Here is a 43,384-nt window from a genome sequence, read left to right on the forward strand (position 1 = left end):
GGTTTCCGGGTGACGGACGACGCGACGGGCGCGACGACGCGTTACGGCGCCGACGGACGCCCGGTGGAGACGGGCGTGGTCCTCGTCGACCCGGCGACAGGCGCGCGCGGCGACCGGATCGCGGTGCCGGACCTCCAGGGCGGCCACCGGCTCACCGACACCGGTGGCGCCGCGCTGAACGACGCGGTCACCACCCTCCCCGGCAACCAGGGCCTCCGGATCGCGAACCCCACGGGCTACGACAGGTTCGGGCCCGACGGCGCCGTCACCGGCGACGGTCTGCGGCTCACCGGGCGGGACGGCCGCCCCGCCGGTCACGTCGACCGCCCCGCGGGCGGCGCGGCCCACTGGCTGGACGACACGTTCACCGCCGATCCCGCCCGCGTGCTCACGCCTCGCGGGAACGGCGACTTCGAGATCACCCTGCCCGGCGGCGGCCGCGAGGTCTTCGACGGGACGACCGGGCGGTTCCTGGGGGACAGGACCCCGCTGCCCGGCGGCGGCCACCAGGTCACCGCCGCCGACGGCGCGTTCCGGCGCTACGACGGGGCCGCCGTCCACACCGCCGACGGCGCCCCGCTGCCGGGCGAGCCCGGCGGACGCGTCATCGTCACCCAGCAGCCCACCGCGGCCGCCCCGCAGGGCGCCCGCTGGCTGGAGGACAGCGCGGGCAACCGCCTCGCGCACTGGGACGTCACGATGGGGCAGAACAACGTCGTGCGCGCCGGGTTCAACCTGCCCGGCACGCCCCGGCACGGGGAGTTCGTCGAGGTCAGCGCCAACGGCACCCTGGCCCGGCAGTCCTTCAACGTCCTGGACAACGGCCGGGCGACCGGCTTCCGGTACGAGGTCGACCACGTCGCCCACACCTGGCAGCGCACCGACGCCACCGGCAACGCCGTCGGCACCGGTTCCTTCCACCGCGGCGCCGTAGACCGGGCGGGCGAGGCCAATGGCCGGCTGCGCCTGCTCGGCTCGACCAAGGCGTCGGTCGCGGTCTTCGAGCGGCGGCCGCTGCCCGGCGGCGACGTGCTCGACGCGTTCCGCCGCACCGACACCATCCAGTTCGGCCGCACCAACCCCCGTACCACGTGGGCACGGTGGGACCACGGCGGCGAGCCGCTGGGCTCCGGCACCCGGCACTACGACACGGCGGGCACCGGCTGGCGGGACAAGGACGGCCTGCACACCGTGCGCGAGTACCGCGACGGCCTGCAGAAGTACGACGGCCGCGCCGGACACACCCTCGCCGAACGGAACGCCGACGGCACCTGGACCTGGCACCGCTACGACGGCGCCGCCGGGGAACTGGACCACGGCCCGCGCACCCGGGACCCGCACGACTCCGGCTGGACCGACCGCACCCGGGGCGGCGCCGTCGTCCAGCGGCAGTGGGGCATGGGCCGGATGCCCGAGCACGCCGGGCAGTACCAGGAGTGGACGCTCACCCGGGACGGCACGCTGCCCGGCACGTGGGAACGCCAGTCGCCGCACGGCAAGGAGAGCGGCAAGCACGAGGTGTTCGGCGACGGCCACCTCACCACCGAGCGCTGGCGCGAGCAGCGGCCGCCGTCCTGGGTCCGCAACAACTGGATGCGGGGCGCGGGCCGCGCGGACGCGCCCTACGCGCACGTCCTCGGCGACGGCACCTACCAGATGTTCACCTGGGTCAGGGAGTCCCCGACCAGGGCAGGGTCGGGCGTGCGGTACGTCGGCATGGACGGCGGCATCGTGGATCTGGCGGCGGACGGCTCCTTCGCCCGGTCCAGCACCAAGCTGCACAACGGCACGACCCTGAAGGTCGGCGACAACGTCGCGCGTCCGGATCTCCCGGGAGCCGACCCGGCGCACCAGCCGTGGAGCGACGGCACCCGGAGCGGCTACCGCGTCCCGGTGGCGGACGGCCGGCTCTGGGAGGACCGCGTCGTCGCCGGCGGCGTCGTGAACGGGGTCGCCCGCGAGGGACTGCCCGGCGGCCAGGTGCGCGAGTACGCGGCACCGCGCGGCCTCGCGGATCCCGTGGGAGGGGGAGCCTGGGTCACCCGGGACGCGCACGGCAACCTGACCGGGCTGCGCCACGAGGACCCGGCGCACCCGGGCACCTTCGTGGAGGGCACGGGCGCGGTCGACTCGTCCCGCTGGGCCTGGCGCCGAACGGGGCTGGACGGCACGGTCACCACCGGACGACGCGAGTTCTTCCGCGGTTCGAGCGACACCCGGCTGCCCTGGGACGACTCCTACCGGGACTTCGACGCGGCCGGGAACCTGGTCCGCGAGCGCCGCATGCTCGACTCCGGCCGCTACGTGGACGCGTGGCGCGACCCGGCCCCGGGCGGCAACGGCTGGCTGACCGCCAAGTTCGAGCGGGACGGCACACCGGTCGACCCCGGAGCGGGACGCCAGGTCCGCACCTGGTGGGACGGGCACGCCTGGCAGGACCAATGGACCGCCGGGGCACGCCACTTCCGCGACGAACTCGTCCCGCCGCCCGGCCAGGGCGGTGTCCAGCCCGCCGCCGTCAGGCTCCGCGAGACCCCGGTGCACTCCGGAGGTCCGCTGCGGGTGCGCGAGTTCGACACGGGCGCGGCCACCGCGCACTCGGTCTGGAAGGAGTTCGACCACGGCGCCGTCGTCCGGCAGCGCGCGGTCGAGGGACAGGGCTTCCTGGAGACCGACGCCTGGCGCGGCCAGTGGAACCGCTACGACGCGGGCGGCCGGCTCGTCGCCCAGCGCACCGACAACGGCCTGGTCTTCGAGACCGACGCCCTCGGCCGGATGCGGCTGGTCGGCAACGAGTACGACTTCCGCGGCACGCTGACCGAGATCCGCGGCTGGGGCCGCCGGGTCCGCGAGGCCCAGCGCATGCCGTGGTCCGGCACCGCCCTGCCCGAGGGGCCGGGTGCGGGCGCGGCGGCGCTGCGCGAGGCCCGCTACGAGCCGTACTGGCAGACCGTGGCGTACAAGGCGGCCCTGGAGTTCGGTCAGGAGTTCATCCTGGAGTTCGGCGCGAACCTGGCGGTCAACGGCATCGTCGCGGCCGTCCAGAACAAGCCGTTCACCGGCAAGGACGCCCTGAAGGCGTTCGCGAACGCCGCGGTCGGCGCGACGGTCAAGACCGGCCTGACCACCGCGATCCACGAGAACCGGGGCGCGATCTTCCAGGACCTCGGCTCCTTCAAGGCCGGCTGGGCCAACGTCGACAGCGGCAAGCACTGGAACCGCCGGCCCGGCAACCACGACAAGAACTGGGCCAACGAGTGGGGAGGCAACGAGACCCCGACCCGCTGGCGCGGAGGCGTCTACGACTTCTCCTTCAGCGCGGGCAGCAGCGTCATCTCCGGCTGGATCAACGGCAGCATGAACGCCGCGGTGTGGGGCGTGACCAATGCCGACGGCCAGACGGTCAAGCTCAGCGGCGCGGACGCCTTCCTGGACGGTGGCATCAACGCCCTGGCCGCGCTGACCACGGCGGCCTCCACCGCACTGGTGAAGAACGTCTTCGTGATGGGCGGCGGCAGCAGGCTGTTCCACCGGCAGGGCTTCGCGGACTTCTGGATCCAGCTGCCGTTCAAGATCTTCGAGAAGACCATCCAGTCGCTGTACCTGACCAGTGCCTACCGTGCGAGCATCAATCCGTCCTGGTTCCAGGTCCCGCCGCCGGCCGCCGGCCAGAACCAGTAGAAGGACAAGGACACAGCGGAGACGACCGTGGGAACAGCGGCACCGGCAGGACCAGCAGCAGAGCCAGTGAAGGATCCGGACATGACGCGTCACACCGTGGCCCCCAAAGGACAGGGCGGCAAGGGTGCCTTCCACCGGATCGCCGACGCGGTGCGGGCCGCCGCCCCCGGCGATCTGGTGGTGATCGCGCCCGGCACCTGGACCGAGGCCGTGGTGCTCGACCGCGCGGTCGTGCTGGCGGCGGAGCACGGCCGGGGCAGCGTCGTGCTGGCCGCGCCCTCCGGTGACCGGCCGGCGGTCACCGTCGACGGCCCCGACTGCGCCCTGCACGGCGTGACCGTGTGGGGTTCCGACGAGGGCGCCCCGGCCGTCGCGGTGCAGCCCGGTGCCGGGCTGGTGATGGAGGACTGCGCCGTCGAGGGCGGCCGGATCCAGGTCCGCGGCCCGGACGACGAGGAGGCCGGCACGACCGCCGTGATGCTGCGGCGGTGCCGTCTGGAAGGCGCCCGGCTGGCCGGCCTCTACCTCGCCGGAGGGGTCCGCGCGCAGGTGGAGGACACCACCGTCACGGGCGTGGACGGCACCGGCGTCGTCCTGTCCGGATCGGCCCGGCTCGACGCCGTACGGCTGCGGCTGGGCCGCACCACCGGCTCCGGCATCCGGCTGCGCGGCACCGCGCGGCTGCGGCTCGCCGACTCCACGCTGACCGGGACCGGCCGGGCCGGGCTGCTGCTGGAGGACGGTTCCGAGGCGACGGCGGGCGAACTGCGCATCGAGTCACCCGGTGCGGCCGGGGTGCACCTCACCGGATCGGCGCGCGCCGAACTGACCGACTGCCGCATCCGCGGCGCCGCCTCCGTCGGCCTCGCCGTGCAGGACAAGGCCCAGCTCAAGGCCACCGGCTGCGCGGTGGCCGACGCGGGCGCCAACGGGGTGCTCCTCACCGGCGTCGCCACGGCCCGCCTCGCGGACTGCCGGATCGACGGCAGCGCCTTCAGCGCCGTGCACGCGTCCGGCACCGCCACCGGCCACCTCGCCGACTGCCTCGTGCGCGGCGGCGCCGAGCACGGCGTCCACGCCGCCGGGGAGTCGCGCGTGGAACTCGCCGACTGCGGCATCCGCGACGTCGCCATGACCGGCGTCGCCGTGGTCGAGCAGGCCACCGCCACCGTCACCGGCTGCCGGATCGACGGCGCGGCGACCGGCATCGGCGTCGGCTCGGCCACCGGCACCCGGGTGGAGCGCACCACCGTGACCGGCACCAAGGAGATCGGCGTCCAGATCGCCTCCGGCGGCACCGCCGTCCTCACCGGGATACGGATCACCGGGGCGGGCGCGGCGGGCGTCGTCGTCGACAAGGGCGCCGACGCCACCGTCGACGGCGGATCGGTGGAGGACTGCGGCGGGTCCGGAGTCGTGGTGTGGACCGGCGCCCGGCCCACCGTCACCGACCTGCGGATCAGCGGCCCCGCCAAGAACGGCGTCTTCCTCGCTGACGGCGCGGGCGGCACCTTCACCAGCATCGACGTGACCGGCTCCGGATTCCCCGCCCTGCACGTCGGCGCGTCCGCCGACCCCCTGTTCCGGCAGTGCAGGACCCGGGACTGCGCGGAGGCCCTCGGCACCGACGAGGGTGCCGCCCCCCGACTGGAGGACTGCACGGCCGACGGCGTCCCGCTGACCTTCGGCGCGCCCGCCCCCTCCGCCCGGCCCGGCTCCCCCGCCACGCCGGCCGCGGCACCCGGCGAGCCGCGCACCGCGGGGGCCGCCGACGACCAGGACGTGCCGGAGGAGCACCTGGAGGACCTGCTCGGCGAACTCCACGCCCTCGTCGGCCTCGACCGCGTCAAGCACGACGTCGGCTCGCTGGTGAAGCTCATGCAGACGGTCCGCCGCCGCGAGGAGGCCGGCCTGCCCGCGCCGCCGCTCAGCCGCCACCTGGTCTTCGCGGGCAACCCCGGCACCGGCAAGACCACCGTCGCCCGGCTCTACGGCAGGCTCCTCAAGGCGCTCGGCCTGCTGCGCCGCGGCCACCTCGTCGAGGTCGACCGCACCGCCCTGGTCGGCGAGTACGTCGGCCACACCGGCCCGAAGACCACCGCCGCCTTCAACCGGGCGCTCGGCGGCGTCCTGTTCATCGACGAGGCGTACTCCCTCGCCCCGCTCGGCGCCGGCAACGACTTCGGCACCGAGGCCGTGGCCACCCTGGTCAAGCTGATGGAGGACCACCGCGACGACGTGGTCGTCATCGCCGCCGGCTACCCCGGCGACATGGACCGCTTCATCAGCTCCAACCCGGGCCTGTCCTCCCGCTTCGGCCGCACCCTGCTCTTCGAGGACTACGACGCCGCCGAACTGGTCTCGATCGTGGAGCACCAGGCCGAGGAGCACCAGTACGAGCTGACCCCCGCCGCCCGCGCCGAACTCGCCCTGCTCTTCGAGCGCCTGCCGCGCGGCGAGGGCTTCGGCAACGGCCGCTCCGCCCGCCAGATGTTCCAGGAGATGACCGAGCGCCAGGCCCAGCGCGTCGCCGAACTCCCCGCCCCCACCCCCGACCAGCTCATCAGCCTGGAGACCCAGGACCTCCCGATCCCGGCCACCCCGTCCTGACCCGCCTCAGCCGTCGCTCCCCTCGGCCCGCGTGTGCGCCACCAGCGCGTTGGCGTGCCCGAGCCCGTACTCGGCCTCGAGCCACCCGACCAGTTCCATGTGCCGCGTCAACGGCGAGGACCTGATCAGTTCCTTCCACTCCGCGACCGGCCGCCCGTACTTCGTCCCGATCGAGGGGAAGTAACTGGCCGGACCCTTCACCGGTTCCGTCATGGTTCCACTCCTGTCGTGTGCGTCCCTGCCCTGCACGCCGGAGGGGCGGCGGTGAACTGAGCGGTGACGGCGGAGTGATGCGAGTCACGCCGGGTGCACGCTCAATTCGGGGGAAACGGCCTGCGGGTGTCGTCGAAACCGGCCGCGAGCAGGTCGGCAGAGGTGAACACCGCCTCCGAGCGGGCGCCGAGGACGTGGGCGGCGATCGCGTCCAGGATCTCCAGGTGGGCGTCCCGCGAGAGCGCCACGGACTCCTCGATGCGGCGGCTCGCCTCGAGGATCCGCTCACCGCCCGGGCCGATCTGCTCCACACGACGGACGAGCAGTCCTGCCTCCAGGTACCCGGACCAGGGGGTCCGGATACTGAGGTAGGACCGGGCGGTGCTGCCGAACAGCATCAACAGCGTCCGCGTGCCGGAGTCCGCGGCCCTGCGTGCGTCCAGTACCGCTTCGAAGCGTTGCTCCAGCGCCGCCTCAAGGCCCTGGTAATAGGCGGAGAGCGCCGAGTTGACGTCGTCGTCCTCAGGTTCGTAGTCACCGAATCCGCTCGCCGGACCGGCGAGAACGTGGAGCCGGCATCGGATGAACGCGTCCCGGTCGTACACGAATGAGGCTCCGAACGTGTTGGTCCAGGCGGCAGCGCACGCGCTGAGGGCGAGACGGCCGGTCTTGTCCCGCCCAGCGTAGAAGCGACCGGACCGGCCGCGCGAAGCACTTTCCTGGGGCCCCGTTTGCCGAGGCGTGGTCGCCCGGCCCATGAGAGGGTCGCTCCCGTGACGGAGTCCTGGGCGCTCGACGACGACCCCCGCGTGCCGCTGACGCCGACGGCGGTCCTGGGGACGCTCCGGGCGCGGATGGAGGCGGGCCGGGCTGAGACATGGCTGACCGGCTCGTCCGGCCGCCTGCTGACCGTCGTCACCAACACCGAGCGGGCGATGGTGGCGTTGCTCGACGGCGAAGGTGACCCCGGCGGCCACGCCGTGGACCCGGGAGCCGCGGGAACGAGCCGGGGCTTCGTCCTGTCCAACGGGCAGCACGACGCGTACGCCGACGAGGACACGGTGCCGCTCGCGGAGGCGTTCCGCATCGTTTGGCACCTCGTCCGCGAGGGATCCCCACCCGCCGACGCGTCCTGGACGGTCGATCGCTGACGACGCGGCGTGCTGTCGGGCTGCCGGGCCTGTTTCCCGGCGTCGCTTGCCGAGGCAGGGCCGGCCGCCAGGAGTCCCGCCCGCAGGCGCGTCTCAGGCCGGGCGCCGGGGATTGACGGCCTTGTTGACGACCTCGAGCCGGTTGCCGTCGAGGTCGGTGAAGTTCGCCGCGTAGTAGCCGGGGCCGAAGTGCGGACGCGGGCCCGCTCCGCCGTCGTCCTGACCGCCGGCGGCCAGGGCGGCGGCATGGGCGGCGTCCACTTCGGCCGGACTGTCGGCGGCGAGGCCGAGGTAGAGACCGGTCTCACCCGGCTTCCGCTCGCGGAGCCAGATGCTGGCGCCGACCGCCGTACCCGTTCCATAGACCCGGTCACAGAGTCCGAAGAGGCTGGGGACACCGGGAGTGTCGGATTCGTAGGCGCCGATCTCTTTCCACCCGAGCGGCTGGAGCGCCGCGAGGTAGAAGGCGCCCGAGCGGTTGAGGTCACTCACCGGGATGTAGACGTGGTCGATCATGGGGGAGTCTCCTTCGGCACGGTCAACGGTCAACGATCTTTGTACTGTGTCTCCCCCTGCCTTGCTTGAGGGGAGGGGGAGGGGCCATCAGGCCGGACGGAGTGCCCGCCGACCGCGGCGGTTCGGGCGGGGAAGCATAAGGGACCGGCGGTCGGATATCAAAAGACTGGGGGTCCGTAACATGAGGGCATGACTTTCCAGCGCGCACGCAGCGAGGAACAGCGGGAGATCCGGCGCCAGGCGATCTTGAACACCACGGCCGCGATGCTCGACACCATGCGCGTGGGCGAGGTCGGTCTCAACGCACTCAGCGCCCAGGTGGGCCTGGCCAAATCGAATGTGCTGCGCTACTTCGAGTCCCGCGAGGCGATCCTGCTGGAACTGCTCGACCGTGACACCAAGCAGTGGCTGGGCGGGCTGTCCCGGCAGCTGGCCGACGCGATCGACGCGGGTGCCCCGGCCCGGGAGCGCGGCAAGCAGCTCGCCGCCGCCCTCGCCGACTCCCTCGCCCCGCACCGAGTGCTGTGCGACCTGCTCGGCGCCCAGGGCGGTGTCCTGGAGCACAACGTGTCCGCCGAGACCGTCGCCCGCTACAAGTACGCCATGGTCGACAACAACGGCACCTTGAGCGAGCTGGTCCGCGGGCACCTGCCCGAACTCGACACCGACGCCGCATGGAAGGTGTCCGGCATGGTCTTCGTGCTGGCCGGCGCCCTCTGGGGCCAGACCCAGCCGTCCCACAGCGTGCGCGCCGCCTACGCGGCCGACCCCGAACTTGCGGCGCTGTGCTGGGACTTCACCGAAACGCTGGCCGACACACTCGCCACCCTCATCGCGGGAACCCTCGCCCCGTAACGGCGCGCCGGCAGGTCGCCGACGCGCTCCCGGGGTTGAGGTGCCCGCCGGTTGTCCCGGCGCCAATGTCCCCCGCCCCACGCCGACTTGCCCCGTACGCGTGGCCATGGCCCGACTCGTCCCCCGCGCCGATCCGCCCTTCGGGCCGGTTCACCTCGATGTTTCCCGCACGCCACCGAAGCGTCATCACGCACCAGCACAACTACGCCGCACTCCCGTGTGTCTCACCCCACGTGAATGCATCCTCCCGCAGCGGGCGCGCCCTGCCGGCGGCATCCACGGCGTCTGCCGCGGCGATGCCGAGCACGGTGCCGCTGCCCACCGCCGGGAGGGGTGCGGAGCTCGGCCACCCGGCCGACCATCGTCTGCACCATCAGCACGCACGACGCGAACGACTCACTCGATCTTGAGGTGGCCGGAGCCGCGTCCACCACCGCCCTGCCGGACGGCACAGCCGCAGGGACCCCGGTGGGCACGGACGCGTCGGCCGTCCACCTCGATCACTGAACACTGATCACACTGATCACTGAGGAGTTATCCATGCGAGCGAGAGCCCTCGCCGCCGCCACCACCGGCATAGCAGTCGCCGCGGGTTTGGTTCTGGCCGCCTCTCCCGGCACGGCCTTCGCCGACGGCACCCGGCCCCCGGACCACTGCGCCGCGCCCACGGGCAACGGGCCTTCGGTCCCCACGAGCCTTTACAACGGCCCCTTCGCGGAAGACTCCCCGTGGGGGGACGACGGCACCCCGATCCAGGTCTTCGTCGGCCAGACCGCGACGCTCGCCGGTTATCTCTACTGCGCGCCCGAGGGCGCCAAGGTGCAGATCACCCGTAAGAACACGGACGGCACCAGTGCCGTGGTGGGGACGGTGACCTCCACCCCGATCGACGCCATCGGCGCCACGTGGTCGTTCGACGACTCGCTGCCGGCGGGCTACTACACCTACACCGCCACCTACCTGGGCGACGACACCCACCTCCCCTCCGACGGCACCCGGGTGATGCGCTTCGTGCGCCACCCGGTCTCGATCAAGCTCACCGCCAACACGCCGAAGTTCGAGCTCGGCAAGGCGAACCGCGTCACGGTCACGGGACAGCTCACTTCCGCCGAGGGCCTCGCGATCCCGAAGGGCCAGAAGGTGGGCGTCCGGCTGGCCCTCAACCCCGTCAACGACGCGCCCGGCACGCCGTTGGCGCCCGCGGTGACGACCGACACGTCGGGGCACTTCGCCTTCCCGCTGGACATCCGCGCGGAGGGCAAGTACCAGCTGCAGCTGAGCTACGCGGGCACCGCCGACCTGTCGGGCGCCTCGGCCTCCGCGAATCTGAACATGACGCGGCTGACGCCCCAGCTCACGGTCAAGACCGACCGCTCGCTCTACGGCTACAAGGCCAAGGCCACGGTCACGGCCCACCTGGGCACGACCTACACAGGCCGGACCGTCGGGCTGTTCGCCACGCCCGTCAACGGCAAGCGGGTCACCATCAGGACCGCCAAGGTCGACAAGAACGGCAACATCTCCGGCACCTACGCGGTCAGCCGGAGCACCAGGTTCTCGGCGTCCTTCTCCGGCGACGCCCGCTACGCGCCCGTCTCGGTCTCCGTCGGTACGAAGACGAACGCGCTCATCCACGGTACGGCCGGCGGCTACGTCAGGACGACCGCCTCCGGGGGTCAGACGTACAAGGTCTACCACCACACGTCCTCCGCGAAGTTCGCCATCGACGTGGCCCCGGCCGCACCCGGCCAGTGCGTCCGCGTCCAGCGGCAGACCTTCACCGCCGGGGCGTGGATCGGCGGAGACATCAACTGGAACAGCTGCGTGAAGCTCAACTCCAAGAGCGCCGCCACCTACAGCCTGCCGCTCGGTGCCATGAACCAGAGCCGGGTGCGGGTGCGCTTCCTGTACGACACCGTGTACAACGCTCCGACCTACAGCGCCTGGCAGTACATCGCCGTCGTCAGCTGACGGCCGCGCTCCGATCAGGACCCGCCGCAGGCACCGGGACGACAACGGCCCCCGACCGGAACCACCGGTCGGGGGCCGTTCGCCCGCGGCTGATCACCAGGAGAACCAACCGGGAGTGGCCGAGTGGACCTGCGGCGTGCAGTCGCAGACGGTCCCGCCGAGGCGCTCCGCCGTCATCCCTGTCGCCCGCCGCCCGTCGCCCGCCGCCCGCCGTTCGCCGGCGACGGCCGTCAGGAAGACCCCGGCGAGCAGCGCGAGAGCCACCAGCGTGAGGTGGTCCAGAGCGGGTGACGGGTGGCACAGCAGGTACCGGCGGCCCGACCGGAAACCCCGCACCCGCTCGAAGAGCGCGACCGACCCCAGCGCGGAGCCGAACGCGAAGACGTGCCACGGTCGTCCACCGAAGTGCCGACCAGCCTTCGCACCGCTTGCGGCGCCCCCGCCAGCCACCTTGCTCCGAGGTGCTGCAAGAGATCCAGTCGTCGTTGTTCCGATGGCGGTCCAGCCCCACAGCCTCGAACACACCGAACTGCCGGAGGGCGAGCGAGATCGGGCTGACCGTTCGTGAAAGCCACTTCTTCGCCGGCGTATCCAGTGGCCCCACCGCCGGCGCCTCGTTGCTCGCCGACGCCGCCGAAGCACTCGGCCTCGACATAGGCGACGGGCCCCGCAACGGACCACTGGGCGGGCGGCTGCCGCACGGACGTGCGGGCTTTCGTGGGCGCCGGCTCCGGATGTGCGGCGGGGTCTTGTACAACTCTTGGCGGGTGCAGCGAGTCTGAGAGGGCATGAGAACTGAAGAAGGGCTCCGTCCTCCCAGGCGGCGCATGGCCGCAATGGCGACTGTGACGGCCATTGCGGCGGGGATGCTCGGGGGGCTGCCCGTCGCCGCGCACGCGAGCGGGAACTCCGTGCCGTACATCCACCAGGTGGACAAGGCGCACGACGCGAACAACGCCGTCGCCCTTGAGGTGGATGTGGTGTCCAGTGATCCCGTGGCGTCGGTCTCCGCGACCATCAGCCAGAACGGGAGTGTCGTCGCCACCGTGCCGGCGGAGGCGTTCCACCAGACGGACGGTGGCAGGAACTGGCTTGGTGTGGATGACCCGTACACCACCTGGATCGCGTCCGTCCCCGCCGGTGTGGCGCCGGGGAATTACCAGGTGAGCTACGAGGCCGTCGACGCCGGGGGTGACACCGGCTCGGGCAGCGGGTTCCTGCCGTACGTCGACAACTCCTACATCAGCGTTCAGACCGCTCCCAGCGACTGGGCGCATCCGTTGGTCATCAAGGGCAAGTACCTCCGCCTCCACCCGGACGGGACCCTGATCGCGCCCATCCCCGGCAAGGTGACAGCGAAGCAGCAGTCACTCGACCCCACCGACCCTGAAGCGGCCGTGGGGCAGGGCACCGCCGGGGCGGACGGCAGCTTCAGCATCACCCCGGCGGACTACGCCGCCTACAGCAACTACTACCTGTATGTGCACGGGGTCCCCGACGACACCTCGGAGCAAGCCGCCGACAGCGGTTACAGCCAACCGGCCCTGGTGAAGAGCGAGACCCGGATCAGGCTGGACAAGAGCTCCTTCACCACCCAGTACGGGAAACCACTCCCGGTCAGCGGTGTCGCCGAGTACTTCGACCAGACTCTGCAGGCATGGAAGCCGCTGGTCGGGGTGTACGTCCACAACAGCGGCCTTTCGCTTCCGGCCGTCACCAACTCCTCGGGCCGCTTCACCATCACCTACTCAAAGGTGCTGGGCGATATCAGCGACGGGATCGAGATCGGAAACGCCCCCGGCCGCTCCGATCCCTGGACTGTCCCGCAGTACCTGAAGACCAGCCGCGCTTTCCTGACTGTCAACGAGATCGACGCGACCACCCTGCGCCTGACCAGCGCGTCCATCGGGGCGGACTCCGTTCTGAAGCTGGCCGGCCGGATCACGGCCGTCTCCAATGTGCGGATACCCAGCGTGGCGATCCAGCAGTCGCCCGACGGCAAGACCGGCTGGAAGAACATCGGCGCCGCCACGACCACGGCCAACGGCTCCTTCTCCTGGAAGAGGCTGCTGACCACCCCGCGTGGCTACTGGCGGGTCCGCTACAACGGTTTCGTCGATTCGAACCACGTATACCCGGGCCCTCCCGACCACACGGCGGCGACCAGCCCGGTGAAGCACCTGGTCCGGACCGTGACCCGGTTCACCGGGTACAAGGTGTCCCCCGCCCGTGTGGCGGCGGGACGGCCGATCACGGTGAGCGGCACCCTGCAGAGGCAACCGGGGACCACCACGTTCAAGGCGTTCGCCGGCCAGAAGGTCAGGATCTACTTCCGGCTGCTGAACTCCAAGGCGTTCACGTACAAGGGAACGGTCACGACCGATTCCCACGGGCACTTCAGCAAGGCGTACAAGGGCCAGTGGACCGGCTACTGGCGAGCGGTGTGGCGCACCCCCGACAGCCACTCCCTCGACGCCGTCTCCAGCCAGAACCGGGTCAACGTCACCCACTGACCGATGACCGCTGACCGCTGATCACCCCGCCACGCACCAGCCTGTTGACGCAGGTGGGCGCCGTACGCACAGGCGTCCACCTGCGTTCAGGCACGTCCGTGTGCCCGGAACAGCACTACCCGGCGTGAAGCAGCCCCGGAACACCATTCACCGCCCTGGCCACGGGAGTCCCGAGCCTGGTTGGTCGCGGTGCTCCATGTCGAGAAAGAGCGGCGGCCGCTGTGGGGAACCGATCACGACCGCACGACTGCGGTCGTACCGATCGGGGCGGGAAAGGATGCGGGGCCGATCGTCGGCCGGTCGACGGCGCAACGGAGACCAGAACTGAGACCACAAACCTCGAAGGGCCCCACCGCGACCGGTGGGGCCCTTCGACAACGTGCCCGGTGAGGCACTGGCGGAGGATACGAGATTCGAACTCGTGAGGGGTTGCCCCCAACACGCTTTCCAAGTCTGTTGGCCCTGGCTGGCGACCTGTCCACGACTGTCCGCCCGCGTCCGAGCTCGTTCAGCAACTCAGCTCGGGCCTGCCGCCGTGCCGGAGTGGACGGCCCCGGACGGCTGTGAATGAGACGGAAACTGAGACGGGCTGACCATCGGTGCTGGCTGGCTGTCTCTGTGCGGCGGACCTTATGGGCGACGCCCAGACGGTCTCTCTGATCTACGATCCCGCGCATGACCAGGTTCTTCGTCACGGTGTGCCTTCCGCCGACCAAGCCGCGGAAGCTTTCGGGAGCGATAGCGGCCGCCATGGCGCCGTACAACGCCAACCTCACCGACGACTGGAACCCGGTCGGCCAATGGGACTGGTGGATCATCCATTGCGATGCGGAGAGCCCTTACCTCGTCCTACCCGCGCACGACGGCGACCGCAGGCTCGTCAAAGCGTCGACCGTCCCCCACCGGAAGGCCGAGCTCGATGCCCTCGGGCCACTGGAGTGCTACGGCGGGCCTCGGGGCCTGCTTGATTTCGACGCCATGCGGCGCCGGGCGGAGAAAAGGCATGACGCCCTGTTCGCCGCCTGGCAGGAACTGACCGCACTACATCCCCCGGCCCGCCCGCTGGCCGACTTCGTCGCTCGCCACGAGTCCGATCCCGGTGGCTACTCCCTGGCGGACGCCAAGGAAGAGCATCTGCTCCAACCTCTGGTGCAGGACGTGGCGCAGCGCGCCGCCACGGGCGACCCGCACTTCGACATGTCATTTCTGCTCAACGACCCGGTCGCGTACTTCACACAGGAGCATGAAGAGGCCCGGCAGTCGTCGGTCCGAAGCGCCGTGCCCGGCTTCGCCCTCGTCACCCTCGACGGCAGGTGGACGGACGCGGAAACCGACGGCTACTGGGAGCAAGCCAACAGCTACCTCGACAACCTCCACGGCGAAGCCGTCGTCGTCGACCTACTCTGCCACTACTGAGCGAGTTCCCGCATCGCTGAGTTCATGGCGACAACGTAGGTGCTACGGGCGCCAGTTTGGAAGACGCCGTATGCGGATGGCCGCTGACCTGGCAACTCCCTTACCTGGGCCAGAGCGAGGTTGGCGCCCCTGTTCCCCGTGAGTCCCCGCAATGTCCCGCCCGAACGGGCACGCAGCGGGCACGGCCATGAGGACCGTCTACACCGCTCGGCGTAGTCGCAGCTCGTGAAGCCATGCGAGTACCTGCGCGTCGTCGTGCAGGAAGCCGCCCGTAGCGCCCGCAGGAAGATCAACGCCGTGCAAGAGGTCGACCGCCCACCATGCAAGGTCATCCCAGACAAGGTCGCTCTTAGTCACCCAGTGCGCTGCCCATCGATCGGCGTCGTCCCGGCTCAGCCGCCCCTCGACAAGAGCAACAAATCGGTCTTCGATCTCATCAAGCGTCGGCTGGACATCCATACTCCGAGCCTACGGGCAGGGCCGACTAGTTCTTCTGGAAGTGGTGAGCCGCATCTCCCACCTGCGAACTTCTACCTCCGTGCATTACTGACCTGCGCCGACGTGCGCGTTGGCTGTCATTGTCGGTCAACGCTGGTTTCCTTCGGACGGCCCCAAGACGGCCCGGGCAGGCCCGTCCGATCAGCTTGAGGTGGCTCGGCGGCGTCGCCGCTCCCGCCACCGGCGCCCCCTATCGGATATCGGCCCACCAGCCATCAGCAGACCCATGAAGAATGCACAGTCTGCGAGACTCTCGGCCGCGCCCAGCAGTCGCGCTATGCCCCACGACACGAGTGTCAGCAATGGCCAGGCGACCAGCACTGGGCCCGCCATTCTCCGCCACAGCGGGCGCCTCTCTTCCATGTGTCGGAGGCTACCTGGCCGGTGCCGCGCGGTTCTCACGCGGGCGGCGTGGAGCGGCTTTGGGCTGGAGCTGCCATGGGGCGAGAGATCGGGGCCCGTAAGCTTGCCGCGACTCGGGCAGTTCGTTGACCTGCCCGCAATAGCCCGATGTGGGCCCCGATCTTCGAGGCTCGCCCCATGGTGGCTGCCTAAAGCATCGGAGCGCCGGCCGCCCCAGCCACCGCGGTTCTCACCTCATGCCCTCGGGCCTACCTGGTGGGCGCGCGGCGGCGGACGGCGCGCCGAGCGGGGCGAAGACTGGAGCGTGGGCGCGGCCGGACGTCGGCCGCGCGCCCGGCGGAGCGTGAGCGACGCCGGGTGCCTTGATGAGGTAGAGAAATCTGTAACAGGCCTGGTCAGGGGGCAGCTGTGGTGGTCAGACCCGGCGGTGTGGTGCTGCGGGAGCCGTTGTTCATGCCTCACGGTGGAGGCGCTTGGTTACGGCCGCAGTGTGGCGTCGAAACTGCTCTTGCCCGAGTTGTCTCATCCCGAGGTTGCGGAACAAGCGCTCCACGAGATCGTGGACCAGCAGGTCCGGATGGGTCCGCGTCAGCTCGTCCAGCGATGATTGGGCGAACTTGAGGATCGCGGCCAGCAGATCAATGAACGAGCAGGACGCCGTGCGCTGATCGTGGGGAGTTGACAGGGTGACAGTGGAAGTGTCTCGGGACAGATTGACGGTCCCGCGTTGTTCCGCCAGTTCGACGCGTGCCTGAGCTCTGAGAGCCAGTTCGTCCAGGCCGTAGCGCCAGGACTCGATGAAGTCGATGACGGTGGCGCGGGCGAACGGAAACTCGGTGTCGCCAACGCTGATGGAGGCCTTCCCGAAGAAGCTCTGCTCGCGGATCAGCCATTCGGGCTGGGCCTGTAGGGCCTTCCAGCCATCGCGAGACAGAACCTTGCCCGCGATCCCGGCGTCGCCCGCCTGCCAGGTCACCGTGACGTGGGGATTCAAGGTTGTGCGCCTCCTGGTCCTACTCGGACGGGGTCCGACTGCTGGTTCGCTCAAGCCGTCAAGGATCAACTGAACCTATAGACGCGGTCAGGGGATGCGGCTCTACGCGTCGAAGTCGTATTCGAGGATGTACGCGGCAGAGTCCAAGGTCATCTCGTTGACCTCGACCGGGCGTCCCTCGTCGGCGAACGCTGTGCGGCAGATCAGGATGACGGGCATGCCCATGGACAGGCCGAGTCGGGTTGCCTCGTCTTGGGACGGCATCCGGCTGCGGATCTCTTCGCGGAAGTGCACGGGCTTGTAGCCGAGTTCGGTAAGGCGCGCGTAGGTGCCGCCGGGCCCGGTGTCTTCCTGCGTGATGGCTGATCCCGTCACGAGATCCGCCGGCAGGTACGACGTCGACAACAGGACGGGCTTCCCGTCGAGTACGAAGCGCCGGCTGCGGACGCAGACCGCTTCACCTGCCGGTACGTCGAGCACGCCGGCAATGCGTTCCGGGGCGGGCTCCTCGGTCACGGCGACCTGGTCTACCACCAAGGTGCGGTCTTCGATGTCGGCCGACCAGATCGAGCGGCCCGATCCCCACTGCTCTTGCGCGAGGCGTTGGATGCCGCGGCGTCGCAGTGGCCGAAAGTCGCGTACGAAGACGCCGGCTCCCTTTCGGGACTCGGCGATGCCTTCGTTTTGCAGGACACCTAGAGCCTGCCGCGCCGTCATGCGGGCGACACCGTGGACGGCCATCAGCTCGTTTTCGCCCGGCAGTCGGTCACCAGGGCCGTACTCACCTGCCGTGATTGCGTCCTTCAGCGTGTCGGCGATTCGCTGGTACTTCGGGCGGCGGTCGGTGCCCTCGGTGGTCATAAGCGATCCCTCCTCCCTCTCTAGACAGCCTAGCGGGTAGTCCCCTCGACGCCTCCTCGCGATATGGTTCCGGCCAACGTCTCTAGACAGGTTGACGTGTATAGAGATGTCAGCTTCACTGAAGACATCTCTAGACAGGCTGCTCGTCCGGAGTGGCCTCACGGACAGGGAGACGCTTCATGTCGTCATTCAAGATCGACCTTTCGACTGCCGTGGTGTTCGTCGCGACTGCGCCTACCCCGAAGCTGGTGAGCAAGCAGACCGGTGAGGTCGCTGTCGACCGGGAGACCGGTGCGCAGCTGATGACCGTGGGTCTGCTGATCTCCGACGAGGGTGAGGGGAACCTGTACCAGGTGACCGTGCCCTCGACCGGGGTGGAGGCGACGCTGACGCCCGGTACCGCGGTGTCGGTGATCGGCCTGCGGGCCCGGGACTGGGAGAACATGTTCAACGGTCAGACCCGGCACGGGATCTCGTTCCGCGCGGTGGCGATCACGGCGGGAGTCTGAGCCGTGGATCTGGCGACGCTGATCGAGATCGGCACCCCGCTGGTGGGGGCTGCCGGCGGCCTGGGATACGCGAAGGTGAAGGCGCCGGGCGTGTACTGGTCGCTGGTGGGTCTGCCGGTCGCGTTGGGCCGGTTCCACTTCACCTACGCCTCCACGATGGACGTGTGCGGGCTGACGGTGGCCCCGTCCCGGCTACGGGCTTTCATGGTCCGCACCGTGGCCCGCCGCGAGGTGCAGCCGGTCCCGCCGAAGATCCGCCGCGTCGCCGGCTCCGCCACCGGCCTCCGCGTCCGCCTCCGCCTTCCCGCCGGCCTGGAACCCGACGACGTCGCCGCTGCCTCCAACCGGCTCCGGCACGCCTGGGGCGTCCACGCGGTCCACGTGGCCGAGATCAAGCCCGGCGTGGTCGAGCTGCGGATGACCGGCTACGACGTCCTCCGACAGGTCCGCATGCCGCGGCGTCTGCCGTCCGGCCCGATGGTGGTGCCGGTCGCGTTGCGGGAGGACGGGACCGCGTTCGCCCGGAACTACCGGGAGATCCCGCACGCCCTCACGCTCGGGGCGAATCAGTCGGGCAAGTCGATGTATCAGCGCAACCTGATCAAGCAACTCGCCAAACTCCCCGTCGCCCTGGTCGGGATCGACTGCAAACGCGGCGTGGAACAGACCCCGTATGCGCCGCGCCTGTCGGCCCTGGCCACCGACCCCGAACAAGCTGCCGGCCTGTTGGATGCGCTGGTGGGGGAGATGGAGGCACGGTTCGATCTCCTCAAGGACTACCAGGGCACGGCCCTGTCGACGCCGAACGGGGAGATCACGTCCGACATCTGGGGACTTCCCAAGGATGTCCGGCCAGTGCCGGTCGTCGTCCTGGTGGACGAGGTGGCGGAGCTGTTCTTGACGGCGACGAAGAAGGATGAGGAACGCCGGGACCGCATGGTGACTCAGTTGATCCGGCTGGCGCAGATGTCCCGCGCGGTCGGTATCTACCTGGAGATCTGCGGCCAGCGCTTCGGCGCCGAGCTCGGCAAGGGCGCCACCATGCTCCGCGCGCAGCTCACCGGCCGCGTGGTCCACCGGGTCAACGACAAGCAGACCGCCGAAATGGGTCTGGGCGACATCTCACCCGAGGCCATGCACGCCGCAACCGCCATCGCCGCCGACCGCCCCGGGGTCGCGGTCGCCGGTGACGCCTCCGGCGGCTGGACCCACATCCGCACCCCTTTGACCTCGATCACCGACACCGCAGCGGTCTGCCGCGCACACGCGGATCTGGTTCCGGACCTGCCGGCCCTGGCGCCGTTCCGACCGGACGTCCCGGAAATCGCCCCTCCGGCCGATGTGGCGCCGCTGGCTCGGCCCCGCCCGGTCACCGAGTAACACCCCTGCCCCAACCGGTTGGCGTGACCGCTTCGCGCCAGGTCCCTACCCCACCCGTGCCAAAGCCCGGAAGGAGTGATCCGTAATGGCCGCTCGCAAGACCACCCGCCGCCCGGTCGACCCCGAGCCGAAGTGCCCGGACTGTCAGGGCGACGGTGAGACCACCGAGACCGTCCGCGTCGGCTCCCGCAAGGGCCGTGAGACCGGCGACCGGCAGGCCGCACTGTGCCTGACCTGCTTCGGCACCGGCACTGCCCCGTCCTGACCCTCAACCCCCCGGTGCCGGGCGGCCGGAGAGCTCGCTCCCCGCCCGGCCCTGGGACCACCAATCCGAAAGGAGGTGACCCGGTGTCCCGCCCCAACCGTTTCGACCCCGTGCTGATTCAGGCCGTGATCGCCGGTGCGCTGTCCTTCGCCCACCTGCACGACATCGCCGAAGCTGCCGGACAGCACGGCTGGAAAGCCTGGGCCTACCCCGTCTCCGTCGACCTGCTCCTCGTCGCCGCCTGGCGCCGCATGCGCATCCTGCGCGCCGCTGACCGTCCCGCCCGCGCGGCGTGGACCTGGTTCGTCATCGCCCTGGTCGCGTCGCTGGGCGCGAACGTCTCCACCGCGGGGCTGCTCGACATGAACGCCGTCCCGGCCTGGCTGCGCATCCTCGTCGCCGGCTGGCCCGCCCTGGCCTTCCTCGGCGGCACCCTCCTCGCCCACACACCGGCACCCGACCCGGCAGAGGAACCCGCAACGGACACCACTCCGGCCCGCGAACCAGTCCCGGTTGCGGAATCGGCCCCGCAGGTCACGGTCGAACGCGCCCCCGACCCCACGCCGGAACTCCCCGCCGCCATGCCGCCGGAGGCCGCTCCCGTACCGGCGCCGGTGTCCTCGCCGTCTGTGCCGCCTGCCCTGCTGGCGCATGCCCGGAAGGTCGCCGACAGCCACCACGCCGCCACCGGGGCACCGATCGACACCGCGACCCTGCGCACTCGCCTCGGCGTCCCGCCGGCCCTGGCCGACGTCATCGCCGCCCAACTCGCCTGAAAGGAGACCCGATCCCCGTGTCCCGCCCGAACCGCTTCTACGACGTGATCCGCATCGGCCCCGTGAGGGTCGGCAGCTACCACGACGGCCGCGGACGCACCCGCCACTCCGCCGCCTGCACCGCGCCCGGCTGCGGCTTCTCCACCGACTACCGCGACCGCTCCGGCGCCGAACTCGCCGCCCGCACCCACCGCTGCCAGCCCTGATCCCCAGAGAGGAGATGCCCCGTCATGCGCTACCCCGACGCGCAACTGCGAGCGAACCACCGCCCGTCCGAACTGATCCCGCCCGGCGTCCACCCCGGACAGGTCGTCGTCATCCAGGCCGCGCCGCCCTCCTACGCCGGGAAGATCCTGCTCACCCTCACGGTCAGCGCCGGCACCGCCCTGGTGATCGTCGTCCTGGCCTTCGCGTTCCAGACGATCGCCGCCGCCGCTGCTGCGGCCATCCCCACTGTGGGTGGCGCATCCGTCTCGCTCCACCTCGCACGCAAACGCTGAACGGCCCCCGGAGCGGCACTCAGCCGCCAAGCATCCGCCGCTCCGGAAGCCTGCGCCCCTTCTCGATCCAACGGACCCGAAAGGACTTCCTCATCATGCCCCAGCACGCCCCGAACCGGCCGGTCTGCCGCGACTGCGACGGCTTCCCCGTCGTCGCCATCACCACCGGCACCCGCCACCCGGACGGCACCCGCGCCACGCTCCGCGTCACCTGCCCCGGATGCCACGGCACCGGCCACACCATCCCCGCCCCCGTCCTCGCCCGGACCGGGAGGTGAGCGCCTTGACCAACACCGTCACCGCGGCGGGCCTGGACCCGGCCACCCTGCACGATCTGCTGCGGGTGGCCGGGTCGGACGGCTTCGACCGCTGGCAAGACCAGATCCGCCGTACCGGCGGCTGCTCCGACCCGATCCACCTGACCGGCTACACCAAGACCCTCGACCGAGCCACCGGCCACGTCCTCCACGCCTACTCCACCGACACCGAGCCCGGCGGACGGCTCCGGGTCGCCTGCGGCAACCGCCGCGCCTCCCGCTGCCCCTCGTGCGCCTGGACCTACGCCGGCGACACCTACCACCTCATCCGTGCCGGCCTCGTCGGCGACCCGAACAAGGGCACCCCCGACACCGTGCGGGTCCATCCGAAGGTGTTCGCCACCCTCACCGCCCCGTCCTTCGGCCCTGTCCACAACCGCCCGTCCTCGGGCCGCTGCCGCTGCGGGACCGCCCACCGCGAGGACGATGCCGCGTTAGGCACGTCCCTGGACCCCGAGTCGTACGACTATGCGGGTGCGGTGCTGTGGAACAACCACGCCTCCGACCTGTGGCGGTACTTCACCATCTACCTGCGCCGTGAGATCGCCGCCCGCGCCGGCCTCACCCAGCAAGCCGCCCGCGAACAGTGCCGGGTCTCCTTCGGCAAGGTCGCCGAATACCAGCGCCGCGGCGCCGTCCACTTCCACGCCGTCGTCCGCTTCGACGGCCCGGACGGACCCGACACCGAGCCCCCGCCATGGGCAACTCTCGACCTGCTCACCGACGCCATCCACGCCGCCGCCCGTCGTGTCGCCGTGGCTGTCCCTGCGGCCGGCGACCAGCTCGCCCGCACGCTGGGTTGGGGCACGCAGCTCGACGTGCAGCCCATCCGGTCCGCCGACGCCGGCACGGACGGGGAACTGACCGAACAGGCTGTCGCCTCCTACGTGGCCAAGTACGCCACCAAAGCCGCCGAAACGACCGGCACTGTGGACCGCCGGGTCGGCAACCGGGAAGCCCTCGAACTCCTCGGCGTCCCCCCGCACCCGCGCCGCCTAATCGAAGCCTGCTTCGACCTGCACCGTCTCTACCCGGACCGCAAGCTCCTCGACTGGGCCCACATGCTCGGCTTCCGCGGCCACTTCTCCACCAAATCCCGCCGCTACTCCACCACCCTCGGTGCCCTGAGGCAGGTCCGGGCCGACTACCGCGCCGCCCAGCAACGCGAAGCCCTGGGCCTGCCCGACCCCGACGACTCCCCAGAGGCCACCACGCTCGTACTCGCCCACTGGGCCTACGCCGGCCACGGCCACACCCCCGGCGAATCCTGGCTCGCCGCCACCATCCACCGCGACATCCAAACCAACCGCGAAACCGCACGCGAAGCCGTGATGGAAGCCCTCAGGAGGGGGCATGGCTGTGAATGAACTGCACAACCTTTCGGGGACGGACGATCCCACGTTGCTGCTCCTCACTGTGGAGGAGACCGCTCGAAGGCTCGGGATCGGCCGGACTACCTGCTACAGCCTCATCGCTGCGGGAGAGATCGAGTCAGTCACTCTCGGCCGGCTGCGCAAGGTCCCCGCTGACGCGCTGCCTGCCTACGTGGCGAAGCTGCGTCGGACTGCCCACACGATCGCGGCTGCCTGAGGGGGAGAGAGCGCATGACGGAGCGAAAGCGGACCCGGCAGCCCAATGGCGCCTCTTCGATCTACCTCGGCAAGGACGACAAGTGGCACGGCCGCGTCACTGTGGGCGTCCGCGACGATGGCAAACCCGACCGTCGCCATGTGGAGCGGAAAACCCGAGCAGAGGTCACCAAGGCTGTCCGAGAGCTGGAGCGGCTGCGCGATGAGAGGAAGCTGCGAAAGCCTGGCAAGGCGTGGACGGTGAAGACGTGGCTTGAGCACTGGGTGGAGAACATCGCCAAGCCCTACGTCTCGGAGAACACCTACGACGGCTACGAGGTAGATGTCCGTGTCCACTTGGTCCCTGGTCTGGGAGCGCACCGCCTGGACCGGTTGGAGCCGGAGCACCTGGAGCGCTTCTACCGAAAGATGCAGGACACGGGCAGTGCTGCGGGCACAGCTCACCACGCGCACCGCACTATGCGCACGGCGCTTGGGGAGGCCCTGCGCCGCGGGCACGTCCCTACGAATCCTGCTGAGATCGCCAAGGCACCTCGTCTTGAAGAAGAGGAGATCGAGCCGTACGCGATCGAAGAGGTGCAGAGTCTGCTCCTGGAGGCGTCGAAGCGACGCAACAGCGCTCGGTGGGTGATCGCGCTCGCACTGGGCCTCCGACAGGGAGAAGCCCTGGGCTTGCACTGGGAGGACGTCGACCTAGAAGCCGGATACCTCCGCACCCGCAAGAACCGCCTTCGCCCGAAGTACACGCACGGCTGCGGCGGCAACTGCGGGAGGAAGGCCGGGTATTGCCCGCAGCGCGAGCAGGTACGCCGCGAGTACAAGTCGACCAAGTCCCGGGCCGGCCGCCGCACCATCGGCCTGCCAGATCCGCTCATCAAGCTGCTCCGTCGCCACCGGGAAGAACAGGAGCGCGAAAGGATCGCCGCCGGCGACGCCTGGCAAGGCACCGGTTACGTCTTCGCCCAGCCGAACGGCTCCCCACTGGTGCCGAACACGGACTACCACCACTGGAAGGAGCTGCTTCAGCTCGCGCGAGTACGGGACGGCCGGCTGCACGACGCTCGCCACACCGCGGCGACGGTCCTACTTCTGCTCGGCGTCCCGGATGTCGTCGTGGACGCGATCATGGGCTGGGAACCCGGTGGCTCGGCCCGGATGCGCTCGCGGTACATGCACGTGACCGGACCCGTGCTGAAGAACGTGGCTCGCCAGGTCGGCGACGCTCTGTGGGGCTCGCCCGGGGCCAACTGAGACGGAAACTGAGACGGAGAACCACGAAGGGCCCCACCGCGACCGGTGGGGCCCTTCGACAACGTGCCCGGTGAGGCACTGGCGGAGGATACGAGATTCGAACTCGTGAGGGGTTGCCCCCAACACGCTTTCCAAGCGTGCGCCCTAGGCCACTAGGCGAATCCTCCGCGGCAAACATTACTAGATCGGAGGGAGTGCTCGCGAACTCGTTCCCGCGGAGCGTCGGCGTGCATCCGGGGGTGATCGGATCGGGTAGGCTGGGTGCAGCCCCTCACGTGGCGCTATCTCGCTGAACCCCCCCAGGGCCGGAAGGCAGCAAGGGTAGGTGGGCTCTGGCGGGTGCGTGAGGGGTCTTTCTTTTGCCCCGGAGGGCGGCCGGTGTGGGCTCCGTCACATGGGCGGGGTCCGGGTGTCGGTGGGGGCCGATATCGTCGTAGGCGTGTCCCTCGCTCTGTACCGCCGCTATCGCCCCGAGACCTTCGCCGAGGTCATCGGGCAGGAGCACGTCACCGACCCGTTGCAGCAGGCGCTGCGGAACAACCGGGTCAATCACGCGTACCTCTTCAGCGGGCCGCGCGGCTGCGGGAAGACGACCAGCGCGCGCATCCTGGCCCGCTGCCTGAACTGCGAGAAGGGCCCGACGCCGACACCCTGCGGGGAGTGCCGGTCCTGCCAGGACCTGGCGCGCAACGGCCCGGGGTCGATCGACGTGATCGAGATCGACGCGGCGTCGCACGGCGGTGTGGACGACGCGCGCGACCTGCGGGAGAAGGCGTTCTTCGGGCCGGCCGGCAGCCGGTACAAGATCTACATCATCGACGAGGCGCACATGGTCACCTCGGCGGGCTTCAACGCCCTGCTGAAGGTGGTCGAGGAGCCGCCGGAGCACCTGAAGTTCATCTTCGCGACGACGGAGCCCGAGAAGGTCATCGGCACGATCCGCTCGCGCACCCACCACTACCCGTTCCGGCTGGTCCCGCCGGGGACGCTGCGCGACTACCTGGCGGAGGTCTGCGAGCGCGAGGCGATCCCGGTCGAGGGCGGGGTGTACCCGCTGGTGGTCCGGGCCGGGGCCGGCTCGGTGCGTGACTCGATGTCGGTGATGGACCAGTTGCTCGCGGGTGCCGGCGAGGCCGGTGTGACGTACGCCATGGCGACCTCGCTGCTGGGGTACACCGACGCCGCGCTCCTGGACGACGTGGTCGACGCCTTCGCCGCCGGGGACGGCGCGTCGGCGTTCGAGATCGTGGACCGGGTGATCGAGGGCGGGCACGACCCGCGCCGTTTCGTGGCCGACCTGCTGGAGCGGCTGCGGGACCTGGTGATCCTGGCGGCCGTGCCGGACGCGGTGGAGAAGGGCCTGATCGACGCCCCCGCCGACGTCCTGGAGCGGATGCGGGCGCAGGCCGGTGTCTTCGGCGCGGCCGAACTGAGCCGCGCCGCCGACCTGGTCAACGCCGGCCTCACGGAGATGCGCGGGGCGACCTCGCCGCGACTCCAGCTGGAACTGATCTGCGCACGGGTGCTGCTGCCCGCCGCGTACGACGACGAGCGGTCGGTGCAGGCCCGCCTGGACCGGCTGGAGCGGCGCGCCTCGGCGGGCGGTTTCGCGGCGCCGGCAGCGGCGGGAGGCCCCGCGGCCCCGGTCGTGGAGTTCGGCGAGCCGATGCCCCCGGGCGGTGGCCGGGCCGCGGCCCGCGCGGCGATGAGTCCCCCGGCGCGTCCCGTCGACGAGCCCGCCGCGCCCCCCGCCCCTGCCCCCGCACAGGCGCCCGCCCCCCCGGAAACCGCCCCAGCAGCCCCCGCTGCTCCCGCCGCCCCGCGTCCCGGCGCCTGGCCGAGCGCGGCCGCTCCCGGGGGAGGCCAGCGCCCCGGCGCCTGGCCCGCCGCGGCCGCACCGTCGGCCCCGCCCCCCGCTCCCGCGGAAACGGCTCCGGCCGCCCAGGCCCCCGCGTCCGGGGCGCCCGTCGGCGACGCCTCCCGGGTGCGCCAGATGTGGCCGGACATCCTGGAGGCCGTCAAGAACCGGCGCCGGGTCACCTGGATACTGCTGGAGCAGAACGCCCGCCTCGTCGGCTTCGACGGCTCGACGCTGCAGATCGGCTTCGACAACCCGGGCGCCCGCGACAGTTTCGTGAACCGCGGCCACGAGGACGTGCTCCAGCAGGCGATCACCGACGCGCTGGGCGTGCAGTGGCGCATCGAGGCGATCGTCAGCCCCGGGGGACCGGGCGGCGGTTCCTCCGGTGGTTTCGGCGGCGGTTCGCGTCCCGGTCCGGGGCACCCGCAGAGCCCCGCGCCCTCGGCGCCGCAGCCGGCACAGCCGCAACAACCGTCGCAGCAACCGCATCAGCAGCAGGGTCAACAGCCCTACCAGCAGCCCCCGTCGGCCGCTCCCGCCGCCGCCCCGCAGGCCGCGTCGCCCGCCTCGGGCGGGGCCGCCGCCGCCCGTGCCGCGGTGGGGGCGTCGTCCGCGGGCTCCGGTGCGGCGTCCGCCACCGCGCACGCGCCGATCGCCGACGAGCCGCCCCCGGTCGAGTACGACATGCCCGAGGACGACGACCCGGATCTGGACGAGACGGCCCTGAGCGGCCACGACCTGATCGTGCGGGAACTGGGGGCCACCGTGATCGAGGAGATCGCCAACGACTAGCCGGAGACCGGCCGGCGACACCGGCCGGCAACCGGCGGGCCGCCGCCCGGCAACCCGCCAACGACCGGCCCACGCCGGTCCTTCCGGCCGGAACGGGCGACGCGTGTCGGTCGTTCCTGGCTACGGGTAGCGCGAGCGGGCGCCCGAGCACGTAGGCTCGCCCTACCCGCACAACCGACGTCGTGAGGCAGGAGCGAGACCGTGATCCCCGGTGGTGGTCAGCCGAACATGCAGCAGCTGCTCAAGCAGGCCCAGAAGATGCAGGAGAACCTCGCGGCGGCCCAGCAGGAGCTCGCCGAGACCGAGGTGGAGGGCACCGCGGGCGGCGGCCTGGTGAAGGCGACCGTGACCGGTGCCGGTGAGCTCCGGGGTCTGGTCATCGACCCGAAGGCGGTCGATCCTGAGGACACGGAGACGCTGGCCGATCTGGTCGTCGCCGCCGTGCAGAACGCGAACGCGAGCGCGCAGGAGCTGCAGCAGCGCAAGCTCGGCCCGCTCGCCCAGGGGCTCGGGGGCATCCCCGGCCTTCCCTTCTGACGGCCCCGGGTCTTCCGGACCGTCCGAGCGACGAAGAGGGCACAGCGTGTACGAGGGCGTGGTTCAGGACCTGATCGACGAGCTGGGCAGGCTGCCCGGCGTGGGTCCGAAGAGCGCGCAGCGGATCGCCTTCCACATCCTTCAGGCCGATCCCGCCGACGTCCGCCGGCTCGCGCACGCCCTGAGCGAGGTCAAGGCGAAGGTGCGGTTCTGCGCGGTCTGCGGCAATGTCGCCGAGGCCGACCAGTGCCGGGTCTGCCGTGACCCGCGCCGCGACACCACGGTCATCTGCGTGGTCGAGGAGCCCAAGGACGTGGTCGCCATCGAGCGCACCCGTGAGTTCCGCGGCCGTTACCACGTGCTCGGCGGCGCGATCAGCCCGATCGAGGGCGTCGGCCCCGACGACCTGCGGATCAGGGAACTGCTCGCGCGTCTCGCGGACGGCACCGTCACCGAGCTGATCCTCGCCACCGACCCCAACCTCGAGGGCGAGGCCACGGCCACGTATCTCGCGCGCATGGTCAAACCGATGGGACTGAAAGTCACCCGTCTCGCCAGCGGCCTGCCGGTCGGGGGCGACTTGGAATACGCCGACGAGGTCACGCTCGGCCGGGCCTTTGAAGGAAGGCGGCTGCTTGATGTCTGACAACGCCCTTGACCCCGACGACTTCGCGTCCTCGATCGTGGACCAGATCGAGAGCTTCATCCTCTCGGTGCGGGAGGTCGCCAAGGGCGACGACCCGGACAGCGCGGTGCCCTATCTCCTGCTGGAGGTCTCGCAGTTGCTGCTGGCCGGCGGGCGGCTCGGCGCGCACGAGGACATCGTCCCGGACGAGCGGTACGAGCCGGACCTCGGGCCGGAGCCGGACGCCGACGAGCTGCGCGAGCGGCTCGCGGTGCTGCTGGAGCCGATCGACGTCTACTCCGAGGTCTTCGACCCGTACGTGCCGCGCAGCACGCCGGTCGCCTGCCGGATCTCCGACGACCTCGCGGACGTGGTGACCGACCTCGCCCACGGCCTGGCGCACTTCCGGGCCGGCCGGATCACCGAGGCGCTGTGGTGGTGGCAGTTCTCGTACCTGTCCAACTGGGGTCCGACCGCCTCGGCGTCGCTGCGCGCGCTGCAGTCGCTGGTCGCGCACGTGCGGCTGGACAGCCCGCTGGACGCGCTGGACGGCCTGGACACGGACGCGGGTGCGGATGACGACGACCGGCTCGCGGACGAGGCGGGCCGTGTGATGGCCGCCGAGATCGGCAAGCCGCTGGGGCTGCGCCCGGCGAAGTGAGTTCCGCCGGGGGGACCGCCGGCCGTCGCCCGCGGTTCACGGGGGCGTACGCCGGGGGCAGTGATATTGAGCACGACGCACGGCGCGATTACGCCGGCGGGTCGTTGGGCAGATGGCCCGCTGAGTGAGCCGGGCGTCTCAGCATGTGGTGGTAAGGGGTCGATCCCGGCCTGCTCGATAAACTGAGCCGAACGCAGTACCAGATTTGAGGAGCGCACGTGGGCCTTGTCGTGCAGAAGTACGGCGGCTCCTCCGTTGCGGATGCCGACGGCATCAAGCGCGTCGCCAAGCGGATCGTCGATGCCAAGAAGACCGGCCACCAAGTGGTCGTCGTGGTCTCGGCGATGGGTGACACGACGGACGAGTTGATCGAGCTCGCCGAACGGGTATCTCCGATGCCCGCCGGCCGCGAGTTCGACATGCTGCTGACCGCCGGAGAGCGGATCTCCATGGCCCTGCTGGCGATGGCGATCAAAAACCTCGGGCACGAGGCGCAGTCGTTCACCGGCAGCCAGGCGGGTGTCATCACCGACTCCGTCCACAACAAGGCCCGCATCATCGACGTCACGCCGGGCCGCATCCGCACCGCCCTGGACCAGGGCAACATCGCCATCGTCGCCGGCTTCCAGGGCGTGTCCCAGGACAGCAAGGACATCACGACGCTGGGCCGCGGCGGTTCCGACACCACGGCCGTCGCGCTGGCGGCCGCCCTCCACGCCGAGGTCTGCGAGATCTACACCGACGTGGACGGCGTGTTCACCGCCGACCCGCGCGTGGTGAAGAAGGCGCGGAAGATCGACTGGATCTCCTCCGAGGACATGCTGGAGCTGGCCAGCTCCGGCTCCAAGGTGCTGCTCCACCGCTGCGTGGAGTACGCCCGCCGATACAACATCCCGATCCATGTCCGGTCGTCGTTCTCCGGCCTCCAGGGCACCTGGGTCAGCAACGAGCCGCGAGAGGACGCCAAGGGCATGGAGCACGCGATCATCTCCGGTGTCGCACACGACACTTCCGAGGCCAAGGTGACGGTCGTCGGTGTGCCCGACAAGCCGGGCGAGGCCGCGGTGATCTTCCGTTCGATCGCGGACGCCGAGATCAACATCGACATGGTGGTGCAGAACGTGTCGGCGGCCTCCACCGGCCTGACCGACATCTCCTTCACCCTGCCCAAGAGCGACGGCCCGAGGGCGATCGAGGCGCTGAAGCGCACGCAGGCCGGCATCGGCTTCGAGGCGCTGCGCTACGACGACCAGATCGCCAAGATCTCGCTCGTCGGCGCGGGCATGAAGACCAACCCCGGTGTCACGGCGCAGTTCTTCGAGGCGCTGTCCAACGCGGGCGTCAACATCGAGCTGATCTCGACCTCGGAGATCCGCATCTCGGTGGTCACGCGGGCCGACGACGTCAACGAGGCCGTGCGCGCGGTGCACACCGCCTTCGGCCTGGACACCGAGAGCGACGAGGCGGTCGTCTACGGCGGCACCGGCCGCTGAGGCGCCGGGGATTCCGTCACCTTTCGCGCTCCCGCCCCACCCGTACCACCCGCTTTGTCCCACGACCGCCGGTCCGCCCCTTCCCGGGCGGGCCGGCGGTCGTGGCGTTACGGAACGTGAAACACCGCATCTCCGTCCCGACCTGCGGCGTTCACCGAACCGGCGAGTATCGATCGTGTGATCAAAATATGGTCAGGATCGCTTGAAGGAAAGCTGTAAGCGCCAGACAATTTGAGCTCCCTGTTCCGCAACCGGGCGGCGCGCAGGGAGCGTCCTTGTGTCAGCGCACCGGCCTAGTGTGCTGCTGCACGCCGGACGCGGCGCAACAGCGCCGGGTTAAAAGGGGCATTGAGGATAGTTGGTACGCATGGGGATATGCGCGGCGCCATCAAAAACGGTGCCCCGACTGCACAACCCTGACGGGGGGAAGTGTGTCCAACAGTCGTGGCAGAGGCACTCGGCATCGAAACGGCGCTCCTGGGGCGCGGCGCGGCTCCCGCGCGCCCGTATGCGCGGCGGCCGTCCGGCGTGGTCGGCGGTATGCCGGTGATCGCGCCATGGCCTGTCGTGCAGTCTCCCTCGGGCCGCGACCGGGGGGACGCTGACGACGCGATGTCGGCCGGGACCACCGTCGACCACCTCACCGAGACCTACCGGGCGCACTACCGCTCCCTGCTGGGCCTCGCCGCGCTCCTGCTGGACGACACCGCCTCCTGCGAGGACGTCGTCCAGGAGGCCTTCATCCGCGTCCACTCCGCCCGCAAGCGGGTGCGTGAGCCGGAGAAGACCCTCGCCTACCTCCGCCAGACCGTCGTCAACCTCTCGCGGTCCGCGCTGCGCCGCCGCATCCTGGGCCTGCGGCTGCTCTCCAAGCCCATGCCCGACATGGCGAGCGCCGAAGAGGGCGCCTACGAGCTGCTGGAGCGCGACCAGCTCAAGGCCGCGCTGCGCACCCTGCAGCGCCGCCAGCGCGAGGTCCTCGTCCTACGCTATTTCGCCGACATGACCGAAGCCCAGGTGGCCGAGACCCTCGGCATATCCATAGGGTCCGTGAAGGCGTACGGCTCGCGCGGCATCGCGGCGCTCCGCGTCGCGATGGAGGCCCCGGCATGACCGAACCGAACACCCCCGAGGGTATGGACCCCAAGCACACCGAGAAGCCCGAGAGTCCGAAGAACGTCGAGAGCCCGCGGAAGGCGACGGCCGGCACCCCACCCGAGCGACCCGCCGTGCCCGACGTGACCCCCACGGCGGCCGAGAGCCCGCGCGCGGAGGCCGAGCCGGACCTGAGCCCGGACGAACTCGCGCTGCGCAGGCTGCTGCGCGACGCCGTGCAGGACCTCCAGCCCGGCCCCGAGACGCTGACGCACCTGCGCCGGGCCGTGCCCGCGCGGCGCGCGCACCGGCGCCAGCTGCTGGTCGGTACGGCGGCCGCGGGCCTGCTCGCGGTGGCGGCCGTGCCGGCCGTGCTGCACGCCACGAACACGTCCGGCTGGGACAACCCCAACCCGGTGGCCGCCGCCGGCACCTCCTCGTCCGGCGGCACCGACGGCGCGCACTCCACCGACGGCGCGAAGGACGACCAGCCGTCCGGCCCCGCGACGGGCGTGGTCGTCGATCCGACCGCGGGCGGCGGCGGCAAGCACGATGCCCCGGGCACCCCGGGCGGCGACCCGACCCCGCACACCACCGAGTCGGCCGGCAGCCTGGGCGTCTCGTCGCCGACGTGCACCGCCGCCGACCTCGGCAACCCGGCGGGCTGGGCCGGAGCGGCCGACGCCGCCGGCCGGATCACCGGCTACTTCCGGGTGGCCAATGTCTCCGCGGCCGCCTGCACCATCGACGGCGGCGGCGTGGTCAACGCCACCGCGCAGGGCTCCGCCGACCCGACACGGATCAGCGTGCTCGACCACGTGGCGGGCGACGGCAGCGGCCTGCCCGACGCCGGGACGGATCCGCTCGTCCTGCAGTCCGGTGCGAGCTACGAGGTCCAGTTCGCCTGGGTCCCGGCCCCGGGCGGGGACATCAGCGGCTGTGCCGCCCCGCCGGCCTCGCCGACGCCCACCCCCACCGGCAGCGGGGACCCGACGGCGGGCGCCGACACGTCCGGTCAGACGAGCACGACCCTGGACTCCGCGCCCGCCGACGGTGCCCCCGCCGCGAGCGTCGAGCTCAGCCACACTCCCGACGCCGGGTCCCCGGTCGCCACCGCGACCCTCGCCGGTGCCTGCGCGGGCACGATCTACCACACCGGGCCGCTCGCCCTGTCCTGAGCACTGCCCGGGACAGGGGCGGGAAACGGGGGCGGGTCCGACCGGCCCGCCCGCGCCCCGTACCTTGGTGGGGTGTACCGGTTCCTGCTGACCCCGCGCTGGCTGGGCGGGCTCCTCTTCGTGGTGTGCGCCGTGGCGTTCTGCACCTTCATGGGCAGCTGGCAGCTGAGCCGCTTCGAGGACCGCGTGCAGACGCACCGCGCCGCGCAGGACGCGCCGTCGCGGGACGCCAGGACCGCCGCGGTGCCGCTCGCGGAACTGCTGCCCACGATCCGCTCGGTGGTCACCGCGGAGACCTCGGGCCGGACCGTCACCGCCACCGGCCGCTACGACGGCTCCCACCAGTTCCTCGTGCCGGGCCGTGAACTCGACGGCCGCACCGGCTACTACGTGCTGACCCCGTTGCGGGTGAGCGGCGGGCAGGCGCTGCCCGTCGTCCGCGGCTGGCTGCCCGGGGACGCGTCGAAGGCGTCGCCCGCGGCGGTCCCGGCCGCCCCGTCCGGCGAGGTCACCGTCTCCGGGGCCCTCCAGGCCCCGGAGACCGACAGCACCGACGGTGTCGTCACCCGCGGCGGGCTCCCGGCCGGCCAGCTCGGGATGATCAGCGCCGCGTCATTGGTCAACCTCGTCCCGTACCCGGTGTACGGGGCGTGGATCACGCAGACCGAGGGCGTCGTGGCGCCCCTGGCGGCCGTGCCGCCCGCGGCGCCGCCCGGCACCGGCCTGGACCTCAAGGCCTTCCAGAACCTCGGCTACACCGGCGAGTGGTTCGTCTTCGCGGGCTTCGTGCTCTTCATGTACGTGCGCCTGCTGCGCCGCGAGGCCGAGACACGGCGGGACGCCGCGCTCGGCCTCGTGGACCAGTCACCCGAGGAACCCGCTCCGGCCTCAGCCGCCCAGGTGCCGGCGGACGAAGTCCAGCTCCAGCCGTAGCTGCTTGATCCGCTCGTCGACCACGAGCGAGCCGTGCCCGGCGTCGTAGCGGTATACCTCGTGCGCCTTGCCCAGGCCCTCCAGCCGCTCGACGTAGTTGTCGATCTGCCGGATCGGGCAGCGCGGGTCGTTCAGGCCCGCCGAGATGTAGACCGGCGCCTTGACCTGGCCGACGTAGGTGATCGGCGAGGACGCCTCGTAGCGCTCCGGCACCTCCTCGGGGGAGCCGCCGAACAGCGTGCGGTCCAGGGCCTTGAGGGCCTCCATCTCGTCCTCGTACGCGGCCACGTAGTCGGCGACCGGCACGGCCGCCAGGCCCGCCGTCCACAGCCCGGGCTGCGTGCCCATGCCCAGCAACGTCAGGAAACCGCCCCAGGAGCCGCCGGAGAGTACGACCCGCGCCGGGTCCGCGAAGCCGGACTCCACGGCCCACTCCCGCACCGCCGCGATGTCCTCCAGCTCGATCAGGCCGACGCGGTGCTTGAGCGCGTCCGTCCACTCCCGGCCGTAGCCGGTCGAGCCGCGGTAGTTGATCCGTACGACCGCGTAGCCGTGGTCCAGCCAGGCCGCCGGGCCCGCCGCGAAGGCGTCCGAGTCGTGCCAGGCCGGGCCGCCGTGGATCTCGAAGATCGTCGGGAACGGTCCCTGGCCGGTCGCCGGGCGCTGCACGAGCGCGTGCACCCGCCCGCCGGGACCCTCGACCCACACGTCCTCCACCGGCACCGAGCCCGGAGCCCGGAAGCCCGGCGCCTCCAGCACGACCGCGCCGGTCGTCGACCGCACCTCGGAGGGCGACTGCGCGGACGACCACAGGAACTCCACCGTGCCGTCCGGGCGCGCCGTCGCCCCGCTCACCGAGCCCGCCGGGGTCTCCAGCCGGGTCAGCTCACCGCTCTCCAGCCCGTAGCGGAAGATCTCGCTGCGGGCCTGGTACGAGTGCACCACCAGCAGCGCCGAACCGTCCGGGTACCACTCGGCGGCCACGTCGCCCGGCAGGTCGATCGCCAGCGGGGTCTGCGTACCGGCCGCCACGTCCCAGAGCATCGGCTCCCAGCGGCCGCGCCGCTGGTGCGCCACCAGCAGCCGGGTGTCGCCCAGCACGGGCGCGAAGCCCAGGCACTCCAGGCCCAGTTCCTTGGTGCCGCCCTCGCTGTCGTCCAGTTCCGCCACGGCGGACCCGTCGGTGCGCACGACGCGCAGCGCCGAGTGCATCGCGTCCCCGTGCTCGGTGTGCTCGATCACCACGAGGGTGCCGTCCTCCGACAGCGCGCCGACCCCGCCCGACTCCTCGTGGCGGTAGATCTCCACCGGCTCCGCCCCGGGGCGCGCCACGTGGACGGTCGTGCCCTCCTCGTCGGTGGAGCGGCCCACCACCGCCAGCCCGTCCCGGCCGAGGGCCAGCCCCGCCGGGTACGAGGGCTCCAGCCCCGGCGCGGCGGTCTCGTCGGCGCCGCCCTCGAAGGGCTGGCGCATCCACACCCCGAACTCGTCGCCGTCCTTGTCGGCGAACCACCACACCCAGGCGCCGTCCGGCGTCAGGGTCCCGTCCGACGTCCCGTTCGGCCGGTCCGTGACCTGCCGCTGCGCCCCCGTTGTCCGGTCCCACGCGTACAACTCGTACGTGCCTGTCGCATTCGACACGAAGAGGCTGCGGTGGGGTGCGTCCTCAGCCCACTCCGGCAGTCCGACGCGCGGCGCCCGGAAGCGCTTCTCCCAATCCGGCATACCAGCCATGACGTCGCTCATGACCCCATCCAACCGGATGCGGGACCGCGGCGGACCGTGGGCGTCGTCACCTCTCGGTCACAGACCGGTTTTCCCCGGGCCCCCGGGTGTGTGCCGTGCCGCCCCCGGGGGCGGCACGGATCTACAGACTGAGCACGATCGCGGATCCCACGCCGGCCAGGCCCAGTGCGATGCCGGCCTCCTCCCAGCCGCCCTTCCCCCAGGGGAACGGCCGGTCGAGGGAGAGCCGGCCGGGCCCGATGGCGGCGACGGCGAGGGCGACGGCCGCGATGCACATCGTGTACTCCAGGCCGCCGTGCATGGCCCACAGGCCGTGCGCCGCCGTGACGTTCACCATGGCATTGATCATCACGGCGATGAGGGCCGCAGCCGCGAGGGGCGTGAACAGCCCAAGCGCGAGGCCCAGGCCGCCGAGGAACTCCGAGAGGCCGCCGAGAACGGCGTAGAACGTACCGGGGTGGTAGCCCAGCGCCTCGAAGCCCCTGCCCGTCGCGGTGAGGCCGTTGCCCCCGAAGATCCCGAAGAGCTTCTGGCAACCGTGGCCCGCCATCACCAGGCCGACGGTGAGCCGCAGGAGCAGCAACCCGCAGTCGGCGGCGGTCACCGCATGCGACGGCGGGGCGTGGGCGGCGGGGTCGGGAGCGGTATGCAGTCGTTCGGCGATGTTCCTCATGGGTGGTCCTCTTCCGCACCGGGCTCCGAGCGGTAGCGGACGGCCACTCGGAGAACCGGCAGGGCGGTTTGTCAGGACAAGCAAGCTGATGGGCGAATTGTTCTACCGCTCAATGATTACTCCTGCTCCGGCGGAAGCGGACCGGCTCCGGGTCGCGGTGCACCGCGCAACGCACCGGACGGCCGGCAACGTGTCACTCCAGGTGCCGAAGTGCCCCCTGTGCGGCGCCGGTTCACACCCGGTGAACAGTCACACCGGCCGCGGCGATCGCCGCCGTCTCGTCCTCCGGGGCCTCGGAGTCCGTCACCACGGTGTGCAGTGCCGTGACGGGCGCGACGAACGCGAGCGCCGTGCGGTGGAACTTCGCGCCCTCGGCCACGGCGACGACCCGCCGGGCGGAGGCGATCGCCGCCCGCTTCACCGCCGCGTCGTCCAGGTCGTACGCGGTCAGCCCCTCCTTGGCGCCGAGCCCGCAGCAGCCGATCACGGCGGTGTCGAAGCGAAGCGCGGACAGTGACGCCTCGGTCAGCGGCCCGGTCAGCGCCAGTTCCCCGGCCCGGGGCCGGCCGCCGGGCACCAGCAGGGTCAGCTCGGTCGCCCCGGCCAGCGCGTTCACCGCGTGCAGCGACAGCGGCATCACGGTCAGCCGCCGGTGCTGCAGCACGCGGGCCACCTCCAGGCATGTGGTCCCGCTGTCCAGGACCACGGACTCGCCGTCCGCCACGAGCCCGGCCACCTCCGCGGCGATGCGCCGCTTGATGTCCAGTCCCTCCCGGGTGCGCAGCGCGAACGGCGGCTCCTCGCCGCGCAGCAGCAGGCTCCGCGCCCCTCCGCGGTAGCGCTCCAGCACGCCCTGGTCGGCCAGGACCTCCAGGTCGCGGCGGATGGTCATCTCGGAGGCGCCGGTCAGCGCGGCCAGCTCCGCGACGCCGACGCTGCCCGCCTCCCGTACGGCCTCGGTGATCCGCCGGAGCCGGTCTGTACTCACCATGGAAGAAGTGAACACCGAGGGCGCTCAAGAATCAATCTTTCGCACATCAGGATTGTTCGTTATGTTCGAAGCATGGAGAGATCCCTGCGGGCCGGACGGCTGGCCACCTTCGTCTACTTCACTCTGAACGGCTTCCTCATGGGGATGTGGATCGTCCACATCCCCGGCATCGAGCAGCGCGCGGGCATCGGGCACGCCGTGCTCGGCTGGCTGCTGCTCCTGCTCGGCGCGGGCGCCTTCGCCGGCATGCAGGTCGCGGGCCCGCTCACCGACCGCTTCGGGGCCCGTACCGTCGTCCCGCTCGGCGCGGCCCTGTGCAGCGCGGCCGTCCTGCTGCCCGGACTCGCCACGGACGCCTGGACGCTGGGCGGCGCGCTGCTCGTCCTCGGAATCGGCAACGGCTGTCTGGACGTCTCCATGAACGCCCACGCCGTGCAGGTCGAACGCGGCTACGGGCGGCCCGTGATGTCCGCCTTCCACGCCACCTTCTCCATCGGCGGTGTGCTGGCCTCCCTCGCCGGCGCCCGCGCGCTCGACCGGGGCTGGAGCCCGGCCGCCACCCTCGGGACCGTCGCCGTCGCGGGCCTGGTCGTCGCCGTCGCGACCGCCCCCGCCCTGCTGCGGCCCGACACGGCCGCGCCCGCGGCCCCCCGGGACAGCACGCCCGCCGCACCCGCCCGGCGCCGGACGCCTCAGCGCATCTGGCTGCTGGCCGTCCTCGCGTTCATGGTCATGCTCTGCGAGGGCGTCGCCAACGACTGGAGCGTGCTCCACCTGCGCGACGTGCTCGACGCCCCGGCCTCCACCGCCGCCCTCGCCTACGGCGCCTTCGCCACCGCCATGACCGCCGGCCGCTTCCTCACCGACCGCGTCGCCGCCCGCTTCGGCCCGGCCGCCGTCCTCCGCCACGGCGCCGCCGCGGCCGCCCTCGGCCTCACCACGGCGGCACTCTCCTCGTCGATCCCGTTGGCACTGCTCGGCTGGACGCTGTTCGGCGCCGGGTTGTCCGGCTGCGTCCCCCAGTTGTTCAGCGCCGCGGGCCACGCCGACCAGGACGCCTCCGCGACCAACGTCTCCCGCGTCGCCGGCCTCGGCTACCTGGGCATGCTCGCCGGGCCCGCCGTCATCGGCCCGCTGACCCACCTCGTACCGCTGAACGTGACGCTCTTGCTCCCGGTCGCCTTCTGCGTCACCGCGGCCTGCGCCGCGGGCATCCTGCGGCCCCGGCCGGCCGTCGCGGCCCGCACCCCGGAGGTGGAGCCGGTATGACGGCCGGGCCGGGCGGGCGCCGGCCGGATCAGGCCGGGGGCTCCAGGTCGTCGAACTCCACGACCTGGCGCACCTCGACCTCCACCTCCTCGAACAGCTCGGCGTACTGCCGGGCCAGCTCGACGGCCTCCGCCCGGTCCTTGGCATTGATCAGCCCGAAGCCCCCGATGACCTCCTTGGCCTCGGTGAAGGGCCCGTCGGTCACATGTGTCGCCCCGCCCCGGGGCTTGCGCACCAGCGCGCCCCTCTCGGACGGATGGACGCCCTCCGCCGTGATCAGGATGCCCCGCTCGGACCAGTCCTGGATGAACGCGCCCATCTTCTCCATGAACTCCTGGCTGGGGTTCCACGCCTCCGGGGCGCTCTCGTCGAGCCGGTGCATCATCAGAAAACGCATGATCGCTCCCTAGGTGTCCCGGGCTGGGATCCGGTCGCTCCCGGACACGCTGACCAGCCCGTCGTCCACGCGTCGAACGGCAGCGCGCGGAATCGACACGTTCCACCCATCAATTTTCCGGCGTCGTCGGCGCGTCGCCGTCCCTGTCGTTCGAAGACACCTTCCCGGGGCCCCAGCCGACCGCGACCGCCCAGGTCACCCCGGGTCCCGCGGTCACCTTGACCCGGCCCGCGGCCTTCGTGCCCATCTCCTCGGAGGCGTTGAGGCTCCCGTCCGGCCGCTCGGAGCAGTGCTCCGTGGTGGTGCCGTACCGGCCCGTGTCCACCGTGAGCGTGCCGGAGCCCTCGCACTGCGTGCTGACCCAGACCGTCCCCCCGTCGGACGCGGGCAGGTGCGCCTCCCACTCGCCCGTACGCCGCCCGCTCGAAGCCCACACCTTGGCATCCCCCAGCGCTTCGGCAGGATCCCGCCAGGCCGCCTGCGTCTGCGTTCGCGTCGTCGCTGTCGCTGTCGCTCTCGCCGCCCGCTCGGGCACGGCAGCCCGGTGCTCCTGCGTACACCCGCTCAGCACCAGAACAGCCCCGGCGCACCCGAGGACCGTCCCTCGCCTCATGCCACGTGTCACAACAATCCCCCGTCATCACGGTGCCGCCCCCCGGCACCGGTCCGATCATGCTGGCACGAGACGCAACCCGGCGGCGGGCACTCGGACTGTTCCGGGTCGATCGTGTCCAGGGCGGAGGCGGCGGCCCCCGGTGGCGCCACCGGCACGGGAGAACAGGTTCAGCGGCCCCGGCTGTACCCCCAAGCCGCCCCGACCGGCGGTGGATTGACCCACCGTCCGCGGCCGACTTCCGAACGGCTCTCTGTCGGTCTCCCCGGAAAACACAGAAGGCACATACTCGTGTGAGTACGCGCCTTCTGACCTGGGTCGGGGTGACGGGATTTGAACCCCGGGATGTGAACCCACGGCCTCTTCGTCCCGAAGCAATGCGCGCGGCCCTGTGACCTGCGGCTGCACTATTCCTGAGCTGCGATTAACGGTCCGCAGACGTCCGTGGTTGTCGCCTCGCTGCGGGGCTGTTGTGGCGCAGTTAGACGCTCAGTCCGTCGGCTGCCCTTGACGTGCTTCCGTATCCCCAACGATCGAGCGGTGCGGCGAACAGAGGACGCGAACCGTCAGACCTGCACAGCGCCGCCGTCCACGAACAGTTCGATACCGGTGACGAAGCGGCTCTGCTCGGAAGCGAGGAAGAGGACGACGTCCGCGACATCTTCCGGGGTCCCGATCCGGCCGAGAGGGATCCGGCTGACCAGGAATTCCTTCGTCTGTCTGCCCTGCCCCGTGTGGACGCCGACGGCCCCGTCGAGTCCGGGCGTGTCGATCGTTCCGGGGCTGATGGCGTTGACCCGGATGCCCCGGTCTTTGAGCTCGTTGGCCCAGGTGCGGGCGAAGGACCGTGCCGCTGTCTTCGTAGCCGCATAGAGGCTGAAGCCCTCCGGTCCCTCGATCGTCCAAATCGAGGCCGAGAGGATGACGGAGGCGTGGTCGTTCAACAGCGGCAGCGCCTTCTGCACGGTGAAAATGGTGCCCTTCACGTTCACGCCAAGATGAAAGTCAATGTTTTCCTCGGTGATTTGCGCGAGTGGGGCTGGCTCTCCTACTCCAGCGTTCGCGAACACCACGTCAACACGCCGGCCGTCTGCGGCGATCCGCTCGTACAAGCGGTCCACGTCGGCCGGGTCAGCCACGTCGCCGCGGACACCGGTAGTTCGCTCGCCGATGGACGCGACCGCAGCGTCGAGCCTCTCTTGCCGCCGGCCGGTGAGGTAGACGTGGGCTCCCTCTTCAACGAAACGACGGGCGCTGGCGAATCCGATTCCCGTCGAGCCGCCAGTGACCACGGCAGTCTTGCCGTCGAGCTGTCCCATCACATTCTCCTCTTCTCGCATGCGGCCATGCACGGCAATGGGAACAGCACGCGCCTGAAGAGGACGAACGACATGCCGCCTCCTACCGAAGCCAAGGCCAGGCTGAGGGAGATTCTTCGGGACTACGAAGACGGGCTCGCCGTCGCGCCGTCCGGCTGCACCGTGGAGAACGCGGTGAACGACTGGCTCTTGTACGGCCTGGTGGATCGTGACAAGGGAACGCAGGAAGCCTGCACCTTCCTCAGCCGGACGCACGTGATCCCCTCGCTGGGTGCCCGGAAGCTTCGCGAACGGAGAGCGGAGGATGTGGACAAGTGGCTCGCCGAGAAGTCGAAGGCGCTCAGCACGCGGACCCCTCCAAGGGGTCCACTCGTGTCTGAACCGTGCCGTCAAGCGAGCCATGGCCCGGGACAAGGTGAAGCACAACGTCGTCGAACTGTGCGCAGTCCCCACGGGGCAGCCGGGACGACCCTCCAAGGCTCTGACCCTGGCGCAAGCCGGAGCAGTGCTCAAGACGGCTGAGGGCAGTTCGATGCACGCCTACATCGTCGTGGCGCTGCTCACCGGGGCCCGGACGGAGGAGTTGCGGGCCCTCACGTGGGACCACGTCTCACTCAAGGGCGACGCGGACGCGGTACCGCCCGTGCCGCCGCACATTGCGGTCTGGCGATCCGTTCGTGCCTCGGGGGACACCAAGACGCGCAAGTCTCGCCGAACGCTCGCCTTACCGGCCTGCTGCGTGGAGGCCCTGTGGCAGCACTGGGAGGACCAGGGCTGGGACCGCCTGGCGGCCGGCGACAAGTGGGAGGAGCGGGGGCTCGTCTTCGCCTCCGCGGTGGGTAACGAACTGGACGCGTCCCACGTCCGGCGGGCCTTCCGCGCGGCCCTCAAGGGAGCCGAAGGCGTCGATCCCGCCGACTGGACTCCTAGGGAGCCGCGGCACAGCTTCGACTCGCTGCTGTCGGACAGCGGCGTGCCGCTGGAAGAGATCTCGCGTCTGGTCGGCCACTCCGGGACCTCGGTCACCGAGGAGGTCCACCGCAAGCAGATCCGCCCTGTGATCCAGACAGGGGCGGTCGTCATGGACGGCATCTTCGACCGGGACCGCGAGCGTTGGTCACGCAGATAGTCACGCAACACGAGTCAGGGCCACCTAGGAAATTTCCTAGGTGGCCCTGATCTGCCTCTACGAAGTCGGGGTGGCGGGATTTGAACCCACGGCCTCTTCGTCCCGAACGAAGCGCGCTACCAAGCTGCGCCACACCCCGGTGTTGCGTCGTGGCCCTGCAGCCCGGCGCAACGAGGATTACTCTAGCGGACCGGCCGCTGGAGACGAAATCCGGTTTTCCGGGTGGCTCAGCCGGCCGGGACGAGGGTGAGGAGCGTGGCCTCCGGGGGGCAGGCGAAACGGACCGGGGTGTAGCGGTTCGTGCCGCAACCGGCGGAGACGTGGAGGTGGGAGCGGTGGCCGCCGGCCTCGTGGGTGGACAGGCCCTTGACGCGTTCCGGGTCGATGTCGCAGTTGGTGACCAGGGCCCCGTAGAAGGGGATGCAGAGCTGCCCGCCGTGGGTGTGGCCCGCGAGGATCAGGGGGTAGCGGTCGGCGGTGAAGGCGTCGAGGACCCGCAGGTAGGGCGCGTGGACGACGGCCAGGGAGAGGTCGGCGTCGGTGTCCGGGCCGCCGGCGACCTCGGTGTAGCGGTCACGCCGGATGTGGGGGTCGTCCAGACCGGTGAAGGCGATCTCGATGCCGTCGTCGAGCTTGAGGCGCCCGCGGGTGTTGTTGACCCCGACCCAGCCGGCCATGTCGAAGGCGTCACGGACGTCCTCCCACGGGTTGCGGGTGACGTTGACCGCAGGGGCGCCCTTGCCGTTGAGGCCGTGGACGCCGCGGACCCGCTCGACGAGGTAGCGGGCGGGGTTGCGCAGCTTGGGGGCGTAGTAGTCGTTGGAGCCGAAGACGTAGACGCCGGGGAGGTCGAGCAGTGGGCCGAGCGCGTCGAGGAGCTCGGGGACGCCCTGCGGGTCGGAGAGGTTGTCGCCGGTGTTGACGACGAAGTCGGGCCGCAGTCCGGCCAGCGACTGCAGCCAGCGGCGCTTCTTGTTCTGTCCGCCGACCATGTGGATGTCCGAGAGCTGCAGGACGCGGACGGGCCGCATGCCGGCCGGCAGCACGGGCACCTGCACCCTGCGCAGGCGGAAGGACCGTGCCTCGATGCCGGCCGCGTATGCCACGCAGGCGGCGCCGGCGGCTGTGATGCCCAGGGGTACTCCGTATAGCGCGCGCATGCCCCCATGGTGGCAGACGGCTCGTCAGCGATAAATCTCCGGCCCTCCCGGCGGGGACCTGGCAGACTCGACGTCATGACCACCACGCTCAAGCAGCGTCTGCACGACGACCTCACGGCTGCCATGAAGGGACGGGACGAGCTCGTCACGTCCACCCTGCGCCTGACCCTGACCGCGATCACCAAGGAGGAGGTCGCGGGCAAGGAGGCGCGCGAGCTGTCCGACGACGAGGTGCTCCAGGTGATCGGCCGCGAGGCCAAGAAGCGCCGGGAGGCCGCCGAGGCCTTCGAGCAGGGCGGCCGCAAGGAGTCCGCGGAGCGGGAGCTCGCGGAGGGCGAGGTGCTCGCCGGCTACCTGCCCAAGCAGCTGGACGACGCGGAGCTGGCCGGGATCGTCTCCGCGGCCATCAAGGAGTCGGGCGCCGAGGGGCCGCGGGCCATGGGCGCGGTCATGAAGATCGTCAACCCGAAGGTGACCGGCCTCGCCGAGGGCGGCCGGGTCGCCGCCGAGGTGAAGCGGCAGCTCGCGGCCGGCTGAGCCCGCGGGAGCCCGCCCGCCGCGTACACACGAAGAAGGGGCGCCCCCGGGCCCGGGGGGGGGGGGGGGGGCGGGGGGGGGGGGGGGGGGGGGGGGGCGCGGGGGGGGGGGGGGGGGGGCGCCCCGGGGGGGGGGCGGGCCCCCCC

At 71.2% G+C, this 43,384-nt stretch carries 42 protein-coding genes, 2 tRNA genes, 1 other RNA gene and 1 pseudogene; 30 read left to right on the forward strand and 16 right to left on the reverse strand.

The window, feature by feature from the left end:
• The coding region (locus tag ACFYXS_RS28555) for a hypothetical protein (protein ID WP_389253246.1) at nt 1-3,681 on the forward strand (3,681 nt) is incomplete at its 5' end.
• Between the two features lie 81 nt (nt 3,682-3,762).
• Nucleotides 3,763-6,291, forward strand: a complete 2,529-nt coding sequence (locus ACFYXS_RS28560) for a right-handed parallel beta-helix repeat-containing protein (RefSeq protein ID WP_389253248.1) — start codon at nt 3,763-3,765, stop codon at nt 6,289-6,291.
• A 6-nt stretch (nt 6,292-6,297) separates the two neighbouring features.
• Here the strand turns inward: ACFYXS_RS28560 and ACFYXS_RS28565 are convergent, their stop codons facing one another.
• A complete protein-coding gene (locus tag ACFYXS_RS28565; protein WP_389253250.1) occupies nt 6,298-6,504 on the reverse strand; it encodes a DUF4287 domain-containing protein in 207 nt (68 codons plus the stop codon).
• A 101-nt stretch (nt 6,505-6,605) separates the two neighbouring features.
• Nucleotides 6,606-7,109 carry a hypothetical protein gene (locus tag ACFYXS_RS28570; protein ID WP_389253252.1) on the reverse strand — a complete coding sequence of 168 codons (504 nt, stop codon included), beginning with the start codon at nt 7,107-7,109 and terminating at the stop codon, nt 6,606-6,608.
• A gap of 168 nt (nt 7,110-7,277) precedes the next feature.
• Between ACFYXS_RS28570 and ACFYXS_RS28575 the strand changes: the two genes are divergently transcribed.
• A complete protein-coding gene (locus tag ACFYXS_RS28575) occupies nt 7,278-7,655 on the forward strand; it encodes a hypothetical protein (protein ID WP_389253254.1) in 378 nt (125 codons plus the stop codon).
• A 93-nt stretch (nt 7,656-7,748) separates the two neighbouring features.
• Here ACFYXS_RS28575 and ACFYXS_RS28580 read toward each other — a convergent pair whose 3' ends face one another.
• Nucleotides 7,749-8,171 carry a VOC family protein gene (locus ACFYXS_RS28580; RefSeq protein WP_389253256.1) on the reverse strand — a complete coding sequence of 141 codons (423 nt, stop codon included), beginning with the start codon at nt 8,169-8,171 and terminating at the stop codon, nt 7,749-7,751.
• Between the two features lie 189 nt (nt 8,172-8,360).
• Between ACFYXS_RS28580 and ACFYXS_RS28585 the strand changes: the two genes are divergently transcribed.
• From ACFYXS_RS28585 to ACFYXS_RS28595, 3 genes are all read left to right on the forward strand, one after another.
• A complete protein-coding gene (locus ACFYXS_RS28585) occupies nt 8,361-9,026 on the forward strand; it encodes a TetR/AcrR family transcriptional regulator (protein ID WP_389253258.1) in 666 nt (221 codons plus the stop codon).
• Between the two features lie 333 nt (nt 9,027-9,359).
• On the forward strand, nt 9,360-9,533 hold the full coding sequence (locus ACFYXS_RS28590) for a hypothetical protein (RefSeq protein ID WP_389253260.1): 174 nt from the start codon (nt 9,360-9,362) through the stop codon (nt 9,531-9,533).
• A gap of 33 nt (nt 9,534-9,566) precedes the next feature.
• Complete coding sequence (locus ACFYXS_RS28595; protein ID WP_389253261.1) at nt 9,567-10,997, forward strand: hypothetical protein; 1,431 nt, start codon at nt 9,567-9,569, stop codon at nt 10,995-10,997.
• A 93-nt stretch (nt 10,998-11,090) separates the two neighbouring features.
• Here ACFYXS_RS28595 and ACFYXS_RS28600 read toward each other — a convergent pair whose 3' ends face one another.
• Nucleotides 11,091-11,447: a hypothetical protein gene (locus ACFYXS_RS28600; protein WP_389253263.1), complete on the reverse strand. Its 357-nt coding sequence runs from the start codon at nt 11,445-11,447 to the stop codon at nt 11,091-11,093.
• 386 nt (nt 11,448-11,833) lie between these two features.
• Here ACFYXS_RS28600 and ACFYXS_RS28605 point away from each other — a divergent pair, with 386 nt between their 5' ends.
• On the forward strand, nt 11,834-13,510 hold the full coding sequence (locus tag ACFYXS_RS28605; protein ID WP_389253265.1) for a hypothetical protein: 1,677 nt from the start codon (nt 11,834-11,836) through the stop codon (nt 13,508-13,510).
• 675 nt (nt 13,511-14,185) lie between these two features.
• Nucleotides 14,186-14,926, forward strand: a complete 741-nt coding sequence (locus ACFYXS_RS28610; RefSeq protein WP_389253267.1) for a hypothetical protein — start codon at nt 14,186-14,188, stop codon at nt 14,924-14,926.
• A 198-nt stretch (nt 14,927-15,124) separates the two neighbouring features.
• Here ACFYXS_RS28610 and ACFYXS_RS28615 read toward each other — a convergent pair whose 3' ends face one another.
• The 3 genes from ACFYXS_RS28615 to ACFYXS_RS28625 all read right to left on the reverse strand — a co-directional run bounded on the left by ACFYXS_RS28615 (nt 15,125) and on the right by ACFYXS_RS28625 (nt 17,642).
• Nucleotides 15,125-15,385, reverse strand: a complete 261-nt coding sequence (locus ACFYXS_RS28615; protein ID WP_389253269.1) for a hypothetical protein — start codon at nt 15,383-15,385, stop codon at nt 15,125-15,127.
• 853 nt (nt 15,386-16,238) lie between these two features.
• Complete coding sequence (locus ACFYXS_RS28620) at nt 16,239-16,781, reverse strand: hypothetical protein (protein WP_389253270.1); 543 nt, start codon at nt 16,779-16,781, stop codon at nt 16,239-16,241.
• A 102-nt stretch (nt 16,782-16,883) separates the two neighbouring features.
• Nucleotides 16,884-17,642: a GntR family transcriptional regulator gene (locus tag ACFYXS_RS28625; RefSeq protein ID WP_389253272.1), complete on the reverse strand. Its 759-nt coding sequence runs from the start codon at nt 17,640-17,642 to the stop codon at nt 16,884-16,886.
• Between the two features lie 179 nt (nt 17,643-17,821).
• Here ACFYXS_RS28625 and ACFYXS_RS28630 point away from each other — a divergent pair, with 179 nt between their 5' ends.
• From ACFYXS_RS28630 to ACFYXS_RS28675, 10 genes are all read left to right on the forward strand, one after another.
• The gene (locus tag ACFYXS_RS28630; RefSeq protein ID WP_389253274.1) at nt 17,822-18,151 is read left to right on the forward strand and encodes a hypothetical protein; all 330 of its coding nucleotides are present in this window, start codon (nt 17,822-17,824) and stop codon (nt 18,149-18,151) included.
• Nucleotides 18,152-18,154: 3 nt separating this feature from the next.
• Nucleotides 18,155-19,531: an FtsK/SpoIIIE domain-containing protein gene (locus tag ACFYXS_RS28635; RefSeq protein WP_389253276.1), complete on the forward strand. Its 1,377-nt coding sequence runs from the start codon at nt 18,155-18,157 to the stop codon at nt 19,529-19,531.
• 85 nt (nt 19,532-19,616) lie between these two features.
• Complete coding sequence (locus tag ACFYXS_RS28640; protein ID WP_389253278.1) at nt 19,617-19,796, forward strand: hypothetical protein; 180 nt, start codon at nt 19,617-19,619, stop codon at nt 19,794-19,796.
• A gap of 83 nt (nt 19,797-19,879) precedes the next feature.
• Nucleotides 19,880-20,572, forward strand: a complete 693-nt coding sequence (locus tag ACFYXS_RS28645; protein ID WP_389253280.1) for a DUF2637 domain-containing protein — start codon at nt 19,880-19,882, stop codon at nt 20,570-20,572.
• Between the two features lie 17 nt (nt 20,573-20,589).
• Nucleotides 20,590-20,778 (forward strand): mobile element transfer protein, encoded by a 189-nt coding sequence (locus ACFYXS_RS28650; protein WP_384290315.1) that lies wholly within the window; start codon nt 20,590-20,592, stop codon nt 20,776-20,778.
• A 24-nt stretch (nt 20,779-20,802) separates the two neighbouring features.
• Entirely contained in the window at nt 20,803-21,072 is a 270-nt protein-coding gene (locus tag ACFYXS_RS28655) for a hypothetical protein (RefSeq protein ID WP_319659979.1), read from the forward strand.
• 95 nt (nt 21,073-21,167) lie between these two features.
• On the forward strand, nt 21,168-21,350 hold the full coding sequence (locus ACFYXS_RS28660) for a hypothetical protein (protein ID WP_389253283.1): 183 nt from the start codon (nt 21,168-21,170) through the stop codon (nt 21,348-21,350).
• A gap of 5 nt (nt 21,351-21,355) precedes the next feature.
• A complete protein-coding gene (gene repSA / locus ACFYXS_RS28665) occupies nt 21,356-22,756 on the forward strand; it encodes a replication initiator protein RepSA (RefSeq protein WP_389253285.1) in 1,401 nt (466 codons plus the stop codon).
• Entirely contained in the window at nt 22,743-22,979 is a 237-nt protein-coding gene (locus ACFYXS_RS28670) for an excisionase family DNA-binding protein (protein ID WP_389253287.1), read from the forward strand. The genes repSA and ACFYXS_RS28670 overlap by 14 nt, the downstream gene beginning before the upstream one ends.
• A gap of 14 nt (nt 22,980-22,993) precedes the next feature.
• Nucleotides 22,994-24,229: a tyrosine-type recombinase/integrase gene (locus tag ACFYXS_RS28675; protein WP_389253290.1), complete on the forward strand. Its 1,236-nt coding sequence runs from the start codon at nt 22,994-22,996 to the stop codon at nt 24,227-24,229.
• A 79-nt stretch (nt 24,230-24,308) separates the two neighbouring features.
• On the opposite strand, the gene ACFYXS_RS28680 is transcribed toward ACFYXS_RS28675, so the two are convergent.
• A tRNA-Ser gene (locus ACFYXS_RS28680) sits at nt 24,309-24,396 on the reverse strand.
• Nucleotides 24,397-24,491: 95 nt separating this feature from the next.
• On the opposite strand from ACFYXS_RS28680, the gene ffs reads away from it, so the two are divergent.
• From ffs to ACFYXS_RS28725, 9 genes are all read left to right on the forward strand, one after another.
• Nucleotides 24,492-24,588, forward strand: an RNA gene (gene ffs, locus ACFYXS_RS28685) — signal recognition particle sRNA small type.
• A gap of 35 nt (nt 24,589-24,623) precedes the next feature.
• Entirely contained in the window at nt 24,624-26,882 is a 2,259-nt protein-coding gene (locus ACFYXS_RS28690; RefSeq protein ID WP_389253292.1) for a DNA polymerase III subunit gamma and tau, read from the forward strand.
• Nucleotides 26,883-27,083: 201 nt separating this feature from the next.
• Nucleotides 27,084-27,419 (forward strand): YbaB/EbfC family nucleoid-associated protein, encoded by a 336-nt coding sequence (locus ACFYXS_RS28695; RefSeq protein WP_319663863.1) that lies wholly within the window; start codon nt 27,084-27,086, stop codon nt 27,417-27,419.
• A gap of 46 nt (nt 27,420-27,465) precedes the next feature.
• Nucleotides 27,466-28,065: a recombination mediator RecR gene (gene recR / locus ACFYXS_RS28700; protein ID WP_319663864.1), complete on the forward strand. Its 600-nt coding sequence runs from the start codon at nt 27,466-27,468 to the stop codon at nt 28,063-28,065.
• On the forward strand, nt 28,058-28,705 hold the full coding sequence (locus ACFYXS_RS28705; RefSeq protein ID WP_389253295.1) for a DUF5063 domain-containing protein: 648 nt from the start codon (nt 28,058-28,060) through the stop codon (nt 28,703-28,705). Before recR ends, ACFYXS_RS28705 begins: the two co-directional genes overlap by 8 nt.
• Nucleotides 28,706-28,923: 218 nt before the next feature.
• Nucleotides 28,924-30,198 carry an aspartate kinase gene (locus tag ACFYXS_RS28710; RefSeq protein ID WP_319663866.1) on the forward strand — a complete coding sequence of 425 codons (1,275 nt, stop codon included), beginning with the start codon at nt 28,924-28,926 and terminating at the stop codon, nt 30,196-30,198.
• Between the two features lie 540 nt (nt 30,199-30,738).
• The gene (locus tag ACFYXS_RS28715; RefSeq protein ID WP_389253412.1) at nt 30,739-31,311 is read left to right on the forward strand and encodes a SigE family RNA polymerase sigma factor; all 573 of its coding nucleotides are present in this window, start codon (nt 30,739-30,741) and stop codon (nt 31,309-31,311) included.
• On the forward strand, nt 31,308-32,471 hold the full coding sequence (locus ACFYXS_RS28720; protein WP_389253297.1) for a hypothetical protein: 1,164 nt from the start codon (nt 31,308-31,310) through the stop codon (nt 32,469-32,471). Before ACFYXS_RS28715 ends, ACFYXS_RS28720 begins: the two co-directional genes overlap by 4 nt.
• A gap of 72 nt (nt 32,472-32,543) precedes the next feature.
• Nucleotides 32,544-33,404, forward strand: coding sequence for an SURF1 family protein (locus tag ACFYXS_RS28725; protein ID WP_389253299.1), 861 nt, complete (start codon nt 32,544-32,546; stop codon nt 33,402-33,404).
• Here ACFYXS_RS28725 and ACFYXS_RS28730 read toward each other — a convergent pair.
• The 3 genes from ACFYXS_RS28730 to ACFYXS_RS28740 form a co-directional block, all read right to left on the reverse strand.
• Nucleotides 33,360-35,129, reverse strand: coding sequence for a prolyl oligopeptidase family serine peptidase (locus ACFYXS_RS28730; RefSeq protein ID WP_389253414.1), 1,770 nt, complete (start codon nt 35,127-35,129; stop codon nt 33,360-33,362). The genes ACFYXS_RS28725 and ACFYXS_RS28730 overlap by 45 nt on opposite strands.
• A 142-nt stretch (nt 35,130-35,271) precedes the next feature.
• Complete coding sequence (locus ACFYXS_RS28735) at nt 35,272-35,823, reverse strand: DoxX family protein (RefSeq protein WP_389253301.1); 552 nt, start codon at nt 35,821-35,823, stop codon at nt 35,272-35,274.
• Nucleotides 35,824-36,055: 232 nt separating this feature from the next.
• Nucleotides 36,056-36,814 carry a DeoR/GlpR family DNA-binding transcription regulator gene (locus tag ACFYXS_RS28740; RefSeq protein WP_389253303.1) on the reverse strand — a complete coding sequence of 253 codons (759 nt, stop codon included), beginning with the start codon at nt 36,812-36,814 and terminating at the stop codon, nt 36,056-36,058.
• A 72-nt stretch (nt 36,815-36,886) separates the two neighbouring features.
• Between ACFYXS_RS28740 and ACFYXS_RS28745 the strand changes: the two genes are divergently transcribed.
• On the forward strand, nt 36,887-38,083 hold the full coding sequence (locus ACFYXS_RS28745; RefSeq protein ID WP_389253305.1) for an MFS transporter: 1,197 nt from the start codon (nt 36,887-36,889) through the stop codon (nt 38,081-38,083).
• Between the two features lie 28 nt (nt 38,084-38,111).
• Here the strand turns inward: ACFYXS_RS28745 and ACFYXS_RS28750 are convergent, their stop codons facing one another.
• The 3 genes from ACFYXS_RS28750 to ACFYXS_RS28760 form a co-directional block, all read right to left on the reverse strand.
• Complete coding sequence (locus ACFYXS_RS28750; protein WP_389253307.1) at nt 38,112-38,480, reverse strand: YciI family protein; 369 nt, start codon at nt 38,478-38,480, stop codon at nt 38,112-38,114.
• A gap of 109 nt (nt 38,481-38,589) precedes the next feature.
• On the reverse strand, nt 38,590-38,916 hold the full coding sequence (locus ACFYXS_RS28755) for a hypothetical protein (RefSeq protein WP_389253309.1): 327 nt from the start codon (nt 38,914-38,916) through the stop codon (nt 38,590-38,592).
• A gap of 743 nt (nt 38,917-39,659) precedes the next feature.
• Entirely contained in the window at nt 39,660-40,412 is a 753-nt protein-coding gene (locus ACFYXS_RS28760) for an SDR family NAD(P)-dependent oxidoreductase (RefSeq protein ID WP_389253311.1), read from the reverse strand.
• Between the two features lie 72 nt (nt 40,413-40,484).
• Here ACFYXS_RS28760 and xerC point away from each other — a divergent pair.
• A pseudogene (xerC, locus tag ACFYXS_RS28765) lies at nt 40,485-41,541 on the forward strand (tyrosine recombinase XerC).
• A 65-nt stretch (nt 41,542-41,606) separates the two neighbouring features.
• Here xerC and ACFYXS_RS28770 read toward each other — a convergent pair.
• Nucleotides 41,607-41,680: transfer RNA gene (locus ACFYXS_RS28770), tRNA-Pro, on the reverse strand.
• A gap of 88 nt (nt 41,681-41,768) precedes the next feature.
• On the reverse strand, nt 41,769-42,701 hold the full coding sequence (locus ACFYXS_RS28775; RefSeq protein ID WP_389253313.1) for a metallophosphoesterase: 933 nt from the start codon (nt 42,699-42,701) through the stop codon (nt 41,769-41,771).
• A 75-nt stretch (nt 42,702-42,776) separates the two neighbouring features.
• Between ACFYXS_RS28775 and ACFYXS_RS28780 the strand changes: the two genes are divergently transcribed.
• Nucleotides 42,777-43,238, forward strand: a complete 462-nt coding sequence (locus tag ACFYXS_RS28780; protein WP_389253315.1) for a GatB/YqeY domain-containing protein — start codon at nt 42,777-42,779, stop codon at nt 43,236-43,238.
• Nucleotides 43,239-43,384: the final 146 nt, after the last annotated feature.

It is taken from the genome of Streptomyces sp. NPDC002574 (assembly GCF_042889545.1).
In the GTDB taxonomy this organism is placed as follows: domain Bacteria; phylum Actinomycetota; class Actinomycetes; order Streptomycetales; family Streptomycetaceae; genus Actinacidiphila.

What these genes read in the sequence shown, in the direction of transcription:
- ACFYXS_RS28740 (WP_389253303.1), bottom strand. Translation starts at nt 36,814, where the DNA reads ATGGTGAGTACAGACCGGCTCCGGCGGATCACCGAGGCCGTACGGGAG.
- ACFYXS_RS28750 (WP_389253307.1), bottom strand. Translation starts at nt 38,480, where the DNA reads ATGCGTTTTCTGATGATGCACCGGCTCGACGAGAGCGCCCCGGAGGCG.
- ACFYXS_RS28610 (WP_389253267.1), top strand. Translation starts at nt 14,186, where the DNA reads ATGACCAGGTTCTTCGTCACGGTGTGCCTTCCGCCGACCAAGCCGCGG.
- ACFYXS_RS28585 (WP_389253258.1), top strand. Translation starts at nt 8,361, where the DNA reads ATGACTTTCCAGCGCGCACGCAGCGAGGAACAGCGGGAGATCCGGCGC.
- ACFYXS_RS28595 (WP_389253261.1), top strand. Translation starts at nt 9,567, where the DNA reads ATGCGAGCGAGAGCCCTCGCCGCCGCCACCACCGGCATAGCAGTCGCC.
- ACFYXS_RS28735 (WP_389253301.1), bottom strand. Translation starts at nt 35,823, where the DNA reads ATGAGGAACATCGCCGAACGACTGCATACCGCTCCCGACCCCGCCGCC.
- ACFYXS_RS28715 (WP_389253412.1), top strand. Translation starts at nt 30,739, where the DNA reads ATGCCGGTGATCGCGCCATGGCCTGTCGTGCAGTCTCCCTCGGGCCGC.
- ACFYXS_RS28630 (WP_389253274.1), top strand. Translation starts at nt 17,822, where the DNA reads ATGTCGTCATTCAAGATCGACCTTTCGACTGCCGTGGTGTTCGTCGCG.
- ACFYXS_RS28560 (WP_389253248.1), top strand. Translation starts at nt 3,763, where the DNA reads ATGACGCGTCACACCGTGGCCCCCAAAGGACAGGGCGGCAAGGGTGCC.
- ACFYXS_RS28670 (WP_389253287.1), top strand. Translation starts at nt 22,743, where the DNA reads ATGGCTGTGAATGAACTGCACAACCTTTCGGGGACGGACGATCCCACG.
- ACFYXS_RS28565 (WP_389253250.1), bottom strand. Translation starts at nt 6,504, where the DNA reads ATGACGGAACCGGTGAAGGGTCCGGCCAGTTACTTCCCCTCGATCGGG.
- ACFYXS_RS28625 (WP_389253272.1), bottom strand. Translation starts at nt 17,642, where the DNA reads ATGACCACCGAGGGCACCGACCGCCGCCCGAAGTACCAGCGAATCGCC.
- ACFYXS_RS28705 (WP_389253295.1), top strand. Translation starts at nt 28,058, where the DNA reads ATGTCTGACAACGCCCTTGACCCCGACGACTTCGCGTCCTCGATCGTG.
- ACFYXS_RS28730 (WP_389253414.1), bottom strand. Translation starts at nt 35,129, where the DNA reads ATGCCGGATTGGGAGAAGCGCTTCCGGGCGCCGCGCGTCGGACTGCCG.
- ACFYXS_RS28615 (WP_389253269.1), bottom strand. Translation starts at nt 15,385, where the DNA reads ATGGATGTCCAGCCGACGCTTGATGAGATCGAAGACCGATTTGTTGCT.
- ACFYXS_RS28580 (WP_389253256.1), bottom strand. Translation starts at nt 8,171, where the DNA reads ATGATCGACCACGTCTACATCCCGGTGAGTGACCTCAACCGCTCGGGC.
- ACFYXS_RS28675 (WP_389253290.1), top strand. Translation starts at nt 22,994, where the DNA reads ATGACGGAGCGAAAGCGGACCCGGCAGCCCAATGGCGCCTCTTCGATC.
- ACFYXS_RS28605 (WP_389253265.1), top strand. Translation starts at nt 11,834, where the DNA reads ATGGCGACTGTGACGGCCATTGCGGCGGGGATGCTCGGGGGGCTGCCC.
- ACFYXS_RS28690 (WP_389253292.1), top strand. Translation starts at nt 24,624, where the DNA reads ATGGGCGGGGTCCGGGTGTCGGTGGGGGCCGATATCGTCGTAGGCGTG.
- ACFYXS_RS28760 (WP_389253311.1), bottom strand. Translation starts at nt 40,412, where the DNA reads ATGGGACAGCTCGACGGCAAGACTGCCGTGGTCACTGGCGGCTCGACG.
- ACFYXS_RS28775 (WP_389253313.1), bottom strand. Translation starts at nt 42,701, where the DNA reads ATGCGCGCGCTATACGGAGTACCCCTGGGCATCACAGCCGCCGGCGCC.
- ACFYXS_RS28720 (WP_389253297.1), top strand. Translation starts at nt 31,308, where the DNA reads ATGACCGAACCGAACACCCCCGAGGGTATGGACCCCAAGCACACCGAG.
- ACFYXS_RS28780 (WP_389253315.1), top strand. Translation starts at nt 42,777, where the DNA reads ATGACCACCACGCTCAAGCAGCGTCTGCACGACGACCTCACGGCTGCC.
- ACFYXS_RS28660 (WP_389253283.1), top strand. Translation starts at nt 21,168, where the DNA reads ATGCCCCAGCACGCCCCGAACCGGCCGGTCTGCCGCGACTGCGACGGC.
- ACFYXS_RS28655 (WP_319659979.1), top strand. Translation starts at nt 20,803, where the DNA reads ATGCGCTACCCCGACGCGCAACTGCGAGCGAACCACCGCCCGTCCGAA.
- ACFYXS_RS28640 (WP_389253278.1), top strand. Translation starts at nt 19,617, where the DNA reads ATGGCCGCTCGCAAGACCACCCGCCGCCCGGTCGACCCCGAGCCGAAG.
- ACFYXS_RS28745 (WP_389253305.1), top strand. Translation starts at nt 36,887, where the DNA reads ATGGAGAGATCCCTGCGGGCCGGACGGCTGGCCACCTTCGTCTACTTC.